Below are 53,166 nucleotides of genomic sequence, written 5' to 3' on the forward strand. Positions count from 1 at the left end.
AAGGTGGCCCGCTCGTCGGTCATTGCCCGCCCCAGCGAGCAGTTGGCGCAACTGGTCGAGAACTCACAGACCGTCGGGTGGACCGCACCTGAGCCGGCACCCGCGCCCGAGACCGAACCCGCGCCCCAGGAACCGGCGCCCCAGGAACCGGCGCCCCAGGAACCGGCACCCACACCCGAACCCCCCGAACCGGCCACGGACGTCGTCCGGGCTGAGGCAACACCTCAGGGAGAGGAGCAGTAGCCATCAGCAATACCGCCACCCGACGACCCCAGGCCGTCAGGAAACTGCCACAGACCCCGGCACAGCCGGACCCGCAGCCACCGGCTGCACCCCTCGACGAGCAACCGGTCGTCGAGCCCGAACGAACGGAGAGAAAACGAATGAGCGAAGCACTGGGTCTTGTCGAGACCAAGGGATACGTCGGCGCCGTCGAGGCCGCCGACGCCATGGTCAAGTCCGCCAACGTCACCCTGGTCGGCACCGAGAAGATTGGTGCGGGCCTGGTCACCGTCATGGTGCGCGGTGACGTCGGGGCGGTCAAGGCTGCCGTCGATGCCGGCACCGTCGCCGCCCGCGCGGTCGGTGAGGTGGTCTCCACCCACGTCATCCCTCGTCCGCACGGCGACACCGAGAAGATGCTGCCCTCGGCGTCCAGGGAGTGACCCATGACCGTGGACGACAAGCAACTCATCACGCACATCACCCGGCTGGTGGTGGCCGCACTGGTTCAGCACACCGACCCGCACCGCGTGGTGCTCGGTGTTTCGAACCGGCACGTCCACCTCAGTCCCGGTGACTACCGCACGCTCTTCGGCAGCGGCGAACCCACCGTCAAGGCCTGGGTGGTCCAGCACGGGGAGTTCGCCGCGGAGCAGACGGTCACCATTCAGGGTCCCCGCGGGACCATGGAACGGGTGCGCGTGATGGGTCCTTGTCGGCCGCGGTCCCAGGTCGAGCTCAGCCAGTCCGACTGCCGGACGCTGGGCATCGACGCCCCGGTGCGCCAGTCAGGGCACCTGGACGACGCCGCGCCGATCACCATCATCGGGCCGGCCGGACGCGTTGACCTGCCGCACGCAGCCATCGTTGCTGCCCGCCACATCCACCTCGGCCCCGATGATGCCCGACGCCTCGGCGTCCAGGACCAGGACCTGGTCCGGGTGCGCATCGACGGGGACCGGGGTGGCACCCTGGACCACGTCATCTGCCGGGTCAAGGACAGTTACACCGCCGAGGTCCACCTGGACACCGACGAGGCCAATGGGGTGGGCGGACGCACCGGCGACCGGGTGCTGATCATCACGCCGGAGGCCTGATCATGAGCACCCGTGACGCCGTCGTCGGCACCGCTGGGGGTCTGGATCTCGGGGCTCTCAAGGACCTGGTGCGCCGCACCATCCTGGAGATCCTGGCCAAGGAACCCGGCATCGCCCTGGCTGACAAGCCGCCCGGACGCCGGGCGCTGGTCCTGTTCACCGGGGCATGGCTCGGCTTCGACGAGTCGATCCGCCAACTCGAACGCCTGCGTGACGGCGGCCTGCACCTCGACATCGTCCAGACCGAGAGCTCCCGGCTGCACCTGGACCAGACCAAGATCCTGGGACTCGGCCCCGAGGTCACCAGCAACCTGGTCAGCACCCATCCGATGCTGATCGTGCCGACCCTGACGGTGAACTGCGCCGCGAAGGTCGCCCACGGCATGGCCGACAATCTGGCCACCAACGTCATCCACGAATTCATCCTGCTGAACCGGCCCATCGTCGCGGTGCGCACCGCTGCCTGCCCCGACGACCCGGAGAAGAAGGAGTGGTTCCCCGCCATTCCGCCCGCCTTCGCGCACGTCCTGCGCGAGAACCTGGTCGCACTGCAACAGTTCGGGGTGCGACTGACCAGCGTCGACGGCCTGGCCGACGGCGTGCTGGACGCCTGGCGGAGCCTCGAAGGACGCCCCCAGGACGTGCCCACCGAGACGCTGCCCGACCTGGTCAGCTTCGAACTGCTGCGCACCGTGCCCGACGGCACCGTCCTGAGGGTCACGCCCAGGGCGCTGGTCACAGCGCTCGCCAAGGACGAGGCCGCCGCCCGCGGCATCCGCATCCAACGACAGGAGAGTTGAGATGTACCTCGCACACGTCATCGGCACCGTCGTCTCGACGAGCAAGGACCCCGGCCTGGTCGGCTACAAACTGCTCGTCGTCCAGCGCATTGACGCCGACAACCAGCCCGCGGGTGCCCCCGAGGTCGCCGTGGACACGGTTGGCGCCGGCAACGGCGAGACCGTCATCATTGCCAACGGCAGTTCGGCCCGGCAGGCCATTGGCGGCAAGGCCGCGCCGGTGGATGCCACCATCGTCGGCATCGTCGACACCGTCGAGATCGATCGGGGCCGATGATGGCGGCCGTCTACACCCGCACCGGCGACAAGGGTGACACCGGTCTGTTCGGTGGCTCCCGGGTGACCAAGCAGTCGGCCCGGGTCGAGGCCTACGGCACCGTCGACGAGGCCAACACCGTCCTGGGGCTGGCCAAGTCGCGCCTCGACGACGAGGCGCTGGTCGCCGAGATCCAGCACATCCAGCAGCGGATGTTCACCCTGGGTGCCGAACTTGCCAGCGACGAGGCCGGTGCCGCCCAACTGGGCAACCTGGTGGGGGCCGCCGACGTCGAGGCCCTCGAAGCATTGATCGACCGGTGCCTGGCCGAGACCGGACCGCCGCGGCACTTCGTCGTCCCGGGCCGCGACGAGGTCTCCGGCAGCTTCCACGTCGCCCGCACCGTGGTGCGGCGCGCCGAGCGGCGGGTGCTGACCGCCGCCGAGACCACCGCCATCCGCGGCGAGGTGGTGATGTTCCTGAATCGCCTGTCCGACGCCATCTATGCCATCTCGCGGGTCGTCGAGGAACGACACACCCGGGCCCAGGTCGAGGCCGTGGTGCGTCGGGTGGTGGCCGGGGTACTGGACGCCGACGGCGGCGGCCCGGCCGACGCAGCCCGGCGACCGGATGGCCTGCCCCGGCTGGACCTGGCCATGGCCACCACCCTGGCCACGGCGGCCCAGGCGAAGGCCACCGACCTCGGGGTGCCGATCGTCGTCAGCGTCGTGGATGCTGCCGGCAACCCGATGCTGGTGCACCGCATGGACGGGTCGCTGCTGGCCAGCATCGCCCTGGCCGGTGACAAGGCCTGGTCCTCGGCCGCCTTCAGGGCACCCACCCACCAGTTGACCGATCGGGCCAAGCAGAGCGGCGACCTGTACGGGCTGCAGGGGTCGAGTTCGGGCCGCATCTGTGTCTTCGGAGGCGGCTACCCCGTCTTCGTGGACGGAACCATTGCCGGGGGCATCGGAGTCTCCGGCGGAACAGTCGAAGAGGACATGGTCATCGCCGACCACGCCCTGACCATCGCCTCAAGGAGTGGACAATGAACGCAGTCGATAGCGCCAGCCGGGACATGATCGCCCGCGTCGTCGCCGAGGTGGTGCGCGAACTGTCGCAGCGCTCCCCGAGCGCCACCACCACCGGCACCACCAGTGGCGTCGGCCAGTGGGGGGTCTTTGAGACCATGGACGAGGCCGTCACCGCTGCCGCCCGCGGGCAGCGGGAGTACATGGAGCGTTCCATGGCCGACCGTCGCCGCTACATCGACGTGATCAAGGCCGTCGCCACCGTGCCCGAGAACCTCGAGTACATGGCGCGGGAGACCGTCGAGCAGACGGGCATGGGTCGGGTCGACGACAAGATCGCCAAGAACCGCATCGCCGCCCTCGGCACCCCCGGCGTCGAGGACCTGGTCACCACCGCCTGGTCGGGGGACGACGGCCTGACCACCGTCGAGTACTCGCCCTTCGGGGTGATCGGCGCGATCACGCCGACCACCAACCCCACCGAGACGGTGATCTGCAACTCCATCGGCATGCTCGCCGCCGGCAACTCGGTGGTCTTCAGCCCGCACCCGCGGGCCACCAAGGTCACCCTGTGGCTGATCCAGGAACTCAACAAGGGTCTCGCCGAGGCCGGGGCCCCGGCCAACCTGATCGTGACCGTCCGGGAACCGTCGATCGAGAACACCAACGCGATGATGGCCCACAAGCAGGTCAGGATGTTGGTGGCCACCGGTGGTCCCGGAATCGTCAAGACTGTGCTGCAGTCAGGCAAGAAGGCCATTGGCGCCGGGGCCGGCAACCCGCCCGTGCTGGTCGACGCCACCGCGGACATCCCCAAGGCTGCCCGCGACATCGTCGCCGGCGCCAGCTTCGACAACAACCTGCCCTGCACCGCCGAGAAGGAGATCATCGCCGTCGACGCCATCGCCGACCTGTTGCGCTTCGAACTGGTCAAGGCCGGTGCCCATGAGATCACCGACCCCGGTGAACTGCAGCGGCTGGAGGAGCTGTTGATGAGTGAGGGTCGTCCCCGCACCGAGTGGATCGGCAAGGACGCCACCCTCATCCTGGAGGCGATCGGCATCACCCCCCAGCCGGGGACCCGCCTGGTCGTCGCCGAGGTCGACCGCGACCATCCCTTCGTCCAGCACGAGTTGATGATGCCGGTGATCGGGCTGGTCCGGGTGCCCGACGTGGATGCCGGCATCGCGTTCGCGATCGAGATCGAGAAGGGCCTGCGGCACACGGCCATCATGCACTCGCGCGACGTGACGAAACTGACCACGATGGGCCGGTTGATCCAAACCACCCTGTTCGTGAAGAACGGCCCCTCCTACGCCGGACTGGGCATCGGCGGTGAGGGCTTCACGACCTTCACCATCGCCGGACCGACCGGTGAGGGGCTGACCTCGGCCCGCAGTTTTGCCCGCAGCCGCCGCTGCGTGATGGTGGGTGAGCTGAACGTGCGCTGAGGCCAGCAGACTGCTCAGCCGGCGATGGCCCGTCGGATCAGGTCGCTGACCTGCTGTTCGACCGCGTCGTTCCAGGTGGTCAGGGCGTAGGCGCTGGGCCAGATGTCGCCGTCGTCGAGCTGGGCGGCCGGTTCAGCGCCCCGATCGGGTGGTGCCGCGACGCGGGGGAGCAGTCAGCGGGTCCTCGGGCCAGGGGTGACGGATGTAGCGGCCCCGATTCTCGGCGCGGACCCCCGGGTAGGCGTTGCGCCAGAACGAGGCCAGGTCGTCGGTGACCGCCAGGGGACGCTGCGCCGGTGACAGCAGGTGCATCAGCACGCTGACGCGGCCACCCACCAGCCGGGGGGTCTGCACCAGGCCGAAGCACTCCTGCAGCTTGACGGCCAGCACCACCCGACTCGAGGGGTCCTCGGGGTAGTCGAGACGGATCCTCGAGCCGGTGGGCACCTCGAGGCGTTCGGGGACCAGCTCGTCCAGTTCGGCGGCGGCGGGCCAGGGCAGCAGCCTCCGCAGGGCGCTGACCAGGTCGAGGTTGCTGGACGGGCGTCCGCGGGCGAGCTGGTCCAGTTCGGGGCCGAGCCATTCGTCGGCACGCCCGGCCAGGCTCTGCTCGTCCATGGCGGGCCACGGATCACCCAGCTCGTGGTGCAGCAGCGCGAGTCGCCGACGCAAGGACTCGGCCCGGTCGGACCAGCCCACCACTTCGGCCAGGCCGCGTTCACGCAGCGCCGCCCGGACGGCCTCGCGACCCTGGTCCTGGGTCGGCGCGACCGGGGTGGAGGACAGTTCGATGGCTCCCAGCCGGACGACCCGGCGGGCTGTGACCCGGCCCTTGGACCAGGTCGCCTCGGTGCGCTCCACCAGCAGCGACGCCGCCGCCGCGCGGGCGGCCTCGGCAGACAGCGGTGCCGCCGAACGCACCAGCGCCCGGTCACCGACCCGGCCCATCTCGGCGACCGCGAGCCACTCCTGCCCAGCCAGGCGCGAGTCGCGGGGCAGCTCAACGCCGGTGCCCCCGGTCAGCAGGTACTCACGTGAGCCGCGACGCCGGGCGATCCGGTCGGGGTAGGCGGTGGCCACGACCGCCGCCACCAGCGCGTCGTCGTCCAGACCGGCCGGACGGGCCGCCGCAGGGATCAGCCGGGTGAGCCGCTGGGCCTCCTGGCGCCAGCGACCACCCGGTGCCCGCCACAGCGCCACCAGGTCACCTTGCGGTGCCCGATCGTCGCCGGCCAGCATCGCCACCACCTGCGCTGCCTCTCGGGACCCGAGCCGTGGGGCGCACTCCACCAGGGCACGTCCCAGGCGGGGCTCGGTCGGCATCCGCGCCAGTCGGCGGCCCAGCGGGGTCGGACGACCCGACCCGTCCAGCGCCCCCAGGCTGCGCAGGGTCCGGGTCGCTGCTGCCAGCGCGAGCGGCGCCGGGGCGTCGGGCAGGGCCAGCCCCGCACCGCCCGGAGCGCCCCAGACGGCCAGGTCCAGGGCGGTCTGGGTGAGGTCGGCGGTGAGGATCTCGGGCGTCTGGAACCCACGCATGCCGGGCCAGTCCGACTGCGGGAAGCAGCGCACCACCAGTCCGGGCCCGAGCCGCGCCGCGCGTCCGGCCCGCTGATCGGCCGAGGAGCGGGCCTCGCTGACGGTCACCAGACCCGTCATTCCGCGACCGGAATCCAGCCGGGGTTCGCGGGAGAGTCCGGAGTCCACCACCGCCCGCACCCCGGCCACGGTCAGTGAGGACTCGGCGATCGAGGTGGCCACGATGATCCGGGGGCCGTCGTCGGAGCGCAGGACGCGGTCCTGGGCGCGGGGGTCCAGGGACCCGTGCAGCGCCTGGGCGTCGACCCCACCAGCCAGCAGCCGCGCGACGACCTGGTCGCACTCGCGGGCACCCGGAGCGAAGACCAGCACGTTCGAACGCTGCTCGGACAGGGCCGCCACCGCCTCAGCAGCCAGATGGTCCAGGAATGCCGGGGTCACCCCCCGGGCGTCCAGGCGCTGCGGGCCCGGTGACCAGCGGACGGTCATCGGGTACAGGTCGGCCTCGACGGCCACGACCCGGCACCCGCCCAACAGTCCGGCCCAGCGCTGCGCGTCGAGGGTGGCCGACATGACGACCAGCCTCAGCTCGGGGCGCAGCTCGCGCAGTTCGGCGACCATGGCGAAGGCCAGGTCGGTGTCGATGGCCCGCTCGTGCACCTCGTCGAGGACGACGGCGCCGATGCCGTCCAGGGCGGGGTCGCCGAGGAGGCGGCGCAGCAGCACCCCGGCCGTGCAGAACTCGACCCGGGTGAGCGATGAGGTCTGCTGGTCGCCGCGCACCACGTAGCCGACCTCGGTGCCCAGGCTCGTCCCCGACAGGCTGGCCAGCCGGTGTGCCGCCGCCCGGGCCGCGACCCGGCGGGGCTGGGTCACCACGACCCGGCCGGGGCCGCCGAGGTTGGCGACCGCCGGTGGCACCAGGGTCGTCTTGCCCGTGCCGGGCGGCGCCTGCACCACGCACACCCCGTCGGCCTCGAGGGCTGCCGCCAGGTCGGCCAGGGCTGCCGCGACGGGCAGGCCGTCCCCGATCAGGTCCAGGTCGAAATGCATGCGCCCAGTCTGGCGCAGCCCGCCGACCGGCGGGCGCCATGCCCCGTCGCTAGGGTGGGGCGCATGCGTGAACTGCAGCGAGTGATCATCGATGACCTGGGCGTGGCACCCGTGATCGACCCGGCCATTGAGGTGGAGCGGCGGGTCCAGTTCCTGGTCGACTACCTGCGCGCCAGCCACACCGCGGGGTACGTGCTGGGCATCTCCGGCGGCATCGACTCGACCCTGGCCGGACGCCTGGCCCAGCTGGCCGTCGACCGGCTCCGCGATCAGGGCGAGGACGTCAACTTCGTGGCCGTCCGGCTGCCCCACGGCGTCCAGGCCGACGAGGCCGACGCGGCAGCCGCCATGGACTGGGTCGCTGCGCGCACCGAGGTCACCATGGACATCAAGCCCGCCACCGACGGTCTGGAGTCCGCCTTCGAGGACGGCACCAGAGCGCAGATCAGTGACTTCAACAGGGGCAACGTCAAGGCACGGATGCGGATGGTGGCCCAGTACGCGATCGCCGGCCAGGGCAACCTGCTGGTCATCGGTACCGACCACGGCGCCGAGTCGGTGACCGGGTTCTTCACCAAGTTCGGGGACGGGGGCGCTGACATCCTGCCGCTGTACGGGCTGAACAAGCGCCAGAACCGCCAGCTGCTGCAGCACCTGGACGCCCCGCAGCGGCTGTGGTCCAAGGTGCCGACCGCCGACCTGCTGGACGGCATGCCGCTGCGCACCGACGAGGACGAACTGGGCATCAGCTATGACCACATCGACGACTACCTCGAGGGACGCGCGGTGCCCGTCGCGGTCGCCGAGATCATTGAGCAGAAGTACCTGCGCAGCCGCCACAAGCGGACCACGCCGGTCGCGATCGACGACGACTGGTGGCGCAGCGACGCGGGCGAGGTCCTGCGTCGATTCGCCTGACAGGACCCCATTCGCCTGACAGGACCCGATTCGCCTAACAGGACCCCGGTGGGCGGGCAAGCTGTGTCTCGTGTCCCCTCGCACCCGCCTTTTCGGCCTGCTGGCTGCTGCCGCACTCCTGTTGACCACGACGCTGTTCGCAGCGCCTGCCCATGCCGCCCCACTGCGCTATGCCGCCCTGGGTGACTCCTATTCCGCCGGCGTCGGTGCCGGTGGCTCCATCAACGACTGCTACCAGTCGGCCAAGGGCTACCCCGCGCTGGTGGCCCAGTCGGCCGGCTGGACCCTGGACTACCGCGCCTGCTCCGGTGCCGTCATCGCCGACGTCCGCACCACCCAGTTGGCCGGGGTCTGGTCGACGACCAACAAGGTCACCGTCTCGGCGGGCGGCAACGACATTGGTTTCGCCGACGCCCTGCTCGAATGCGCGAAGCCGGGTTGGATGAGCAACTGCAACGCCAAGCTCGACACCGCCGCCGCACTCATCAACGGCACCCTGCCGGGTCGGCTGGACGGCCTCTACGGCGCCATCCGGGCCGAGGCGCCGAACGCGCAGGTCGTCGCCGTGGGCTACCCGCGCCTGTTCAACGGCACCGACTGCAATGTCCTGACCTTCTTCAGTGGGGCCGAGATGGGCCGCGCCAACCAGTTGGCCGACCAGTTGAACACGGTCACCCGCACCCGGGCGTCGGCCAGGGGGGTCGGCTTCGCCGACCCGCGGGCCGCCTTCACCGGTCACGCCTGGTGCGATGCGCAGGCCTGGATCAACGGCCCCAGCTGGAACCTGACCGACTCCTACCACCCGAATGCGGCCGGTAACGCTGGCTACGCCACCGTGGTGGGCGCCACGCTGGGGGTGCGCACGGTGACCTCGACGGTGGTGACCACGACCTCGGTCACCACCGAGGTCAGCGCCGAGCAGGCCCGCCGGGTCGTGCCCGACCTGGCCTCGTCCGAGAACCTGGCCAAGGCGGTCAGGGCAGGCATCGACCCCGGACGGATCCGGGCACTGGATGCCGACCTGCGCTCGGGTGACGCGGCGCGCGCCAATCGGGCACTAAAGCAACTGCACGCCCTGGACGCCCAGTTCCAGGCCCGGCAGTCCCTGACCAGCACCGGACCGGTCACCGTCGAGCGCTGAGCCCGTCGTCCCGCCCCCACGGCACAGATACCAAGCTTGCGCCGATCTACCCAGCCTCCTCGCACCTACCCGGCTTCCGTGGATTTACCCGGGATGCATTCCGGGTAAATCGGTGCACCCCGGGTATCTGGCGGGCCGCGCCCGACGGATCCGGTCTGGATCGTCAGTGGGCCCGGGGTGGCAGAGCCCAGCGACCGGGGGACGATGTGCCGCCGCCCGCGTGGCCCCTAGCCTCATGGCATGGATCAGACCCCTCGACGCTGGTTGCAAGCCCTTGGCTGGGCCGTCGTCCTGGGGGTGGTCGCCCTGCTGACGAACCTGACGACGGTGGCCCAGCACTCGGGGGCGGACCCCACCCTGCTGGCCGTGCGGTTCAGCATCAGCCGGGTCGCCAATGCCGGGGTGGTCTGGGCCGGTATCTCGGTGCTGGCGGGATGGATCGTGCGGCGTCCTTGGCAGGCCTGCCTGGCCGGTCTGGCCGCCGGTGAACTGGCGTTGGCCACTCACTACGGGCTCGGACGCCTGCTGGCGGCACCGACCTCGGTGGTGGAAGGCAACGAGATGTGGTTCCTGGCCGCGGCACTGTGCGGTGCCCCGCTCGGCCTGGTCGGCGCACTGGTGCGCCACCGCGGGCTGCTCGGGCGGCTGGCCGGCTGCGTCGTCCCGGTGGGTGCCATTGCCGAACCGTTCGTCCGTGGCTCGTTCACGATGCCCGCCATACTGCCCTGGCCCGACCGGGTCTCGTCGGTGGCGAGCGGCGTGGTGCTCCTGGTGGGTGGTCTGCTCATGCTCGTCCTGACCTGGCGCTGGCAGTCCGAGCACCGACGTGTGCGAGACGCTGCGCCGATCGGGAACAACCCTGAGAAAACCATGGTTGAGTCGATGTGACTCAACTCTGACTTGAGCGAGATCGGCTCACGGTCTAAAGTTGAGTCCGTCAGACGCAAGCAGGTGGGGTTCATGCCCTGCCGCGCTTCCCACCATCATTTGGAGGAAACACCATGGCACGTGCAGTCGGTATTGACCTCGGCACCACCAACTCAGTCGTCGCCGTCCTCGAGGGCGGCGAGCCCACCGTCATCCCCAACGCCGAGGGCGCCCGCACCACCCCGTCGGTCGTCGCCTTCGCCAAGGGTGGCGAGGTCCTGGTCGGCGAGGTCGCCAAGCGCCAGGCGGTCACCAACGTTGATCGCACCATCCGTTCGGTCAAGCGTCACATGGGCACCAACTGGTCGATCTCGATCGACGAGAAGGAGTACAAGCCCCAGCAGATCAGCGCGTTCGTGCTGCAGAAGCTGAAGCGCGACGCCGAGGCCTACCTCGGTGAGTCGGTCACCCACGCGGTCATCACCGTGCCTGCCTACTTCTCCGACGCCGAGCGCCAGGCCACCAAGGAAGCCGGCGAGATCGCGGGCCTCACCGTTGACCGCATCATCAACGAGCCCACCGCCGCGGCCCTGGCCTACGGCATGGACAAGGAGAACGAGCAGACCATCCTCGTCTTCGACCTGGGTGGTGGCACCTTCGACGTGTCCCTGCTCGAGATCAGCGACGGCGTCTTCGAGGTCAAGGCCACCAAGGGCGACAACCGCCTCGGTGGTGACGACTGGGACGCCAAGGTCGTGGAGTGGCTGGTGACCCAGTTCAAGAACAAGAACGGTGTCGACCTGTCCAAGGACAAGATGGCCAGCCAGCGTCTGCGCGACGCCGCCGAGACCGCCAAGATCGAGCTGTCCAGCGCCCAGAAGACCACCATCAACATTCCCTACATCACCGCCTCGGCCGAGGGTCCGCTGCACCTCAACGAGGACCTGACCCGCGCCGACTTCCAGCGCATGACCCAGGACCTGCTCGACCGCTGCCGCGCCCCCTTCAACTCGGTGCTCGCCGACGCCAAGACCTCGGTCGACAAGGTCGACCAGGTGATCCTGGTCGGCGGCTCCACCCGGATGCCAGCCGTCACCGACCTGGTCAAGGAACTGTCCGGCAAGGAGCCCCACAAGGGCGTCAACCCGGACGAGGTCGTCGCGCTGGGCGCCTCGCTGCAGGCCGGCGTGCTGAAGGGTGAGGTGAAGGACGTCCTGCTGCTCGACGTCACCCCGCTGAGCCTCGGCATCGAGACCAAGGGTGGCGTGATGACCAAGATCATCGAGCGCAACACCACCATCCCCACCAAGCGTTCCGAGGTGTTCACCACCGCCGAGGACAACCAGCCCTCGGTGATGATCCAGGTGTACCAGGGTGAGCGTGACTTCGCCCGCGACAACAAGTCGCTCGGCAACTTCGAGCTCACCGGCCTGATGCCGGCCCCCCGTGGCCTGCCCCAGGTCGAGGTCACCTTCGACATCGACGCCAACGGCATCGTCCACGTCTCGGCCAAGGACATGGCCACCGGCAAGGAACAGTCCATGACCGTCACCGGTGGTTCGGCCCTGAACAAGGACGACATCGAGCGGATGGTCAAGGAGGCCGAGTCGCACGCCGAGGAGGACCGGGTGCGCCGCGAGGCCGTCGAGATGCGCAATGACGCCGACGCCCTGGCCTTCCGCACCGAGAAGTTGCTCGCTGACAACGCCGAGGCCATCCCGGCCGACGTCAAGACCCCCGTCGAGGAGGCCCTGGCCACCCTCAAGGAGGCCCTGAAGGGCACCGACAACGATGAGGCCGTCAAGACCGCCATGGACGACCTGAACACCAAGGCCTCGGCCATGGGCCAGGCCGTCTACGCCGCGCAGGCCGCCCAGCAGCAGGCTTCGCAGTCCGATGCCGATGCCGACGCCCAGGGCGCGGCCGACAACGGTGAGACGCCTGCCGGTGAGGACGACGTGGTGGATGCCGAGATCGTCGACGAGGACAAGAAGGACTGATCTAGCCTCGGACCTGAGGGTCCATGGCACCAGTTCACGGGGGGTCGGCGTCCAGCCGACGCCGGCCCCCCACGTCCCCGTCACCCCCTGAGCGAAGGAGCACCATGAGCACCAACACTTTCCCCGAGGACCGTCCCGCCGACGTTCCCACCGAGGACCTGACTGCCGAGGCCGAGGTGTCCACCGAGGAGCCCATGGGCGGCCCCATCGTCGACGTCGAGCCGCCGGCGGCCGAGAACCAGCAGGACCCCCAGCAGCGCATCTCGGAGTTGGAGGAGAGGCTCGCCGAGCGCACCACCGACCTGCAGCGTCTGGGCGCGGAGTACGTCAACTACAAGAAGCGGGTCGACCGTGATCGGGCGCAGGCCCGGCAGGCCGGTGTCGAGGTCGTCGTCAATGACCTGCTGCCGGTGCTGGACAGCATCGACCTGGCCCGTCAGCACGACGACGTCACCGAGGGCTTCCAGATGGTTGCCGACGAACTGACCCGCATCACCACCAAGCATGGACTCGTGTCCTTCGGTCAGGTGGGCGAGCCGTTCGACCCGAACTTCCACGAGGCCCTGATGCACGCGCCCCTGGAGGGTGAGGCCGAGGTCGAGGTGACCACCGTGTCGCAGGTCATCCAGACCGGCTACCGTCTGCACGACCGCGTTGTCCGTCCGGCCCGGGTCGCCGTGGCCGACCCCGCCTGAACCACGACCAGCACGTCCACCAGAGGAGGCGACCATGAGCACCAAGGATTGGCTTGAGAAGGACTACTACAAGGTGCTGGGCGTCTCCAAGGACGCGAAGCCCGACGAGATCAAGAAGGCCTTCCGCAAGCTCGCCCGCGCCAACCACCCCGACCAGAACCAGGGTGACAAGGCGGCCGAGAAGCGCTTCAAGGAGATCTCGGAGGCCAACTCCGTCCTGAGCGACGCGGCCAAGCGCAAGGAGTACGACCAGCAGCGCAGCCTGTTCGGTGGCGGCGGCTTCCGCTTCCCCACCGGCGGCGGGGCCGGTGGGGCGGGACCCACCAGCGTCAACGACCTGTTCCGGCACGCCGCCTCGTCGGGTGACGCCAACTTCGGTGACATCTTCGGCAACCTGTTCAACACCGGGCCGGCGCCGCGTCGCAACGTGCGCAACCCGCGTCGCGGCAGCGACGTCGAGGGTGAGGTGACCATCGACTTCACCGAGGCCATCGAGGGCGTGACCGTCGGCGTGCAGATGGTCTCCGACCAGGCCTGTGCCGCCTGCCGGGGCACCGGCGCGAAGGCGGGCACCATGCCCAGGGTGTGCACCACCTGCCAGGGTTCGGGGATGCAGGCATCCCAGGCCGGGGGAGTCTTCTCCGTCACCGAGCCCTGCAGGGACTGCAAGGGCCGCGGCATGATCGTCGAGAACCCGTGCGAGGTCTGCCACGGCTCCGGACGGGGCCGCTCCTCGAAGACCATGCAGGTGCGGGTGCCGGCCGGTGTCACCGACGGCCAGCGCATCCGCGTCAAGGGCAAGGGCGGTCCCGGCGAGAACGGTGGCGCCGCCGGAGACCTGTACGTGCTGGTCCATGTCCGCCCGCACCGACTGTTCGGCCGCAAGGACGACAACCTGACCATTGACGTGCCCGTCACCTTCGCGGAGGCCTCCCTGGGTGCCACCATCGAGGTGCCCACCCTGAACGGGCCGTCGGTGAAGTTGAAGCTCGCCGCCGGCACCCCCAACGGACGCACCCTGAGGGTGCGCGGCAAGGGAGCGGTCAAGGCGAACGGCACCCGCGGCGACCTGCTGGTCACTGTCCAGGTGGAGGTTCCCGAACACCTGAGCGAGGCCGCGAAGAAGGCGCTGGACGACTATTCCCGGGCGGTTGGCGAGACCAACCCGCGAGCTGACCTGTTCGGCGGTTGACATGAGTTCCCAGGTGCAGATCATCGACCACGACGCGGCCATCTTCACCATCTCGGTGGCGGCGAACCTGGCCGGCATGCACCCGCAGACGCTGCGCACCTATGACCGCCTCGGGCTGGTCGAGCCGCGCCGCGCCAAGGGTCGGGGCCGACGGTACTCACCCCGCGACGTGGCCAAGCTGCGGCTCATCCAGCACCTGAGCCAGAACGAGGGCATCAACCTCAACGGCATCCAGCGGATTCTGGAGATGGATGCCGAGAACGAGCGCCTGCGCGAGCAGTTGGCGCGGGTGGCCGAGCAACGTGACGACGCCCTGGCGCGGGTGAGCCATGCCCGGGTGTTCACCGCCGAGGCCTCCGGCGCGGTGCACCTCGGACGGGTGCGCCGCGGCCAGTTGGCGCTGCCCGGCCGTCGCTGAGGGCTGGCAGACCGTCTTTGCTGAGGAGCGCCGAAAGATATCAGGTGAAATGGCTGAGTATCGGTATTTGGGCTAGTCAGAGCGTCCGGCTTCTGGTATGTGCCGCCATGGCGTAGGGTGCTCGGTGTTCCCGATCCCCTCCGAAGGACACCATGAAGAAGTTCCTGCGCACCCTGACCATCGCTGCCGTCGCTGCGGCCGCGTCCGTCGTCCCCGTCCTCACCAGCGCGCCGGTCGCCAGCGCCGCCTATTCCGGTGCCCTGGGTGACCTGGACGGTGATGGCAAGGCTGATGTCGTCGCCGTCGTCTCACCCACCCGGTGGAGCAAGACCAACCCGCGCCGCGGCGCCACCGACTACTTCACGTCCAACTATGTCAACGGCCAGTACTGGTTCATGGACCTGCACAAGATCACCGATGACAACAAGATGTTGATGTGGGCCACCGCGATGGTGCCCACGGTCGACTTCAACGGCGACCGCAAGGCCGACTTCCTGGTCCGGATGAACGGGCAGTTCCACCTGTACTGGAGCAAGGGCAACGGCCGCTTCACCAAGGGCCCCCAGGTGGGCCGCAACTGGGCCGGCATGGACCAGATCACCTTCGCCGGTGCGCTGAACGGTGATTCCACCCAGTTCGTGATTGCCCGTCAGACCAACACCGGCAACCTGTTCGCCTACCGCATGGCCGGCAACGGCGCACTGACCTACGCAGGCCAGATCGGACGAGGCTGGAGCCAGTTCTCGTTCATCATGTCCCCGGGACAGATGATGGGCGACTCCAAGCACGACCTGATGGCCATCGACAAGAAGGGCGGCCTGTGGTGCTTCCAGGCCCGCGGCGGCGGTCACATCACCAACATGGGCCAGTGCGGCCGCGGCTGGACGAACTTCTCGCACGTGTTCTTCCCCGGCGACATGGACGGTGACGGCCGCTACGACCTGGTCGGTGTGAAGAAGCTGACCAAGCCCGACGCCTACGGCAACCCCACCGGCGGTGCCGGTGCGGCCAAGGAGGACAAGGCACCGCTGTACGTCTACAAGAACAATGGCGGCGGCACCTGGGGCCAGGCCAAGATGATCGGTTACGACTTCTACCAGTACGACATCATCGCCTGAGTCGCTTCACCACCCGGACAGTGGCTGGTTTCCCCCTGACTACGGGGTGGAACCAGCCACTGTTGGTCTCTTGTCGGCACTCAGCGGCGGACGTCGACCCCCGCCGACGCCTCACGGGCCAGCAACTCCTCACGGAACGGCAGGCCCTCCCAGTCGCCGGAGTGGGTCACCGCTGCGGCCCCCATCAGGTTGGCCCGACGCAGTCGTGCCGCCGGCTCCAGGTCGTCCAGCATCCCGGACACGTAGCCTGCGGTGAACGCGTCGCCGGCACCGACGGGGTCGACCACGACCAGCGCCTCGGTCGGACCGTTGAGGACGCCGTCGGGCAGATGCAGCCGGGCACCGGCGCCGCCCAGCTTCACCACGACCTCGCCCACGCCGTGGCTGAACAGGTCGGGCATGGCTGCACCCAGCAGTTTGAGTTCGTCGGGGGAGCCGATCAGCACGTCGACGCTGTCGAGCATGCCGCTGATCAACTGGCCGGCGGCGTCGGCCGACCACAGCAGCGAGCGGTGGTTGACGTCGAAGACGACGGTCGCCCCCAGTTCCCGAGCGCGGCGGGCGCAGGCCAGGGTGGCTCGCGCCGGTCCCTCACCCAGAGCCGGGGTGATGCCCGAGAGCACCACCACCTGCGGCGCGGTGGCCTCGAGCAGGGCCACCACCGATTCCTCCAGCAGTGACGCGGCCGACCCGGCCCGGTGGTAGTCGACCGCCGCCCCGTACGCCCGGGGCACCAGCAGCATGAAGCCGGTGGGATGGTCCGGGTCCACGCTCACCCCGGACACGTCCACGCCCTCACCGCGCACCTGGCGCAGCACCAGACGTCCGTAGGAGTCGTCCCCGACCCGGCTGGCCCAGGCCACCGAATGTCCGAGCCGGGACAACCCGATGGCCACGTTGGATTCGGCGCCGGCGACGTGCGTGGTCCAGGTGGTGGTGCCGTTGAGGGGCGATGAGGCCCGCAGGCTCATCATTGACTCGCCCATGGTCCAGACCTGTGTGCCAGCAGTGCTCATGCTCGGCATGCTTGCACGAACTCCCTCGCCCGGGTGGCCAGGTCGTCCAATGAGCCGCCGCGGGCAGCGTCACCCATCAGTGGCCCGCCGATGCCGAAGCCGATGGCACCCACCTGGCGGTACTGCGGGATCTCGGCCAGTCCGACCCCGCCCACTGCCACCAGGGGGATGTGGGGCAGCGGGTCACGCAGGGCCTTGAAGTGGCTCGGCCCCCCGGAACTGGCGGGGAAGATCTTGACGGCGCTCGCCCCGGCAGCGTCGGCGGCGATGACCTCGGACGCGGTCCAGGCGCCACCCAGGCTCGGCAGGTGCACACTTGTCGCGGCGGCGATGGCCGGGCAGAGGCCCGGGGTCACGACGAAGGTGGCGCCCGCCTCACTCGCCCGGACGACGTCGGCGGCGGTGATGACGGTGCCTGCTCCCACCCACACGCCGTCGGGTGCCTCCGCCGACAGGGTCGCGATCGCGTCGGTGGCGTCCGGGGTGGTCAGGGTGACCTCGAGCAGTCGCACGCCATGGGCGATCAGGGTGCGGCCGATGGGCAGGGCGAACCCGGCGTCGGCGCAGCGGATGATGGCCACCAGGCCGGCGTCGCCCAGCACCTGGCGGAAGGTGTCGGGGTCGGGTGGGGGGAGTGGCTGAGGGGTTTCCATGATCACCATTCTGCGAAGGAACCGTCGGGGTGCAACCAGATCGGCCCCCGCCACTGGTGCGGCGTCTCGTCGGCCTTGCGGATCGCCGCCTCGTCCAGGTCGATGCCCAGCCCGGGGGCGTTCCAGCGTTCAATGTGGCCGTCGGTGCTGGTCAGCACCGACTGGTCGACGACCAGGTCGAGCAGGTCGGCGTCCCGGTTGTAGTGGATGCCCAGGCTCTGCTCCTGGATGACGTGGTTGCTGGTGGCGAAGCCGACCTGCAGGCAGGCCGCCAGGGCGATCGGGCCGAGCGGGCAGTGCGGTGCCAGCAGGGCGCCGTGGGCGTCGGCCAGTGAGGCGATCTTGCGGGTCTCGGTGATGCCACCGGCGTGGGAGAGGTCGGGTTGCACGATGGTCACCCCGGCCGCCAGCACCGGCAGGAACTCCTGACGGCTGTAGAGCCGCTCACCGGTGGCGATGGGCAGGTGCGTGTGCGCCACCAGGTCGGCGTACAGGTGGGAGTTCTCGGGCACGACGGGTTCTTCGATGAACATCGGCGAGACGTCCTCGAGGCGCTTGATCAGCTGCCTGGCCGCCGGGAAGGACACCCGTCCGTGGAAGTCGATGGCGACGTCTCCGTCGGCGCCCATCACCTCGCGGGCCGCCTCGGCGCGGGCCACGGCAGCGTCCAGTTCGGCGCGGGTGGCGAGCTTGCCGAGTGCCGGGGTCGCGTTCATCTTGACCGCAGTCAGCCCCGAGTCGCGGGCCGCGCGGGCAGCATCGGCCACTCCGTCGGGCTGGTCACCGCCGATCCAGCCGTAGACGCGGATGCGGTCGCGCACCGCCCCGCCCAGCAACTGGTGCACCGGGGCGCCCAGGCGTTTGCCGAGGATGTCCCACAGCGCCTGGTCGATGCCGGACACGGCGCTGGCCAGGATGGGCCCGCCGCGGTAGAACGAGGCATTGGTCATCAACTGCCACAGGTGCTCAATGCGTCCGGGATCCTGGCCGATGGCGGTCTCGGCCAGCTGGTGCACCGCGGTGCGGACCGTCTCGGAGCGGCCCTCGCAGGTGGCCTCGCCCCAGCCGACCACCCCGTCGGTGGTCTCGACGCGGACGAAGAGCCAGCGCGGGGCGACCAGGAAGGTCTCAATGCGTGCGATCGTGTCGGTCAACGCTCAGCCCTTCGTGGCGCCCGCGGTGAGACCGCTGACGATGTACTTCTGGACGAACAACGAGCCGATCATGATCGGCAGGGTGACCACCGTGGTGGCCGCCATCAGGCCGCCCCAGTCAATGCTGGCGTAGCCAATGAAGTCGAAGATGGCCACCGGCAAGGTCTTGGTGTCGGTGTCGGAGAGCACCAGGGCGAACATGAAGTTGTTCCAGCTGAAGATGAACGCCAGGATGCCGGCGGTCGCGATGCCGGGGCTCGACAGCGGCAGGGTCAGGTGCCAGAAGGCGCCGATCGGGGTCAGCCCGTCGACCTCACCGGACTCCTCGACCTCGAGCGGGAGCCCGTCGAAGAAGCCCATCATGATGTAGACGATCAACGGCAGCGAGACGAACATGTGCGACAGGATCAGCACCGTGTAGCCGCCCACCAGTCCCATCAGGCTGAACACGTAGTACCAGGGCACCAGCAGCGAGACGCCGGGAATGATGCGGGCCATCAGCACCACGACCGAGGACTTGTTCATGGCAAAGCGGCTCATCGAGTAGGCCGCGGGCACACCGATCACGATCGACAGCACCGTGGAGACCAGCGCGATGATGAAGCTGTTCCAGATGAACTCGCCGTAGTTGGCCTGCTCGAAGACGCGGACGTAGTTCTCGATGGTGGGGCTGAAGCTGAAGATGTTCTCGGTGTCGAAGATCTGCACGGTGGTCTTGAACGACGCGATCACCATCCAGACCAGCGGGGCCAGCAGGAACACGATGATCAGGGCCAGCGCGATGACGCGGAAAACCTTGTAGCCGGTGGAGGTCATGTCACTTGCCCTTCTTGTTGCCGCGGGTCAGTGCGAACATCAGGATCACGATCAGCAGGAAGAAGAAGATCAGCACCGCCGAGGCCAGCCCGTACTCGTTGTAGTCGAAGCTCAGGCCGTAGGCGTACACGTTGAGGGTCTCGACCTCGTTGAAGGAGCCACCGCCGCGGCCCTTGGTGGCGTAGAGGATGTCGAAGGTCTTCAGGGCGTCGATGCCGCGCAGCAGGATCGCCACCAGCACGGTCGACTTCATCAGCGGCAGGGTGATGAACCAGAACCGCTTCCAGGCGTTGGCGCCATCGATCTGGGCGGCTTCGTCCGGTTCGTCCGACAGCGACGAGAGGCCGGCCAGCAGGATCAGCGCCACCATGGGCGTCCACTGCCAGATGTCGATGAACATCGTGGTCCACAGCGCCGTCGACTCGCCGGCCAGCCACGGCTGGGGTGGGATGCCGACCCAGCCGAGCATGGTGTTGACCACGCCGATGTTCGGGTCGAAGATCAGGCGCCACATCATGCCAACGGCGACGGGAGTGGCCACCAGCGGCAGCAGCACGGCCACCCGCACCCAGCGCTCGCCGCGGAACGGGCGGCGCAGCAGCAGCGCGATGATCATGCCGAGGATGACCTCGACGACCAGCACGACGGTGGTGAACAGCACGGTGCGTCCCACGGCCGGCCAGAAGCGGTCGGTGTCGGTGAGCATGTCGGTGTAGTTCTCAAGACCGATCAGGTCGCGTTCAGCCTGCACCGAGCCCTGGGCATCGGTGAAGCTGAGGTAGCCGGTCCAGACCAGCGGGAAGATGATCATCAGGGCGACGAACAGCATCGCGGGGGCAGCGAAGACCCACTTGCGATGGTCGTTGGCCCACTGTGCCCATTTCGGCGTCGTGCGCATCGTGTACGCGCGATCGCGGGTGGCCAGGTCATTCGACATGGGAGTCCCTCGGCAGATGGTGGGGGCGGTCAGCGCCAGGGCGCTCCGCCAGGGGGGTGGCGCGGGCAGAGGTGAGCCGCGAGGGGCGAACGGCCCGGGGGGACGCGCAGCGCGCGTCCCCCCGGGAACCGCTCGGGGTTACTTGTTCTCGTCGTCGAGGAAGGCCTGCAGGTCGGTCTGCGCCTTCTCGATGGAGGCGGCGATGTCCTTGCCGGTGATGCCGTCGACGATAGGCTGGCCGACCATCTCGCGGGCCTTGGCGACCTGGATGACCAGGGGACGGTCGTGACCGACACCTTCCTTGGCGTTCTCGCTGATCGCCTTGGCCAGGTCCTGGGGGAAGCCGGAGGTGCCGGCGGCGTCGTCCCAGGCCGAGTTGCGGGCCGACATCAGACCGGCCTTCTGGTTCTCCAGCGTCTTGGCCTTCGAGGTGGCCCACTCGATGAACTTCCAGGCGTTGTCCTGGTTCTTGGACTTGTTGTTGATGGCCAGGCCCCACGACGGGATGTTGAACGGGCGACGCCCGGCGGGCCCCTTCGGGAAGGGCGCGAAGCCGACGTTCTCGGCGACCTTGGACTTGGTCTTGTCGGTGGCGTTGGTGTAGAGCACGTCGGCCTCGGTGTAGAAGGCGGCGTTGCCCTGGGTGAAGATCGCCATTGCCTCGGGCCAGCTCATGTCGGTCGAGACGTTCTGCGGACCGGTCTCACGGATGAGCTTGGCGTACATCTCGTAGGCCTGCTTGGCCTCGGGGGTGTTCACGGTGGCGGTCTTGCCGTCCTCGCTGTGGAAGTCGCCGCCGTAGCTGTACAGGTAGCTCGAGAACTGGGTGACCGCCGCGCTGCGTCCGGTGCGGGCCACGAATCCGGCCTGACCGGTCTGGGCCTTGGCCTTGGTGGCCATCTCGAACAGTTCCTCCATGGTGTCCGGCGGTGCCGAGGCGCCGATCTTGGTGAGGATGTCCTTGCGGTAGTAGAGGCACTCCCGCTCGGTGGTCAACGGGACGCCGACGACCTTGCCCTCGTAGGTGCTGGCCTCGACCGGACCGGGCTGGTAGTCCTTCCAGTCGTAGTCGGCGTTCGCGGTGACCTTGCTGGTCAGGTCGAGCAGCCAGCCGTTCTTGGCGAACAGCTTGCCCTCCTGCAGCGGGCGGTACATCAGCACGTCCAGGTCGTCGGTGCCGGAGTTGAGCTTGACGTTGTACTGGTCGGACAGCTGGTCCTCGCCGAGCTGGGTGAGCTTGACCTTGAGGCCGCTCTCCGACTCGAACTCGGGGATCAGCTTCTTGATGGCCTCGGTCCAGGGGTGGTTCGACAGCGTCACCTGCAGTTCGGTCGAGGTGGCCCCCGAGTCGTCGCTGCCACAGGCAGCCAGACCGGCCACGGCGGCAGCGCCGGCCGGGATCGTCAGAACGGTTCTACGCTTCACAGATATTTCCTCCGCGTTTCCCTGCGCCGCGCAGGGGTTCGGCATCGTTGCCTAGCCCTAGACTGGTGAATAAGTCAGACTTATTCAAGTCCTGAGGGGGTGAAAGATGCAGATTCGCAACATTTACGATGCCGAGCCCAATGCATCGCCCGACCATGCGCCCCGCCGGTTCATCCCCGAACCCGAACCCACCAGCAGCCGTCGCCACGACATCCTGGAGTCCCTGGGCCAGGCCATCTGCGGCGGCGGGCTGCACGAGGGCGACGTGCTCAACATGGACGAACTCGCCACCCGCTTCAAGGTCTCCCGGCCAGTGGTGCGGGAGGCCTGCGGTGTGCTGAGCTCCCTGGGGCTGGTCGTCTCGCGTCGTCGCGCCGGCACCGTCGTCCAGGCGCCCGACCAGTGGGAACTGTTCAGCAGCGACGTCATTCGCTGGCGCCTCAACTCGACCAGCCGGGCCAGCCAGATCATGGAACTGTCCGAGCTGCGGTCCTCCATCGAACCGGCCGCCGCAGAACTGGCCGCCAGACGTGCCACCGCGGCCGAACGGGAACGGCTGGTCGACTGCCTGCAGGTGCTGCTGGCTGCCGGCGAGGCCGGCGACATTCCCGGTTTCCACCGCGCTGACAAGCAGTTCCACACCCTGATCATGGTTTCTGGGCACAACTCGATGTTCGCCCAGCTGCACCGCTTCGTCGAGGGCATGCTCGAGAGCCGCTACCGGCAGGGCCTGATGCCCGACGAGATCGACCCCTGGGCGCTGGCCTGGCACTCGTCGCTGGGCCGCGCCGTGATCGACGGCGACCCTGCGGCCGCCCACGCGGCTGCGCGCAAGATCGTGGCCCGCTCGGCCGACGAGATGATCGAACTCTCCGAGCTGCCCGCGCCAACGCCCACCAGCGGGGTGCAAGCCGAGGGCTGGTTGGCACGCGGCTAGGGTGACCCGGTGAGCGTTGCCCAGCGGTCGGTGAGTCGCGAGATCCTCGCCCTGGCCGTCCCCGCGTTCGCCACCCTGGTCAGCGAGCCGCTGCTGTTGCTGGCCGACTCGGCCATCATCGGCCACCTCGCCACCACCAGCCTGGCTGGTCTCGGCCTGGCCGGGAACGTGATTGGCGTGGTGGTGGGGCTGTGCATCTTCCTGGCCTACGGCACCACCTCGTCGGTGGCCCGGCTGCTCGGCGCCGGTCGTCGCCGTGATGCGCTCACCGAGGGCTTCGACGGGATGGTGCTCGGCGCCGGGCTGGGTCTGGTGCTGGCCCTGCTGATGCAGCTTCTCTGCCCGGCCATCATCGGGCTCTACCACCCGTCGCCCCAGGTGGCCGGCGAGGCACTCACCTACCTGCGGGTCACCTCCCTGGGGTTCCCGGCGCTGCTGGTGATGCTGTCCTCGACCGGCGTGCTCCGCGGGCTTCAGGACACCCGCACCCCGCTCTACGTCGCCGTCGGGGTCAACCTGTGCAACATTGGGCTCAACCTGCTGTTCGTCTACGGCCTCGGCCTGGGCATCCTGGGTGCTGCCATTGGCACCGTGCTCAGCCAGAGCGCCGCGGCCGTGCTGCTGGCGGTCGTCGTCCTGCGCGGTGCCCGGCGCGAGCAGGCGCCGCTGGTGTTCCGTCCGGGCGGCATCCTGAAGGCTGCCCGCAGCGGGGTGTGGCTGGTGCTGCGCACCGCCAGCCTGCAGACCTCCATCACCGCCACCACCATCGTGGCCACCCACCTGGGCGTGATCGGGTTGGCGGCCCACCAGGTCGCGAACTCGTGGTGGTCGTTCCTCGCCTTCGCCCTGGATGCCCTGGCCATTGCCTGCCAGGCCATCATCGGACGACACCTGGGCGCCGGCGACGTGGCCACGGCGCGCCACGTCATGCGCACCGCCCTGCTGTGGGGAGTCGGCGGCGGCGCCGTCCTGGGGGCCGTGATCATCGCCGTCCGTCCGCTGCTGATGCCGATCTTCACCCCGGACGCCGCCGTCGCGGCGCAGTTGTCCGGCGCGTTGCTGGTGATCGGCCTGCTGCAGCCCCTGGCCGGTGTCGTGTTCGTGCTGGACGGGGTGTTGATCGGCGCCGGGGACGCCCGCTACCTGGCCCTGGCCGGACTGCTCGCCACCGCCCTGCACCTGCCGTTCGTGTGGCTGCTGGACGTCAACGGGCCGAGCCTGTGGGCGTTGTGGGTCGTCTACGGGGTGTTCATGCTGGGACGCGGGTTGACCCTGGCCTGGCGGGTGCACGGCGCCGCCTGGATGCGCCTGGGTGCCGACAGTACAGGTGCTGCTGGCTAGAGTCGCAGGTATGAACACAGTGCTGTGTGTGGGTGAGGCCCTGATCGACGTGGTGCATGGCGTGGACGGGCGGGTGAGCGAACACGTGGGCGGCAGCCCGCTCAATGTCGCCGGCGGCCTGGCCCAGCTCGGGCACCCGACCACCCTGGCCTGCTGGATCGCGCCGGACGACCACGGTGACCTGATTCGTGAGTGGCTGGCCGACCACGTGGTGGCGTTGGCCCCCGGCTCGGAGGGTGCCCCGCGCACCGCCACCGCCAGGGCGGTGCTGGACCTGGCCGGGCAGGCGTCCTACGAATTCGACCTGGAATGGGACCTGCCGCCGGTCGACGTGCAGGGAGTCACCCACGTGCACACCGGCAGCATCGCCGCGGTCCTGGCACCCGGCGCCGACAAGGTCCTCGACGTGCTGAGACGGGCCGCCGAGGCCGGGGCGACGATCAGCTACGACCCGAACATGCGGCCCGCCCTGATGGGATCACCCGAAGCCGTGCGTGGCCGCGTCGAGCAGATCGTGGCCCTCAGCGACGTGGTCAAGGCCTCCGACGAGGACATCGCGTGGCTCTACCCCGACGAGCCGCTGGGCCAGGTGTTGCTGCGCTGGGCCGGGATGGGCGCCGGTCTGGTCGTGATGACCCGGGGCGTCGAGGGGGCGGTGTTCGTCCACGGCGACGACATCGTGCCGGTGCCGCCGCGCACCGTCGAGGTGGGTGACACCGTCGGAGCCGGTGACTCGTTCATGGCCGGGCTGGTCTCGGGGCTGTTCGACGCCGGGTTGCTCGGCGCCGGCCGCGGGCATCTGGCGGCCGCCGGCGACCACGCCGGCATTCGGGCGGCGCTGGCCCGAGCAGTCCAGGCCTCGTCGTTGACCGTGACCCGCCGCGGCGCCTATGCCCCCACCCGCCGCGACCTGGGGGTGCCGGTCAGCTGAGCCGGTCAGCCGAAGGGGTCGAACTCGGCCCCGACGGTGGCCACCCGCGGCAACTCGTGGGGCAGCCGCACCTCGACCCGCATCCCGTCGGCCAGCTGGCGTCCCCGGCGGGTCTCGAGTTGCCCGTCGACGAAGACGAAGCCGGCCTGGATCCACTGGCGGGCCTGGCCACCGGTGTCGGCCAGGCCGGTGAACTTCAGGAACTGGCCGAGGCGGATCGGGTCTTCACTCATGGGGGCGATGGTACCGCCGGTGGGCAGTCGGTGGCGCGAGCGCTCAGTGGGGCGCTCGAGCAGTCAGTGGGTCAGCGAGAACCGTCGGGCGACCCAGCGAAGCCCCGGCGGTGACCACCAGTTCCACTTCCCGAGCAGGCGCATCGTGGCCGGCACCAGCAGGCCCCGCACGACGGTGGCGTCCAACACGATCGCGACCAGCATGCCGACCCCGATCATCTTCATGAAGAACAGCGGGCTGACGGCGAAGCCCATCACGACCACGCACAACAGCAGTGCGGCGCCGGTGATCAGACGCCCGGTGTTCTCCATGCCGACCGCGACCGCGCGGGTGTTGTCGCCGTGCTTGTCGTACTCCTCCTTGACCCGGCTGAGCAGGAAGACCTCGTAGTCCATGGACAGGCCGAACAGCACCGCCAGCATCAGCAGCGGTTCTGTCGGGTCGAGGTAGCCCGGTGAGCTGAAGCGCAGCAGACCTTCCCAATGGCCATCGGCGAAGATCCAGGTGGTGATGCCGAACGCCGCCCCCAGGCTCAGGACGTTCATCAGCAACGCCTTGATCGGCAGCACGACTGACCCGAAGGCCAGGAACAACAGCACGAACATGGCCGCCGCGATCAACCCGAACATCAACGGCAGGCGTTCACCGACAGAGTCCAACAGGTCGACGGTGGTGGCGGTGGCGCCGCCGACCAATGCGGTGGCGGGCGCGTCGACGGCCCGCAACTCTCGCAGCAGGTTCTGGGAGTTCTCCGACTGGGGCAGGCCGTCCCAGCTGACCTGCAACAGTGTCGCGGGGGCCGTGCCGGGTTCGGTCTGGTCGACCACCGCGACGTCCCTGACCCCCGCCACGGCCGCCAGGTCGGCGAGGTAGCCCGAGATGGCGGCCGGGTCCTGGGCCTTCTCGCCGGTCACCAGCACGTCGGCCGAGGCGCCACGGGTGCCGAACCACTGCTGCTGCTTCTCGATGGCGATCACGGCGGCCGACGAGCGGGGCAGCATGGCCTCGTCGATCGAACCCCACTTCACGCCGAAGAAGGGCACCGTCATCACCACCAGCGCGATCACGATCGGCACCAGGAAGGCGAAGGGGCGCTTCATCACCGCGGTGGCCAACCGGTGCCAACCGCCCTGTCCGGCCTTCGGCCGGGGACGGTTCAGGAACGGGATCCGGCCGCTGGTGATCCGCCCGCCGAGCAGCACCAGCACCGCCGGCAGCAGGGTCAAGGTCGAGACCATCGCCACCAGCACCGCGGCCATGCCGCCGACGCCCATGGACTTGAGGAACTCCTGGGGGAAGACGAGCAGGGAGGCGAGTGAGACCGCCACCGTCAGGCCCGAGAAGAGCACGGTGCGTCCGGCCGTCTGGATGGCGACCACCGCCGCCCTGGCGGAATTCTCGCGCCCGGTGTCGGGCATCGCGGCCAGTTCCTCGCGGAAACGGGTGACCACGAACAGGGCGTAGTCGATGGCCAGCCCCATGCCCAGGATGGTGACCACGTTGACGGCAAAGACATTGATGTCCAGCACGTAGCCCATGGTCCGCAGCAGGGCGAACGAGCCGATGATGGCGGCCCCGCCGATCATGGTCGGCATCAGGGCCGCGACCACGGACCCGAAGATCAGGATCGACAGGACGAAGACGATGGGCAGGGCGACCATCTCGGTCTGCACGATCGAACTCGTGGCCAGGTCATTGATGTCGTCGTACATCGGGTACACGCCGGCGACGTGTGACTCCAGCCCCTCAATGGCGACATGGGTGCGGATCTTGGCGAAGCTGGCGAGCCGCTCGTCCTCGTCGGCACCCTGCAGGTAGACCAGCACCATGCCGGCCTGCTGGTCGTCGGAGACCAGTGTCCCGGTCGGGTCGGCGAACCAGGGGATCGTCTGGGCGGCGCCATGGTCGGCCAGTGAGGTGAGTTTCGCGGTGGCCTTCGCGACGATCGCGGGGTCGGTGATGGCAGCGTCGGGGGAGTGGTACAGCAGGACCAGGTCGGCGCCGGTGTTGCCGAAGTAGGTCTGGCGCTCGGCCAGGATCTTCGCCGAGTCCGACGTTGGGTCCTCGAAACCACCGTTGGTGAGTCGGTCGAACAGGCCCAGCCCCCATGCTGCGGAGGCCGCCAGGACGACCAGGCAGGTGATGAGCACCGTGAGCGGGTTGCGGGTGAGGAGGCGAGCCCAGAGCGACACCGTGGTGGACCTTCCGAGGCGAGGTGCCGCGGGAGGCGGCGCATGCCCGGCAAGTTTATGGGCGACCCGCGCAGGGGTGCGACCCGACCCGGGCGGTGGACTGACTGTTGGTGACCCCTGTCCTGGCCGCCCGATCGGGCCACGGTGCCCCAGCAACGTGCACCCAGTGGGTGTTATCGGTCCAGAACGGCCAGATCAGGCCCACTGGATGCACGTTGCTGTGGGCACAGGACCCTGCAACGGCGAATCAGTCGTGGGTCACCCGGACGACCAGGGCACCGGCGTCGATGGCGCTCCGCATCCGGCGCACCTGACCGACCGCGTCCCCGTCGATCTGGCCCGTGGGGGTCTTGTCGAAGATGGCTTCGGCCTCATGGCTGGTCCAGTGGCGCATCCGCTTGTGCCCCCTGCGGTGCCGGGTGGCGACGTCAGTCATCACGGCGGCCCACCCCAGCGGTCCCCGGGGGGACAGCACCAGGGTGTCGAGGTGTCCGTCGTCCGGTTCGGCCTCGGGAACCAGCACCACCCCGCCGGTGAGGATCCCGCAGTTGCACACCATGTAGGAACGGGCCCGGTGGGAGCGACCGTCGGGGCCGGGCTCGTCATTGGTGACCCTGACCCGGAAGCCCTCGGCCAGCAGTGCCTTGGTGCCCGAGGCGACATAGGCGAACCAGCCCACCAGCTTCTTCAGGTTCTCGTTGGTGTTGGCCATGGTGTCCCCGTCGACACCGACGCCGGCGACGACCAGGAACACCTCTTCGTCGTGGTCGTCGAACTGGACCAGTCCGACGTCGATCGGTCGGTCCTCGCCGCCGAGTGCCACCCGCAGCGCCGCCGCGAACCCGCCCAGCGGCAGGTTGAGGTTGCGGGCGAGCAGGTTGCCGGTGCCCTCGGGGATGATGCCCATCGGGATGCCGGTGCCCCGCAGTGCCGCGGCCACGAACCGGACGGTGCCGTCGCCGCCCATGGCGCAGACCAGGTCGGCCCCATCGTCGACCGCCTGACGGCCCATCGCGAAGCCGGGGTCGTCCGCCTCGGTCTCGAGCCAGCGGGGCTCCTCATAGCCGTACTCGGCGCACAGCTCCGCGGCGAGCGACCTGCGCTCGTCCAGGTCGGTGATCTTGGTCGGGTTGTAGACGATCGTCACGGTCTTCACGTTGTGGACTCTAACGGCTGGGGCACCGGTCGGGAGGGTGCTGCGGGTCTCAGTTGGGCAGGATCACCGTTCCGGCGTTCGCGGTGACAGCCTGGGTGATGTTGTCCAGTGCCGTGATCACCGACTTCGGCCCCCCGTTGCGGACGAAGCGCAGGGCGGCCTCGACCTTGGGACCCATCGAACCGCTCGCGAAATGGCCCTCGGCGGCGATCTGCTCCATCTCGGCCAACCGGACGGTGCCGACCTCACGCGCCTCGGGGGTTCCCCACCCGATGATGGCGTTCGGCACGTCGGTGGCGATCACCAGGACGTCGGCGCGCACCTGCTGGGCCAGCAGGGCGGCGGTCAGGTCCTTGTCGATGACTGCCTCGACGCCCTGCACCGTCCCGTCGTCCTTGCGGATGACCGGAATGCCGCCGCCACCGGAGGCGACCACCACGAAGTTGTTGGCCAGCAGCGACAGCATCGCCGGGGCATCCAGCACCTCCTGCGGGCTGGGGGAGGCCACCACGCGACGCCAGCCCTTCTCGCCGCGGTCCTCCCACTGCTGGCCGAAGCCGATCATGGCCTGGGCCTCGGCCTGGGGCAGGTAGCGTCCGACGGGCTTGGTGGGGGTGGTGAAGGCGGGGTCGAGGCGGTCGACCAGGGTGCGTGAGACCAGCGCGGCGACGTGGCGGCTGATGCCGCGGCGGGCCAGCGACGCCTCCAGGGCGTTGATGATGGTGAAGCCGATGGTGCCCTGGGTCTGCGCGCCGCACCAGTCCAGCGGCACCGGCGGCACCACCTTGGCGGCCAGTTCGTTCTTGACCAGCAGGTTGCCCACCTGGGGACCGTTGCCGTGGGTGATGACCACCTCGTGCTTGGCCTCGATCAAACCGGCAACCGATTCCATGGCGGCCTCGATGGCGCGGCGCTGGTCGTCGGGACGGGCGGCGCCGTCGGGTGCGGTCATGGCGTTGCCGCCCAGTGCCAGCAGAACTCTCATGTCAGTTCCTTTCAGGACCTGTCGCGAATCAGGTGGGTCGACGCCCGCGGATGGGGCGTTCGGGGGTGGCCGTGGCGGCCAGGTACTGCTGCCACGAGGTGGGACGGCGTCCCAGCAGCATGGCCAGCACGTGCGCAGAGCCCACGAAACCGTGGGCGTCGTAGTAGGCGAACATCGCCAGCAGTTCCGAGGTGGCGGCCAGGTCGTCGGTGATGGCCGCAGCGGTGCGGGTGGCGGTGACCGGGAAGCCGAGCACCTCGCCGGCCTGGCCGGCCATGGTGTGGGCGTCGAGTTCCTCGGGGCCGGCCAGTTCGTAGGTGGCGTGCACGTGGTCGCGGTCCAGCAGCACCGTGGCGCTGGCCTCGGCCACGTCGCGCAGGTCGACGTTGCTGAACGTGCGATCCAGCGAGTAGGGGACGGTGAGGTGCCCGTCGAGCACCGGCCCCAGCAGGTTCTGGAAGTAGGCGGCCGGCTGCAGGATCGTCCAGGCCAGACCACTGGTGCGCAGCAGGTGCTCGGCCTGGGCCTTGCGCAGGTGGTGCGGCATGGACGGGACGTAGGGGTGCATCACCGAGTGGAGGACGACCCGGTCCACCCCCGCCCGACGGGCCGCGGCGATGGTGCGGGCCAGCATTGGCACCTCGTCGACGCTGAGGTTCGGGGCGCTGTGGTGGATGGCGCGGACCCCGGCGCATGCCTCGTCCAGCCCGGCACCGGTGGCCGGGTCGACCTGGACGAGTTCGACCCCGGCCGGTGCCCGTCCCCGGTGGCGTCCCCCGGCGGGGCGCCGGGTGGTGCCCCGCACCGGGACCCCCCGGGCCAGCAGGGCATGCGCCACCGCGGCGCCGGTCTTGCCGGTCACGCCCAGCACGAGTACTGGTGCGCCGGACGGTGCGGTGGTGGTCACATGTCCTCCTGGCCCTGACGGGTGGTCCCGGTGGTTCACAGCCAGTCGACGACCGGCGCCTGACGGCCCTCGGGGTCAAGAGCAGCGAAGCCGGGGCCACGGTCGAAGAAGGGCTCCTCGCCGGTGCGGGCGTCGCGCAGTTCGCGTCGCAGCTGCTCGGTGGCAGCCTCGTCGACCTGCGGGTCGTCCTTGTCGCCGGAGGCAACCACGCCGTAGTCGGCGCGGGCACCCTCGAAGGAGACCTTGCCCCAGAGCAGGTCACGACGCACCTCGTCGATCGGACGATCCAGCGGGTCGCCCCAGCCGCCGCCACCGGTGGTGCGGATGCGGATGACCTCGCCGGCCTTGACCGGTTCGGTGTCGACCAGCGCCTCCAGTTCGCGCTCGTTGGGGCCGCCCGGGTCGATGGTCACCTCGAAGGGACGTCCCGCCTTGCCGCCCTTGACGCCCCAGCAGGCCAGGATCGAGCGGTCGGCGATGGACATGAAGTGGGCGTCCTTGAGCATGCGGATGTGCTTCTCGTAGCCCAGACCGCCGCGGTAGCGACCGGCGCCGCCGGAGTCGACGGCCAGACCCAGCCGCTCGACCAGGAACGGGAAGCGGCTCTCGGTGAACTCGGTGGGCAGGTTGCGGGAGTCGGGCACCACGTGGATGGTGTCCTCGCCATCGGAGTAGTAGCGACCACCCGAACCGCCGCCGAGGACCTCACGCATCAGGTAGTCGTTGCCGTCGCGGTCCTTGCCGTAGACACCGGTGTAGCGGATGGTCTCCTGGTCGGCGGGCATCTGCCCGTCCACGGCCTTGGCCACGACGCCGGCCAGCACGCCGAGCAGGCGCAGGATGACGAAGGTGCGGGCGTTGGTCGGGCCTGGGTAGATCGGGGTGAGCAGGGTGCCCTTCTCGGGGAAGCGCATCTCGATGAGCGGCACGATGCCCTCGTTGACGTCGAGCTCGCCCATCCGCTCGGGGGTGTCGGCCAGGTTGCGCAGGATCGGTGCCAGCCACTTCTTGAGGAAGTTGCCGCCGACGTAGTCACCGCAGTGGTTGATGGGGCCGGCGGCCTGGGCGGCGGTGCCGGTGAAGTCGATGATCAGGCGCGGGCCGTCGCCGGGGCCACCGGTGGCGGTCTTGGTGAGCGTGATCCGCTGGGTGTGCAGGGTGGGCTCGGCCACGCCGTCGTGTTCGGCGTAGTCCTCCCAGACGTACTGGCCGTCGGGGATCTTGGAGAGGATCTCGCGGCGGTAGATCTCGGTGGTGTTGTCCAGGATGGTGTCGAAGGCCGTCTCGACGGTCTCGCGGCCGTAGCGGGCGAACAGGTCGCTGAGCCGGCTGGCACCCATCAGGCAGGCCGAGCACTCGGCGTCCAGGTCGGCTGCCAACGAGTCGGGCATCCGCGAGTTGCGGGTCATGATGCGCAGCGCCGACTTGTTCGGCACCCCCGCGTCCCACAGCTTGATGGGCGGCACCGACAGGCCCTCCTCGTGGACGCTGGTCGCTCCCGAGGGCATCGACCCGGGACGGGCACCGCCAATGTCGTCGTGGTGGCCAAATGCCTGGACGAAGCAGACGACCTTGCCCTCGTGGAAGACGGGCACGGTGACGCACAGGTCGGGCAGGTGGCCGATACCGCCCTCGGACTCGTAGACGTCGTTGTGGAAGAAGACGTCGCCCTCGCGCATGGTCTCCAGCGGGAAGTCACGCACGATCGGGTGGACCAGGGCGGAGTAGGAGCGTCCGGTCAGCTTGCGCAGCTGGCGGTCGTGGATACCGGCCCGGAAGTCGTGGGCGTCGCGGATCATGGGAGAGCGCGAGGTGCGGGCGATGGCGGTCTCGACCTCCATCTCGACGCTGGCCAGGGTGCCCTGGACGATCTCGACGACGATCGGGTCGACGGGGGTGCCCTCAGGCTGCAGGCGGTTGCCGTGCTCGTAGCTGGTGGGCAGGCCGGCCGGGTTGATGGGTTCGGCGGCGATGTAGGCCTCCAGGGCCTCGCCGGTGAGCGGCGCCAGGCCCAGCATGGAGCCGGAGTCGGTGGGGCGGGTGGTGCTCGCGGTGTCGGTGGTCACTGTGCGGCCTCCTTGGTGATGATGAGGTTGGCGTGCTCGTCGACGCGGACGGTGAAGCCGGGGTGGACGGGGATCGTGGAGCCGAACTCCTCGATGATGGCCGGGCCGGTGAGGGTGTCACCGGCGAGCAGGTCCTCGCGCCAGTAGACACCGGCGGTGACCCGACCCTGGTCGGCGTCGAAGCAGACCTCGCGGCTGCTCTTGCGGGCGCGGGTCTCGACGTCGGCGGCACCGGCGCCGGACTCGATGGTGACGACCTCGGGGCGCTTGATCGGGCCGATGCCCGAGACCCGCAGGTTGACCCATTCGACCTGCTGACTGTCGTCGCCGCGGAAGTCGTAGTTGTACAGCGCGCGGTGGGCGTCGTGGAAGGCGTCGGTGACCTGGTCGGCCCACTCGCGGGTGACCTCGCCGGCCGGGGCGTTGACCCGCACCTCAAAGGCCTGCCCGAAGTAGCGCAGGTCGACGCTGCGGGTGAAGACGTGGTCCGCTTCGGCGAAGCCTTCGTTGGTGAGCGCCTCGGTGGCGCGTTCGTGCAGATCAGCCAGCGTCTTCTCGACGGCGTCGAGGTCGAGGGTGAGGTCCTTGGCGACCTGGGTCTGCACGTAGTCGTTCTTGACGTCGACGGTGAGCAGGCCGAAGGCCGAGACGTTGCCGGGGTTCTGCGGGACGACCACCCCGGCCAGGTCGAGGATGTCGACCAGGCTGCAGGCCAGCAGTGAGCCGGAGCCGCCGAAGGTGGCCAGCATGAAGTCGCGGACGTCCAGGCCACGCTTGACCGAGATCTGGCGCAGGGCGTTGGCCTGGTTCCAGGCCGAGATCTCGAGGATGCCGGTGGCGGCCTTCTCGGGGCTCAGGCCCAGACGTTCGGCCAGCTCGGTGATGCCGCGTTCGGCGGCGTCGGTGTACAGCGGGATCTCGCCGCCCAGCAGGTGCGGTGGGATGCGGCCCAGGAAGACGTGGGCGTCGGTGATGGTCGGCTCGGTGCCGCCCTTGCCGTAGCACAGCGGGCCCGGGTCGGCGCCGGCCGAGTGGGGACCGACCTTGAGCTGACCCTCGGGGGTGGTCCAGGCGATGGAACCGCCGCCGGCACCCACGGTGACCACGTCGATCATCGGGATCTTGGACGGGTAGGCACCCACCGAACCCTCGGTGGTCAGCGCCGGTTCGCCGTCGATGACGACGGTCACGTCGGTGGAGGTGCCGCCGCCGTCGCAGGTGAGCACCTTGTCGAAGCCGGCGCGTCGGGCGATCAGGCCGGCGCCCAGGGCGCCCGCGGCCGGGCCGGACAGCACGGTGGTGATGGGCTGGTTGACGACCTCGTTGGCCGACAGCACGCCGCCGTTGGACTTCATGATGTAGAAGGGGATGTGGCCGCCACCGGTGGCGCCGGTGAAGTCGTCCAGCCGGTCGTGGATGTTGGTGACGTAGCGCGAGACCTTGGGCTTGACGGCGGCGTCGACCAGGGTGGTCATCGAGCGCTCGTACTCGCGGTACTCGCGCAGCACCTCGCTGCTGATGGAGACGACCGCGTCGGGGTGCTCCTCGGTGAGGATCTCGCGCATCCGCAGCTCGTGGGCCGGGTTGGCGTAGGCGTGCAGGAAGTTCACGCCCAGGGTGTTGATGCCCTTGTCACGGAACCAGCGGGCGGTGGCGCGGGCGCCGTCCTCGTCGAAGGGGCGCACCTCGTTGCCCTCGAAGTCCATCCGGCCCTCGACGGTCTTGACCAGGTCGGCCGGCACGATGCGCTCGGGCTTGACCCAGAAGTAGGAGTTGCCGTACCCGTCGGGAACGGCCTGGCGGGCGATCTCGAGGACGAACTCGTAGCCGGTGGTGGTGATGAAGCCGAGGACGTCGAGCTTGCCCTCGAGCAGCTGGTTGGTGGCCACGGTGGTGCCGTGGGAGACGGCGGTGATGTCGCTGCCGGTCGCTCCGAGGATGTCGAGCACCTTCTGCACCCCGTTGATGAACCCGTCGGCCGGGTTCGAGGGGGTCGAGGGAGTCTTGGTGGTGGTCAGGGTGCCGGCATCCTCGTCGAAGGCCACCACGTCGGTGAAGGTGCCTCCGGTGTCGATGCCGATGCGAATGCGTCGCGCTTCCTGCGTCATGTGCGTCCTTCCATCAGCTGTGCTTTCAGAAGATTCAACTGGCTTGGCAGGGGTGATTCGCCGTCAACATCTGCCAAAGCAGGGGTGCGCCGCTGGGCAGTTTGGTGCGAATGCTGCCAAAGGGTGGGCATGAACCGCCAAAGGGTGGGGACCGTGCTGAGGTGGGTCGCGTCGGTACGGGGGTGGCCCTGGGCAGGGCCCTATCGTGATGATCAAGCCTGTGCTGAAGAGGCCGAAGATCAAGGAATGAGGGACATGCGAATTCGCGTCCGCCGGGGACGGATAGTGGTCCGCGGGTCGTTGACTGGCTGGTGTTTTGACGCGTTGCCCATCGTGCTGTTCGCTGCCGCGTGGTGGTTCTGGGTCCCCGGTGGCACCCTCATGCCGCTGAAGGCCCTCGGGCCCGTGGCGGGCGTCGCCTTTGGTCTGTGGTGGTTGGTGGGGGCCCGATTAGTCGTTGATCCGCAAGCCGACCGCGTGACCTACGTGGGGCTGCTGAGTCGATCCGTCAGCCTGGGTGAGGTGGTGGGCGTGAATGTTGCGGGCCGTCTGCAGATGCGCCAGAACGTTCCTTGCCTGTTGCTGCGGACGACTGGGCGTTCGATCAAGTGTCGCGCAGTGAGTGCGCTGTTGACGTCACGGGTGCACCAGACGGCGCGGGTGCTGCAGCGGGCCTTGGCGTCCGTGACCCCTGGTCGCCCGATCGCCCAAGACGAGGTCAAGAGGTGGAAGTTCGCGGTGCGTCCTGATCGGCCGGCGCAGAGAGGGCTACCAGACTGAGTCGTTCATGAGCCGACTTGTCTCGTAGGTGCATGTGCAGGTGCAGCGCGCCACTGCTCGTGCTCACATCCGATCTGCGGTATCACCCGGCCTCCCGGCATTTACCCGGCTGCGGCGGATTTACCCGGGTTCCAATGCGGGTAAATCCACCCGACCCGGGTGAATCGAGCCAGCCCGGGTAGATCGACTCCACCCGGATAGGCAGAGCCAGTTCTGGTGACGGTGTCACCTCACCGAGGTCGATGATGACGACTACGACCGGTACACGCTCACCGGCGTGGATGGCCGCCCGAAAGCGACACCCCTGCCGGCCGGATCACCGGTGACCGAACTGGGTTACCTGCGACGCAGGGCGCGTTCAGCGAACTGGTCGAGCGCGCTGGTCACGTCCTCGGCCACCCAGACGACGTAGCGCCGTCCTCCGGTGACCTTGGTGAGGATGCCAGCCTCCCGCAGTTGGCGGATGACGTTGTCGGCTGCGGGTTGTGAGAGACCCGTCGATCGCTGGATCAGGGTGGAGGTGACGGCAGGTTGGCTGATGAGCAGCGGCAGCACCTGCCAGACTGCGGCGGTGCGACGGGTGGTGAGCGCTTGGGACCAACGCTCGTGTGCCGCGACCAGCTCGCTGGCGAGTCGTCGTCCGTTGGCGATGGCGGCGAAGGTCGCCGTCGTGAAGGACTCCACGATGGGGGTGAGGTCTCCGGCGCGGTAGGCCGTCAGGGCCTCGAAGTACGTGCCCGTGTCCGCCAGCAGACCAGCGGAGATCGGGACCGTCGTCCGGGTGGTGGCGCCGCCGCCCTGGAGCATGGCATGGACGAGCGCACGCCCGGTGCGTCCGTTGCCGTCATTGAACGGATGGATCGTCTCGAACTGTGCGTGTGCGATGGCGGTCTGGGCAAGTAGCGGGATGTCGGTGCGTTCGGCGAACTGGCAGAGGTCGTTGACCGCTGTCACGACGCGGGAATGGTGCGGGGGGACGAAGGCTGCTCCGTGTGGCGAGACGCTCGATCCTGCGATCCACACCTGTTCAGTGCGGAAGCTTCCCGGATTGGCATGCGTCTGCCCGTGCATCAGCGTCTCGTGGACGGCCAGGATGTTTGCCGGTGTCACGGCATCGCCCAAGGCGACAGCCCTTGTCATCGCGTCGACGTTGGCCGAGACCAGTTCGGCGTTGCTGCCGAACTTCGCCAGCCCAAGACTCGCCATCGCCAGTGCCTTGGCGCCTGCCGTGATCTGCTCGATCTGCGACGAGGACGCAGATTCAGTGCGCAGCAGCACGGCAGACAGCGGGGCGAGTTCCGAGCCGGGAAGCAGGGCTGACAACTCGGCATCGAATCGAGAGATCTCTGCCCGGGCATCGTCGGACGCGGCCAGTGCGGCGGGGTCGAGTGCCGCGTCGAGGCCGGCGATCTGTGCCGGGATTGAGGCTTGGTAGTGAGGCCTGATGGCAGCGCGCTGGCGACGGGACATACCGAGGGCCGTGACCTCCCAGGGCCAGGTCTCAGTGCCCACTGCCCATGGCGATTCGGCAGCCACGACGCCCCCTTGTGTTGGTTGACTCTAACATAAGTGAAATGTTGTTGACTTATGTTAAGCGTGAGAAGTCGTAATGACGAACCCGTCATCGGAAGTACGGCGTCGTCGTGCTGCACCACAGAGACCAGACGGCCGACGGGTAGATGGAGCCAGCCCGGGTGGATCAGGCCAGCCCGGGTAGCTGGCGCCAGCCTGGGTACATCCAGACCGCCGGTGGACGCGACAACGCCGCCGACCCCAAGTGGGGCCGACGGCGTCGTCCGATCTGTGATTACCCGGCTGCGGCGGATCTACCCGGGCTGCAACCCGGGTAGATCAACCCAACCCGGGTAGATCAATCCAGGCCGGGTAGATCAATCCAGGCCGGGTAGATCCACCGACCCGGGAGAACCCGAAGCTCACCCGGGGCCGGTGCAGGGCTCAGCCCTGGTACTGGTAGCCGGTCGGCTCCTCACCGAGGTCGATGATGGCGGCCACGGGGCCACCACCCTCGGGGCCCTGGTGGGCCGCGGAGACGGACACGAAGACGGCCGGGTCGCCCGTCACGGCAGCGGTCACGCCGCCGACGGCCGACTTGATCTGGCGGTGCCAGTGCACGTCGGAGTCGTCGAGCATGGCGTTGCGGCGCCCGTTGACCATGCCGTCCTGGCTGGCCTCGCACTTGAGGAACACGTTGACCAGGCGTCCCTTGAGGTCGCTGGTGTGGGGACGCTCGGGCAGGTCGAGTCCGGCGTCCTTGATGGCGTTCCAGATGCCGTCGGCGTCCAGGGCGTTGTTCATCACCGAGTGGCCGATCCGGTAGCGGCCGCCGACCCCGCGGGCGTTGCCGACCACGACGACCTGGGCCTGGTCGAGTTCGACACCTGACGAGCAGGACGCCACCGACGAGAACTTCTCGCGGGAGTGCATCACGTCGGCGTCGGTGATGTCGGTGACCTCACCCAGGGCCTTGGCGATGCCCAGGGCGGTGCAGCCGTTGGACAGGTCCATCGACTCGTGGGTGTGCTCGGTCCAGACCTTCTTGCCGCGGGCCTTGGCGTCGCGGATGGTGTGGATGGTCAGCAGCGGGGTCTTGGTCTGGACGTAGTGCACGTCAGCCGGGTCGGTGATGCCGGCCCGCTCCATGGCGACGGTCACCGCATCAGCCACCTTGTCGACCATGCCGACGTAGCCGATCTCCTCAGGGGCGATGGGCTCGCTCATGGCGAAGCCGACGGTCAGGCGCGGCTCGTCGGTCTGCTCGACCTTGGCCGGGTCGACCGAGGCGAAGATGGTGGCGTGGGGGCTGATCACGCCGTCGGTGCCGCCCGACCAGACGATCGGGACCTGCTTGACCTTGTCGGGGTCGGCACCCTTCTCGACCAGGATCTCGCGGAAGGCGCGGTCGGCGATGATGCGGGTGTAGTCGTTCACACCGCCATTGCCCTCGGTCTTGCCGATGACGGCGATGACGCGGTCGGCCTCGAAGACCCCCTCGTCGATCAGCTTGCCGAGCTCGGAGGCGTCCGAGACGGAGTGCAGCGGGACCTTGCGTACTTCAATCGCGTCAGGCATGGATGGGTGTCCTTTCGTGGGTGTACTTCGGGGTTGTGGGGTCGGAGTCAGGTTTCAGGGGGGCCGCGCCCGCGAGGGGGACGCGGCGGTGGTCACCGCGCCGGATGCTCAGTGACGGGCCTCCCGGTCATGGTTCTTGCCGAGGAAGGCGGGCTCGCGCACCCAGCGCAGGGCGAAGACCATCACCAACAGTGTGGCGACGAACGGCAGCATCGAGATGAACTGGTGCGGAATGCCCAGGCCGCCGACCTGTGCCCGCAGTGCCAGCACCTCCAGACCGGCGAAGAAGGCCGCGCCCCCCATGATGAGGGTCGGACGCCACCCGCCGAAGAAGGCCAGGGCGATGACGAGCCAGCCGCGTCCACCGACGATTCCCTCGGTGTAGGTGCCGGTGAAGGCCATCGGCAGGTAGGCACCGGCCATGCAGATCAGCGCCGAGCCGAGGGCCGTGGTCACCAGACGCACCCGGGTGACGTTGACGCCCAGGGAATCGGACGCCTTCGGGTTCTCCCCGACCGAGCGCACCTTCAGGCCCAGGTTGGTGCGGTAGAGCACCCACCAGATGACCAGCGAGATGAACAGGGCGAACCAGACCATGGCGTCCTGGGTGAGGATCGGGCCGAGGTAGGGGATGTCGGACAGCAGCGGGATCTCGATGCGTTCCAGGGTGTTGATCAGCGGCGGGGTCAGGGTGACGCCCACCGAGACCTTGTAGATCAGGGTGGCCAGACCCATGGCCAGGAACAGCAGGGCCAGGCCGACGACGAACTGGTCGAGCTTGTACGTGGTGGTCATCACCGCCATCACCAGGCCGAGCACCACCCCGGCCAGCCCGGCGACCAGGATGCCGACAAAGTTCGAGCCGGTGGCCCAGCCAACCACGAAGCCCAGCGAGGCCCCCAGGGTCATGTAGCCCTCCTGGGAGACGATGAACACGCCGGCGCGCCCGGCCAGGGCGGTGCCCTGTGCGGCCAGCACGAACACGGCCATGGAGGTGAGCATCAGTTGCACAAAGGACACGACTTCAGACATGGTTTCGACCCTTCAGTCGTACGGCCACGATGTCGGAGAACAGCAGGAACAACAGGATGAGTGCCTCGACGATCAGCACCATTTCCTGCGGGACGCCGGCGGTGCGCTGCATGGCGCTGGCCCCGACCTCCAGGACGGCGATGCCGAGCGCGACGAAGGGCACGACGGCCACCTTGCCGCGGGCGATCAGGCCGATGATGATGCCGAGCAACAGGTAGTTGGCCTGCATGCCCTCGATCAGCTTGCCGTGGACACCGGCCACCTCGATGGCACCGGCGAGCCCGCCGATGGCGCCACCGACGATCAGGGCGCCCATGGCCACCCGGGAGTTGCGCACCCCGTGCACCTGCGCGGCCCGCGGGTTGGCCCCGACGGCGCGCAGCTCGTAGCCCGGCAGGGAGCGCAGCACCCCGTGGACGCAGAAGAACAGCACCACCACGGCCAGCAGGACACCGCTGTGCAGGCCGCCGAGGGACGGCAGCAGCCCGCCCGCCCCGATCGGGCGGGTGGTGGGGTGGCCCGCGGCGGGGTCGCTGTAGACCTCACCGGCGATGTAGTCGACGATGAAGAACGACACGAAGTTGAGCAGCACGGTCGAGAGGATCTCGTTGACGCCGAAGCGTTCCCGCAGCCAGGCCGCGATCGAGACGTAGAGGGCGCCGGCCACCACACCGGCGACCAGCACCAGCGGCAGCAGCACCACGGTGGGCGCCGACTTCAGCCAGATGCCGACCACCGCGCTGGCGGTGGCACCGATGAGCAGTTGGCCCTCACCGCCCATGTTGTTGCGGCCGGCGGCCAGGGGGATGGTGAAGCCCATGGCGATCAGCACCAGGGGCACCCACTTGTGCAGGGTCTCGACCAGGCCGTACTTGGACTGGAACGAGGTGGTGAGCACCGACTCAAAGGCCAGGAAGGGGTTGTACCCCATGATGGCGATGATGATGCCGGCCACCAGGAAGGCACCCAGGATCGAGAGGATGTAGGGCACCGCGCGGGCGGCGAGGCCCGTGCCGCGGGGAGCGGCGAGTGCGACGGCTGTCATGCTGACACCTCCAGGCCAGCCATCAGGCGGCCAAGTTCGTACAGGTCGTAGTTTCCGCGGGAGCGTTCGCCGGCCAGTCGTCCGCTGTAGAGGACGTTGATGCGGTCGGCGAGCACGGTCAGTTCGTCCAGGTCCTCGGAGATCAGCAGGACCGACGTGCCGGCGGCCGTGGCGGCCCGCACCTGGTCGTAGACGAACTGGGTGGAGGCGATGTCCAGGCCCCGGGTCGGGTTGTGCAGGATCAGCAGCCGCGGGTCGTGGCCGAAGGCGCGGGCCAGGATGACCCGCTGGATGTTGCCGCCCGACAGGGTGGCAGCCCGGGCGCCGGGTCCCGACGCCTTGACCTTGTACTTCTCGATGATCGAGGCGGTCTCGGCCTCGGCAGCAGGCCAGTTGATCAGCCCGAACTTGCGGAACTTGGCGCGGTGCTGGTGGCCCAGCAGGACGTTCTCGACCAGCGTGTTGCTGGGCAGGATGGCGTCCTTGTGCCGGTCCTCGGGAACGTAGGCGACACCGTCGGACAGCCACTGGCGGGTGGGACGCCCGCCCAGGTTGTCACCGTCGATGGTCACCGCACCGCCGGTCAGGCCACGGACCCCGGCGATCGCCTCGGCCAGTTCCACCTGACCGTTGCCGGCGACCCCGGCGATGCCGACGACCTCACCCTTGCCGATCGACAGGGTGATGTCGCTGATGGCCTCCACCCCGGCCTCGTTGGTGGCTCCGACCCCGCGGATCTCGACCCGGGGCTCGAACTCCTTGATGGCGAACTCGCTGAGCGCGAACTCGCGGGTGACCATGCCCTCCTGGACGACGGCAGCGACGCGGGACGACTCGTCCTGGTTGCCGACCATCATGGCGGCCAGTTCCTTGGCGTCGGTGTCGGCGCGGTTGAGGGTGCCGATGCGGCGACCCTCGCGCATCACCGTCAGCCGGTCACAGACCGCCATCGTCTCCTTGATCTTGTGGGTGATGAAGACCACCGACATGTCCTCGTCGACGATCCTGCGCAGCGAGGCGAACAGGTCGTCGACCTCCTGGGGGGTCAGGTTCGTGGTGGGCTCGTCGAGGGCCAGGATCTTGGCGCCGCGGTACAGCGCCTTGAGGATCTCGACGCGCTGGCGGATGCCGACCGGAAGGTCGCCGACGATGGCGCGGGGCTTGACGGCCAGGCCGAACTGTTCGGACAGGCGGGACACCTCCTTCTCGGCCTCGCGCAGGTCGAGCCGCGGCCAGGTCGGCTGGGGGGTGCCGAGCACGATGTTCTCGACCACCGTGTAGGTGTCGACCTGCAGGAAGTTCTGGTGCACCATGCCAATGCCGTGCTGGATGGCGTCCTTGGGGCCGGTCAGGGTGATCCGTTCGCCATCGACGGTGACGGTGCCCTCGTCGGGCTTGTACAGGCCGTAGAGGATGTTCATCAGGGTCGTCTTGCCGGCACCGTTGCCACCGAGCAGCCCGTGCACCTCACGGGCGTGCAGGGTCAGGTCGATGTCGTCCAGGGCGGTGACGTTGCCGAAGCGCTTGGTGATTTCGGACATCACCAGGCGAGCAGGTGGGGTGTTCTCATCCGGCCCGGGATCACCCGGGCGCGGGGACTGGTGCTGGGTCATGGTCGTGGTTCCCTCACTTGACGGGGGTGGTGTCCTTGACCACCGTGATCTTGCCCGAGACGATGTCGGCGACTGCCTGGTCGACCTTCGCTCGGACGTCGGCGGGCACCCGGTCGGGCATGACGATCTGCACGCCGGTGGCGAAGCCCAGCGGCAGGTAGCCGGTGCGCTTGCCGGCCAGGATGTCGTCGACGATGTCGAGCAGCGGCCCGACGAAGTCGTAGACCACCGAGGCGCCGGCGTCCTCGGGTGAGAACTGGGACTTGTCGGTGTACTTGCCGACGATCCACTGCTGCCGGTCGTCGGTCTTGGCGGCCTGGAAGACGCCGACCATGCCCATGTTCATCGAGCCGATGATCACGTCATTGCCCTGGTCGGACATCTGCTTGGTGATCTGCTGGGCCTTGGTGGGGTCGTTGAAGTTGCCGGTCCACACCGAGTTCAGCTGGGCGGTTGACCCGGTGTCCTTGAGCGCCTGGCGAATGGCGTGCACCTCGGAGTAGGAGAACGGCAACGACAGGCCGCCCACGTAGCCGATCCTGCCCTGCTTGGTGAGCGCCCCGGCGAGCACGCCCACCGGGTAGAAGGCGTTGTGGAAGTTGCGGTCAATCACCCACAGGTTGTCGGGCTGTTCCTTGGGCTGGGCATCGAACTCGCCGATGAACGAGACGTCGGGGAACTCCAGGGCCAGCTTCAGGGTCTGCTGGTAGAACTGGCTGCCGTGGGACCAGACGACGGTGTAGCCGTCGGCGACGTACTCGCGCATGACCCGCTCGACGTCGGGAACCTCCACGTTCTCGCTGAACGAGGTGTGGGCGTCGTACTTCTTGGCTGCCTCGTCGAGGGCGACCCAGCCCAGGGCGTTGTAGTCGGCATCGGTGACGGCGCCGGAGAAGACACCGGCGATCCGGATCGGGGAATCGGGGTTGCCGGACGGTGCGGTGGCTGAGCAGGCCTGCACCACCAGCAGGGTGAGAACAACGGCGAACACCCGTAGGCGCACACCGACACGTCGCGCAATCTTCATCGCTGACCTCATTTTGGGTGTGGTGGGACACGGGGACGTCCCGGTGGACGTCCTCGGTGGATGGGTGGGCGGGGCGTGGTGGCCCCGCGGCTCAGCAGCTGGGCGTGGCGTCCTTGCCGTGCGGGAACGCGGTCTCGGCCCGGCCCTCGAGTTCGGCGCGGTGGGCGCGGATCAGGTCCAGGTTGCGGTCGCGCAGGTGGTCGAAGCCCTGACCGATGTTGCTGCCCTGGGTCAGGCTGCCCAGCGCCTGGTCGGGGTCCAGGCGGGCCGCGACCCAGCCCTCGTGGGAGGCGGCGCGGGCAATGATGTTGGCCGTGGGGGTGACGATGTGGGAGTTGCCGAAGTAGATCACCCCGGCCGGGTCGATGCCGGTGGCATTGGAGCCCACGATGAACACGTGGTTGTCGTAGGCCCGCGCCCGCGAGGTGAGTTCCCACAGGTCGGCGCTGCGCAGCAGGGCCGACGGACGCAGGATCACTTCGGCGCCCTGGACGGCCTGGATGCGTGACAGCTCGGGGTAGTCACCGTCGAAGCAGATGATCATGCCGATCTTGCCCAGTTCGGTGTCGACTACCACGACGTCCTGGCCGGGGGTCACCCAGCCGCCGGTGGTGGCGGCCTCGGAGAAGAACGGGTGGGTCTTGTCGTAGACGCCCAGGACCGACCCGTCGGGGCCGATCAGGGCGGCGCTGTTGTAGACGACACCACGCTCGGGGCCGCGTCGGTAGGTGCCGACGCACAGGTGGATGCCGAGCTCGGCGGCGACGTCCTGGTAGGGCTGCAGGATCGGTCCGGGCACGTCGGTGACCAGGTCCCACAGCTCCTCGACGCTGACGCCGGTGGTGAAGCCGGTGGTCACCGACTCGGGCAGGACGACGAGTTCGGCGCGGGTGGCGGCCACGCAGTCACGGATCACCTGGACCGCGTGGGTGGCGTTGGTCTGGATCGACTCGGCGGTGAGCGGTCCCTGGGCGGGGTTCAGCTGGATGGCAGCTGCAGTGAAAGCACGCATGGTCACTTCCTGTTGGCCAGCACGCCGACGAGAACGCCGACGAGCGCGATCAGTGCACCGACGACGGCAGCCGTCAGCACATTGACCGGGGGAGCGGCCGGAGCGGGGGCACCGGCGCGATGGAGGGGCTGCGTGGTGGCAGCGGAGGGGGTGGCAGCAGAGGGACTGGAAGCAGAGGGACTGGAAGCAGAGCCGGATGTCGGGCCCAGCGGCGTCACGCCCTGGTCGTCGACCTCAGCGGCGCTGGTGACGTCGGCCGAGGCCGCGCCACCGTTGGCGATGTCGGCGTCGATGGCGGCGAAGAACTGGGTGGCCATCTTGCGGGCCACGCCCTGCAGCATCCGCTGCCCGACGCCACCGATGGCGCCGCCCACCGAGGCGTCGGCGGCCCAGGCGATGTCGGTGCCGCCGTCGGCAGCCGGTGCCAGCCGCACCCGGATGTCGGCCGAGATGGTGCCCGGCCCGCCCTGTCCGCTGGCCTTGAGCAGGAACGACTCGTGCTCGACGTGCTCGGTGAGGGCGACGGTGCCGGCGTAGGTGCCCTTGATGGAGGCCACCCCAGCCTTGACGGTCGCCTTGTAGGCGTCCTTGCCGGTGGGCTCCAGGCTCTGCAACCCGGGAATGGTGCGGGTCAGCACACCCGGGTCGTGGAACGCATCCCAGGCAACGGGGATGGCCGCAATCATGTGGGCGGTACCGATGATCTGCATGGCGGGTCTCAACCTTCTTCAGTGGGTCGCGATGGTGGTCGTGCAGCGTGAGCTGATCGGGTCAGGGTTGCGGGTGGGGATGCCGCAGGGACGGCCACTGGCCGGCCTCGTGCTTGCGGCGCAACTCCCACAGGTCGGCCGGTGAGATCGGCATCTTGGTGATCGGGAACCCCTCGGCGTCCTCGATGGCGCTGGCGATGACGGCCGACGCGGGAATCGTCCCCGCCTCACCGGCCCCCTTGATGCCCAGCGGGTTCAGCGTGGTCGGGGTCTCCAGGTGGTCGGTCTCGATGTGGGGCACCTCGGTGGCGAACGGCATCAGGAAGTCCATGAACGAGGCGTTCAGCAACTGGCCGGAGTCGTCGTAGGCCATCTTCTCGTAGAGCGCCCCGCCGATGCCCTGGGCGACGCCGCCATGCACCTGGCCCTCGACGATCATCGGGTTGATCATCTTGCCGCAGTCATGGATGACGCAGTAGCGCAGCACCGTGATGTCGGCGGTCTCGGGGTCGGTCTCGACGATGGCGGCATGCATGCCGTTGGCGAAGGTCGCGCCCTTGGGGGAGTAGAAGTCCTTGCCCTCCAGCCCGGGTTCCTCGCCGGGCTGGATCGGCGGCTTGGACAGGTCGACCGAGGTCGAGAACTGGGTGGCGGCCTTGGCGGTCTCGTCAAAGGCGTAGCGCAGCGGGTTCGACAGCACCGAGACCATGCCCAGCGACATCTTGTTCTCGGGGTCGCCCTTGATCCGGATGAACCCGTCGACGATCTCCAGGTCCTCGGGGTCGGCCTCCAGCGCGTTGCCGGCGATCTTGAGCGCCTTCTGCTTGACCTGGGTGGCGGCCAGGTGCACCGCCGAGCCGCTGGTCACCGCGGCGCGGGACGCGAAGGTGCCCACCGAGTATCCGAAGCGGCGGGTGTCGCCGGTGGTGATGAAGACGTCCTCCAACGGCACCCCGAGTTCGTCGGCGACGATCTGCGCGAACGAGGTGGCGTGGCCCTGGCCCTGGGTGGTGACGCCGGTGGCCACGTTGACCCGGCCATTGGTCTCGACCTGGATGTGTCCGCCCTCGTAGGGCCCGATGCCGGTGCCCTCGACGTAGCAGCCGATGCCCAGCCCAACCTTGCGTCCCTCGGCGGCCGCCTGCTGGCGGTAGGCCTCGAAGTCGTCCCAGCCGACCAGTTCCTTCAGCTTGCGCAGCGACGCGGGGAAGTCGCCGGAGTCGTAGACCGTGGGGCGGCCGTCCTGGAACATCAGGCCGACCTCCCAGGGCATCTGCTCGGGCTGGATGAAGTTGCGCGAGCGCACCTCGGCGCGGTCCAGTCCGAGGTAGTCGGCGATGGCGTCCATGGTGCGTTCCATGATGAACACGCCCTGGGGACGTCCGGCGCCGCGGTAGGGGGTGACGATGACGGTGTTGGTGTACAGCGAGTAGTACTCGACGCGGTAGTTCGGCAGCCGGTAGGGGCCGACCAACTGCACCGAGGTGTTCAGCGGCACGATCACGCCGTAGGGCATGTAGGCGCCGTGGTCGTGCCAGAAGGTGACGTCGAGCCCGCGAATGACGCCGTCGTCGTCGAAACCGACGCGGGCGCGCTGCAGCTGGCCGCGTTCGTGGGCCGAGGAGATGAAGTGCTCGCGGCGGTCCTCGGTCCACTTGACCTGGGCCTGCAGGCGCTTGGCGGCTGCGGCGACGCAGACTTCCTCGGGCCAGGGGTGGTTGATCTTGACGCCGAAGCCGCCGCCGACGTCGGGGACCACGACGTGCAGCTTGGCCAGCGGCATCTCGAGTTTGGCTGCCAGGGCGGCCCGCAGGCCGGTCGAGGTCTGGGTGGAGGAGGCGACGCTCAGTTCACCGCTGGCCGCGTGCCAGGTCGCCTGGACCGCCTTGCCCTCCATCGGCATGCAGGCGCTGCGTTCGAAGTCGAAGTCGAGTTCCAGCATGTGCGGGGCATCCTCGATGGCCGCCGGCGCGTCACCCACGTTCTGCACGTAGTGGGCGCCGACGTTGCCGGGCGCCTCCTCGTGGACCAGGAGCTCCGCCTCGCGAGCGTTGGCGATGCCGACGACGGGGGGCTGCACGTCGTAGCTGACCGACACCTTCTGGGCCGCGTCCTCGGCAATGTAGCGGTTGGTGGCCACCACCATCACGATGGCCTCGCCGACGTGGTTGACCTGGTCCTTGGCCAGGGCGTGGGCGGTGACCGGGTGCTGGATGCTGGGGTGGGGCAGCAGCATCGGCAGCGGTTCGCCGGCGGCCCCCTCCAGGTCCTCCCAGGTCCACACGGCGATGACCCCGTCGACCTCGACGGCGGCGTCCACGTCGATGTCCAGGATGCGGGCGTGGGCGTGGGGGGAGCGGACGAAGGCCGCCTCCAGGGCGGTGTGGCTGAGGTCATCGGTGTACTTGCCGTCGCCGCTGACCAGGCGGGGGTCCTCGCGGCGCTGAACAGCGGCGCCCATCATCTTGCCGCTCATGCCTGCACCTGCCCGGGGGTCGTGGCCTGGGCGCGTTCCTGCTTGATCTCGGCGGCGCGGCAGACGCTCTTGACGATGTTCTGGTAGCCGGTGCAGCGGCACAGGTTGCCGGAGATGGCCTCGCGGGCCTCCTCGGGGGTGGGATCGGGGTTCTCGTCCAGGAAGGCGGTGATGGTGGTGATGAAACCGGGGGTGCAGAAGCCGCACTGCAGGCCGTGGCACTCGACGAACGCCTGCTGCACGGGGCCCAGGTCGTCGGGGCCATTGCCGCAGCCCTCGACGGTGGTCAGGTCCATGCCCTCGGCGCTGGCCGCGAAGATCAGGCAGGAACGAATGGGCTGGCCATCGGCGAGCACGGTGCAGGCGCCGCAGACGCCGTGCTCGCAGCCGACGTGGGTGCCGGTCAGGCCGACGTCATGGCGCAGGGCGTCCGACAGCAGTCGGCGGGCAGGCACCGTGATGACGTGACGGTCGCCATTGACGGTCAGGGTGACCTGCTGCAGGCTCTCGGCCTCGGTGGCCTCGAAGGGAGCATTCTGGGTCGGGCTGTGACTGATCCGGCTCTGGGTCATCGCTGGGCCTCCTCGTTCTGGTGCTGGTTCTGGTCGGCGAGTTGGGTCACCAGACCGCTGAACACCCGACGGCACAGGATGCCGCTGAGGTGCCGGCGGTAGTCGGCGCTGGCGTGGATGTCGTCGACGGGCTCGACGTGGTCACGGGCGGCCTGCGCGACGGCGGCCAGGTCCTGGCTGGTGATCTCGCCGGGCCGACGGCCGGCGACCACGTCGGTCAGGTCGAGCACGTCGGGCACGTCGGTGACCGAGACGAAGGATGCCCTGGCGGCGACGATGCCGCCGGCCTCCTGGGTCACGGCGAGGGCGACCCCGGCCAGGGCGTAGTCGCCGCTGCGCCGGGCAAGTTCGTGGTAGCCGGTCAGGGTGCCGGCAGGGAAGCGGCGGAAGTCGACGCCCAGCACCAGTTCGTCGGCTCGCAGCACCGACTCCATGGGCCCGACGAAGAAGTCCTCGGCGGCAATCGTGCGGGCACCGCTGGCCGACAGGGTGCGCACCGAGCCGCCGGTCAGGGCCAGCACGGCCGGCATCTCACCGGAGGGGTCGGCGTGGGCGATGGAACCGACGGTGGTGCCGCGGTTCCGAATGGCGGGGTGGGCCACCCAGGCCAGGGCCTGCCGCAGCAGCGGCAGGGCCTGGTGGGCGGCGTCGTGGTGTTCGAGCTCCGAGTGGCGCACGATGGCGCCGACCCGCACCCGGTCGTCCAGCACCTCGATGGTGGCCAGGTCCTGGATGCGGTTGATGTCGACCAGGTGGGCTGGGGTGGCCAGCCGCATGTTGAGCACGGGGACCAGGCTCTGGCCGCCGGCCAGGACCTTGACGTCCTCGAACTCGGCGAGCAGTGCGACGGCCTCGTCGATGGTGGTGGGGAGGTGCAGGGTGAACGGAGCTGGTTTCACAGTTTTCTGCCTTGGTCGGGCCGGCCGGGGCGGTGCCCCAGCCGGCTTGGGGCGGAGTTACTTGACGTGGTCGTCCTGCTCGGTGTGTCGGCGGGAGGCGACCCCGTGGTCGTCCTCGAGCCCGAGGTGTTCGAGGGACTGGTTGCCGGTGGGGTCGGCGATGATGGTGGCGCCGGCGTTCACCTCGCCGTCGGCACGATCACGCAGGTGCTGGGGTGCCACGAGTCGGGCCAGGTGGTACATGCCGACCGCGACGATGGTGCCCAGCGAGATGCCCGACAGGCTGAAGTCTTCGGTGAACGTCAGCGACACGTTGCCGATGGCGATGATGATGCCGGCGGCGACAGGAACCAGGTTGAGCGGGTTGGCGAAGTCGACCTTGTTCTCCTTCCAGATCTTGGCGCCGAGCAGGCCGATCATGCCGTACAGGACGACCGTGATGCCGCCCAGCACGCCACCGGGGGTCGCCGAGATGACGGCGCCGAACTTGGGCGAGAAGCCGAACAGGATGGCCACCAGGGCTGCCACCGTGTACGCCGCGGTGGAGTAGACCCGGGTGGAGGCCATCACGCCGATGTTCTCGGCGTAGGTGGTGGTCGGCGAGCCGCCGACGAGGGTGGCCACGGCCGAACCGACACCGTCGGCGGCGACCGCGGCGCCCATCTTGTCGTCCAGGTTGACGCCGGTCATCTCGGCCACGGCCTTGACGTGGCCGACGTTCTCGGCGACCAGCGCGATCACGGCCGGCAGCACCAGCAGGGTGAAGTTGAACGAGAACTCGGGCAGGTGCCAGCCGACGATGCCGGCGGCATTGTCGGTGGCCGGCGGCAGGCCGAACCAGTCGGCGGCCATGACACCGCTCCAGTCGACGCGCCAGTGCGTGTCGACCACGCCGGTGCCGGCGTTGTAGGAGGTGATCTGGCCGGTGGTCAGGTCGAGCACCCACGACAGCAGGTAGCCGAACAGCAGGCCGATGAAGATCGAGATGCGGCCCAGGAAGCCGCGCAGGCCGACGCTGAGCATGATCACGACGAACATGACCACGAAGCCGACCCACTGGTCCTGCGGCCAGTACACCGAGGCGACCACGGGGGCCAAGTTGAAGCCGATCAGCATGACCACGGCGCCGGTGACCACGGGCGGCAGCACCCTGGTCAGCACGGCGGCACCCACGAAGTGGATGAAGACGCCGACCAGGATCAGGACGATCGCGGAGACGAAGATGGAGCCGGTGACCTGCTGCGGGGTGCCGCCGGCGGCATAGATGCCGACCACACCACCGACGAAGGCGGCCGAGGTGCCGAGGTAGGAGGGCACCTTCCCCTTGACGATGAGCAGGAACAGGATGGTGGCGACACCGCTCATCATGATGGCGAGCTGCGGGTTCAGCCCCATGATGATCGGGAAGACGAAGGTGGCCCCGAACATGGCCACGACGTGCTGTGCGCCCAGCCCGATCGTGCGGCCCCAGGTCAAGCGCTCGTGGGGGGCGACGACGTCGTCCGGCCCCAGCGTCTTGCCATCCCCGTGCAGCTTCCAAATTGCCATGAAGTCTCCTTCGACCTCGTCGCGTCAGACGCGCATGGATGATTTTTGTGAACCCTAGATGCTGCGCTGGCCCCCGTGTACCGGCAAGTATGGCCGACACCAGTGGGCTGCAGCTGTCTACATGTGACAAATGCCACTTTCAACTCGCTGTGACTACGTCAAACACTGCCCGACCTTGGGCTGACTACGGTGTTTCAGTCATGTGACAGGTTGTTACAGTCCGCGCATCTGGATGACGTGCAGGGCCAGGGCCAGACTGAACCGTCGGTGGGAGTCGGTGGTGAAAGGGCCCAGGATCTGCTCGAGCTTGGTGATGCGGTAGCGCAGGGTGTTGTAGTGGAAGTGCAGCGCACGGGAGGTCTCGGCCACGTTCATGTTGTGTTCCAGCAGCACCGACAGGGTCTGGCGCAAATCCTCGGCGTCGGGCAGGTCGGTGCTCGCCAGCGGCCCGAGCGTCTCCAGGGCGAAGTTGCGCAGTTCGTCCGGGTCGACCTGGGAGAGCAGTCGGAAGACGCCGAGCGACCCGAACGGGGTGACCGAACCGTTGCCGTGCAGCCGCCGCCCGACGACCACCGACTCGGTGGCCTCGGCGTAGGCCCGGGGCAGGTCCCCGATGGTGGTGATCGGACGGCTGATGCCGGTGGTGAAGGACCGTCGACCGCCGCCGCCGTCGCCGCGCACGCTGCGGGCGAAGCGGCCCACCGTGCGCTCCAGGGACTCGGTGGGGGTGTCGGCGGCGATGCCGATCACCGCCACCACCTCCTGGGCATAGCCGGCGACCGGCGCCTCCGGGTCGGCCTCGTGCACCGCCTGCGACCAGGCCCGCGAGAAACGTTCCTGCAGGGAGCGTTCCTCCATGGCGTCCAGTGGGGTGGCGGACTGGTCCACGGTGGCGACCACCACGACGACCGGCCGATCCAGGTGCCAGCCCAGGGAATGGGCGTGACCCACCACCCGTTCCGGGGGGCCGGCGCGACCCACCAGGGCATCGCGCAGGAAGTCGGCGCGGTACTTGTTCTCCACGGCGGCCACCGCCTGCTGCTTGGTCAGCACCAGCGCTGCCGCGGCGGCGGCCCACTCCACCATCGGCACGTGGGTGGGCAGCAGGGTGTCATGGACCACCAGCAGCCGGCCCTCGTGGCGTCCCCGCACCAGCACCGGCACCAGCAGTCGCTGGAAACTGGGCTGGTCGTTGACGATGATGCCCGTCGGCTCGTCCTCGACCCGCAGCCGTCCGGTGCGGTCAAAGGCGGGCAGGCCGAGCACCGTGTCCAGGTCGACGCCGTCGGCGACCGCCGAGGCCAGCACCCGGCCGTCCATGGTGGTGACCACGGCTGCCGAGGCCAGGGCGGTGACCAGACCCGCGCACACCGTCGACAGGTCCCCGCCGCTGATGACGATGTCGACCAGGTCACCGACGACCTGCTCGTTGCGGGCCAGGTCGCCGGCGCGACGGTTCAGCACCCGCGACAGCACCTGGTTGAGGATCTCGTCGAACCCGATGCCGTCCGGCAGCCCGATCAGGGGGAAGTCGAGTTCGTCGGCGCGGCGCAGCGCCTCGGCGGGCAGTTCGTCCAGGTAGCGGTTGAGCTTGATGCCGAGTGCCGCCAGGCCGCGGGCATGCAGGTCGGCGACGAAGCTGCCCAGGTCGCCGGTCTGGCGCAGCGGGTAGCCGGTGGTCAGCAGCAACTGGTCGGGATTGGTCCACGGCAGGACGTCGGGGACCTCCATCACGTTGACCCGGCTCACCAGTCGGGCGAGCCCGTCGGCACCGGCCAGCACCGTCGCCCCGGCCAGGGCGGGCAGCTCGAGCACCTCGCTGACGCTGAGCCCGCGGGCCTCGGTGGGGGAGAGCTTTGGCATCACTTGACGGACATCGACGGTGGTGTTGTCATGATTGACCATGAACGCAGGGTAGCCCGAGCACCTAGCCTACGGAAATGACCTCCGCCGCTCCCACCGTCCTGCGCCTGCAGGGCTCCGTGGCCACCGAGAGCGCCGCCGACGTGGCCCGTGGTGGGGCCTGCCGGGTGCTGGCGGTCTTCGAGAACGCGGCCTACCTGCTGCTGCCCCACAGCCATGAGGCGGTGGTGGCGGTGTTGCGGCGCGAGGCCCTGCAACTGCCGAACGCGATCCGGTTGCTGGGAACCACCGGCGACCTGCGCGGCCTGCTGCAGGTGGGCGACCAGGGCCGGGTCTCGACCGATGAGTTCGGCGTCACCCAGTTGCGCGTCGGCGAGGCCCGGATCGCCCTGATCGGTCACCACAAGCCCACGCAGGTGCGGCTGCAGGCTGCCTGGTCGCTCGCCACCGCCGACCTGGACGCCCTGGGCGCGGCCCCGTCGCTGCGCTCCCGGGCGCACGGTCTGGCCGCCGGGCTGGACGTCGGGGACCCCAGCCCGCTCCAGGGGCTGATCGGGTGGGGGCAGGGACTCACCCCCACCGGTGATGACCTGGCCTGCGGGGTGCTGCTCGCCATGGTCGCCACCGAACGCCTCGAACCCGGCCACGCCGTCGACCTGCTCGGCAGCCACGGTCTGCGCACCACCAGTTTGTCGGCCCGGCTGCTGCGCTGCGCCGCCCACGGCATGGGCGTCCCCGAGGTGATTGCCCTGGTCGATGCCCTGCTGGCACCCGGACGACGGCCCAGCGCCGCCCAGATCCAGGCGGTCCACGCCATCGGGCACAGCTCCGGACGAGACCTCTGCG

General features: G+C 69.0%; 47 protein-coding genes. 20 read left to right on the forward strand and 27 right to left on the reverse strand.

Annotated features, from left to right (window positions below):
* The 7 genes from IPV09_RS08705 to IPV09_RS08735 form a co-directional block, all read left to right on the forward strand.
* Positions 1-243, forward strand: a 243-nt coding sequence (locus IPV09_RS08705) for a hypothetical protein (RefSeq protein WP_207474850.1), incomplete at its 5' end; no start/stop codon positions are given.
* 140 nt (positions 244-383) lie between these two features.
* Positions 384-665: a BMC domain-containing protein gene (locus tag IPV09_RS08710; protein ID WP_207474851.1), complete on the forward strand. Its 282-nt coding sequence runs from the start codon at positions 384-386 to the stop codon at positions 663-665.
* Positions 666-668: 3 nt separating this feature from the next.
* Positions 669-1,319 (forward strand): phosphate propanoyltransferase, encoded by a 651-nt coding sequence (gene pduL, locus IPV09_RS08715; protein ID WP_207474852.1) that lies wholly within the window; start codon positions 669-671, stop codon positions 1,317-1,319.
* Between the two features lie 2 nt (positions 1,320-1,321).
* Positions 1,322-2,119, forward strand: a complete 798-nt coding sequence (locus IPV09_RS08720) for a flavoprotein (RefSeq protein WP_207474853.1) — start codon at positions 1,322-1,324, stop codon at positions 2,117-2,119.
* A 1-nt stretch (position 2,120) separates the two neighbouring features.
* Positions 2,121-2,396, forward strand: a complete 276-nt coding sequence (locus tag IPV09_RS08725; RefSeq protein ID WP_207474854.1) for a EutN/CcmL family microcompartment protein — start codon at positions 2,121-2,123, stop codon at positions 2,394-2,396.
* Positions 2,393-3,427 (forward strand): cob(I)yrinic acid a,c-diamide adenosyltransferase, encoded by a 1,035-nt coding sequence (locus IPV09_RS08730; RefSeq protein WP_242681414.1) that lies wholly within the window; start codon positions 2,393-2,395, stop codon positions 3,425-3,427. Before IPV09_RS08725 ends, IPV09_RS08730 begins: the two co-directional genes overlap by 4 nt.
* A complete protein-coding gene (locus tag IPV09_RS08735) occupies positions 3,424-4,857 on the forward strand; it encodes an aldehyde dehydrogenase family protein (RefSeq protein ID WP_304650741.1) in 1,434 nt (477 codons plus the stop codon). Before IPV09_RS08730 ends, IPV09_RS08735 begins: the two co-directional genes overlap by 4 nt.
* A 132-nt stretch (positions 4,858-4,989) precedes the next feature.
* Here IPV09_RS08735 and hrpB read toward each other — a convergent pair whose 3' ends face one another.
* Entirely contained in the window at positions 4,990-7,446 is a 2,457-nt protein-coding gene (gene hrpB / locus IPV09_RS08740; RefSeq protein ID WP_207474855.1) for an ATP-dependent helicase HrpB, read from the reverse strand.
* A gap of 63 nt (positions 7,447-7,509) precedes the next feature.
* Between hrpB and nadE the strand changes: the two genes are divergently transcribed.
* From nadE to IPV09_RS08780, 8 genes are all read left to right on the forward strand, one after another.
* Positions 7,510-8,364: an ammonia-dependent NAD(+) synthetase gene (gene nadE, locus IPV09_RS08745; RefSeq protein WP_207474856.1), complete on the forward strand. Its 855-nt coding sequence runs from the start codon at positions 7,510-7,512 to the stop codon at positions 8,362-8,364.
* A gap of 70 nt (positions 8,365-8,434) precedes the next feature.
* The gene (locus IPV09_RS08750) at positions 8,435-9,505 is read left to right on the forward strand and encodes an SGNH/GDSL hydrolase family protein (RefSeq protein WP_207474857.1); all 1,071 of its coding nucleotides are present in this window, start codon (positions 8,435-8,437) and stop codon (positions 9,503-9,505) included.
* Between the two features lie 240 nt (positions 9,506-9,745).
* Positions 9,746-10,393, forward strand: a complete 648-nt coding sequence (locus IPV09_RS08755) for a hypothetical protein (protein ID WP_207474858.1) — start codon at positions 9,746-9,748, stop codon at positions 10,391-10,393.
* Between the two features lie 113 nt (positions 10,394-10,506).
* Positions 10,507-12,372, forward strand: a complete 1,866-nt coding sequence (dnaK, locus tag IPV09_RS08760) for a molecular chaperone DnaK (RefSeq protein ID WP_207474859.1) — start codon at positions 10,507-10,509, stop codon at positions 12,370-12,372.
* A gap of 104 nt (positions 12,373-12,476) precedes the next feature.
* On the forward strand, positions 12,477-13,067 hold the full coding sequence (locus IPV09_RS08765) for a nucleotide exchange factor GrpE (RefSeq protein WP_370590261.1): 591 nt from the start codon (positions 12,477-12,479) through the stop codon (positions 13,065-13,067).
* 34 nt (positions 13,068-13,101) lie between these two features.
* Positions 13,102-14,259 (forward strand): molecular chaperone DnaJ, encoded by a 1,158-nt coding sequence (dnaJ, locus tag IPV09_RS08770; protein WP_207474860.1) that lies wholly within the window; start codon positions 13,102-13,104, stop codon positions 14,257-14,259.
* Positions 14,219-14,677, forward strand: a complete 459-nt coding sequence (locus IPV09_RS08775; protein WP_207474861.1) for a heat shock protein transcriptional repressor HspR — start codon at positions 14,219-14,221, stop codon at positions 14,675-14,677. Before dnaJ ends, IPV09_RS08775 begins: the two co-directional genes overlap by 41 nt.
* Before the next feature lie 152 nt (positions 14,678-14,829).
* Positions 14,830-15,795, forward strand: a complete 966-nt coding sequence (locus IPV09_RS08780; protein WP_207474862.1) for a VCBS repeat-containing protein — start codon at positions 14,830-14,832, stop codon at positions 15,793-15,795.
* Positions 15,796-15,875: 80 nt separating this feature from the next.
* Here IPV09_RS08780 and IPV09_RS08785 read toward each other — a convergent pair whose 3' ends face one another.
* The 6 genes from IPV09_RS08785 to IPV09_RS08810 all read right to left on the reverse strand — a co-directional run bounded on the left by IPV09_RS08785 (position 15,876) and on the right by IPV09_RS08810 (position 21,796).
* Positions 15,876-16,811 carry a sugar kinase gene (locus IPV09_RS08785; RefSeq protein WP_207474863.1) on the reverse strand — a complete coding sequence of 312 codons (936 nt, stop codon included), beginning with the start codon at positions 16,809-16,811 and terminating at the stop codon, positions 15,876-15,878.
* A complete protein-coding gene (locus tag IPV09_RS08790) occupies positions 16,808-17,464 on the reverse strand; it encodes a bifunctional 4-hydroxy-2-oxoglutarate aldolase/2-dehydro-3-deoxy-phosphogluconate aldolase (protein WP_207474864.1) in 657 nt (218 codons plus the stop codon). The genes IPV09_RS08785 and IPV09_RS08790 overlap by 4 nt, the downstream gene beginning before the upstream one ends.
* 2 nt (positions 17,465-17,466) lie before the next feature.
* On the reverse strand, positions 17,467-18,618 hold the full coding sequence (dgoD, locus tag IPV09_RS08795) for a galactonate dehydratase (RefSeq protein ID WP_242681415.1): 1,152 nt from the start codon (positions 18,616-18,618) through the stop codon (positions 17,467-17,469).
* 3 nt (positions 18,619-18,621) lie between these two features.
* Entirely contained in the window at positions 18,622-19,434 is an 813-nt protein-coding gene (locus IPV09_RS08800) for a carbohydrate ABC transporter permease (RefSeq protein WP_207474865.1), read from the reverse strand.
* Between the two features lies 1 nt (position 19,435).
* Positions 19,436-20,371 carry a carbohydrate ABC transporter permease gene (locus tag IPV09_RS08805; RefSeq protein ID WP_207474866.1) on the reverse strand — a complete coding sequence of 312 codons (936 nt, stop codon included), beginning with the start codon at positions 20,369-20,371 and terminating at the stop codon, positions 19,436-19,438.
* Positions 20,372-20,509: 138 nt separating this feature from the next.
* Complete coding sequence (locus IPV09_RS08810) at positions 20,510-21,796, reverse strand: sugar ABC transporter substrate-binding protein (protein ID WP_207474867.1); 1,287 nt, start codon at positions 21,794-21,796, stop codon at positions 20,510-20,512.
* A gap of 106 nt (positions 21,797-21,902) precedes the next feature.
* Between IPV09_RS08810 and IPV09_RS08815 the strand changes: the two genes are divergently transcribed.
* From IPV09_RS08815 to IPV09_RS08825, 3 genes are read left to right on the forward strand one after another with little or no spacing between them, the layout of a single operon-like run.
* Positions 21,903-22,733 (forward strand): FadR/GntR family transcriptional regulator, encoded by an 831-nt coding sequence (locus tag IPV09_RS08815; RefSeq protein ID WP_207474868.1) that lies wholly within the window; start codon positions 21,903-21,905, stop codon positions 22,731-22,733.
* A 9-nt stretch (positions 22,734-22,742) separates the two neighbouring features.
* Positions 22,743-24,074 (forward strand): MATE family efflux transporter, encoded by a 1,332-nt coding sequence (locus IPV09_RS08820; RefSeq protein WP_207474869.1) that lies wholly within the window; start codon positions 22,743-22,745, stop codon positions 24,072-24,074.
* Positions 24,075-24,084: 10 nt separating this feature from the next.
* Positions 24,085-25,005 (forward strand): carbohydrate kinase, encoded by a 921-nt coding sequence (locus IPV09_RS08825; RefSeq protein ID WP_207474870.1) that lies wholly within the window; start codon positions 24,085-24,087, stop codon positions 25,003-25,005.
* Between the two features lie 5 nt (positions 25,006-25,010).
* Here the strand turns inward: IPV09_RS08825 and IPV09_RS08830 are convergent, their stop codons facing one another.
* From IPV09_RS08830 to IPV09_RS08860, 7 genes are all read right to left on the reverse strand, one after another.
* A complete protein-coding gene (locus tag IPV09_RS08830) occupies positions 25,011-25,238 on the reverse strand; it encodes an RNA-binding S4 domain-containing protein (RefSeq protein WP_207474871.1) in 228 nt (75 codons plus the stop codon).
* A gap of 63 nt (positions 25,239-25,301) precedes the next feature.
* Entirely contained in the window at positions 25,302-27,431 is a 2,130-nt protein-coding gene (locus tag IPV09_RS08835) for an MMPL family transporter (RefSeq protein WP_207474872.1), read from the reverse strand.
* Positions 27,432-27,678: 247 nt separating this feature from the next.
* Positions 27,679-28,587, reverse strand: a complete 909-nt coding sequence (locus tag IPV09_RS14650) for a diacylglycerol kinase family protein (RefSeq protein WP_207474873.1) — start codon at positions 28,585-28,587, stop codon at positions 27,679-27,681.
* 49 nt (positions 28,588-28,636) lie between these two features.
* Positions 28,637-29,572, reverse strand: coding sequence for a carbamate kinase (locus IPV09_RS08845; protein ID WP_207474874.1), 936 nt, complete (start codon positions 29,570-29,572; stop codon positions 28,637-28,639).
* Between the two features lie 28 nt (positions 29,573-29,600).
* Positions 29,601-30,479 (reverse strand): NAD(P)H-binding protein, encoded by an 879-nt coding sequence (locus IPV09_RS08850; RefSeq protein WP_207474875.1) that lies wholly within the window; start codon positions 30,477-30,479, stop codon positions 29,601-29,603.
* Positions 30,480-30,514: 35 nt separating this feature from the next.
* Complete coding sequence (locus tag IPV09_RS08855; protein WP_370590263.1) at positions 30,515-32,545, reverse strand: hydantoinase B/oxoprolinase family protein; 2,031 nt, start codon at positions 32,543-32,545, stop codon at positions 30,515-30,517.
* On the reverse strand, positions 32,542-34,653 hold the full coding sequence (locus IPV09_RS08860; RefSeq protein ID WP_207474876.1) for a hydantoinase/oxoprolinase family protein: 2,112 nt from the start codon (positions 34,651-34,653) through the stop codon (positions 32,542-32,544). Before IPV09_RS08860 ends, IPV09_RS08855 begins: the two co-directional genes overlap by 4 nt.
* A gap of 255 nt (positions 34,654-34,908) precedes the next feature.
* Between IPV09_RS08860 and IPV09_RS08865 the strand changes: the two genes are divergently transcribed.
* The gene (locus IPV09_RS08865; protein ID WP_207474877.1) at positions 34,909-35,433 is read left to right on the forward strand and encodes a hypothetical protein; all 525 of its coding nucleotides are present in this window, start codon (positions 34,909-34,911) and stop codon (positions 35,431-35,433) included.
* 336 nt (positions 35,434-35,769) lie between these two features.
* Here IPV09_RS08865 and IPV09_RS08870 read toward each other — a convergent pair whose 3' ends face one another.
* The 13 genes from IPV09_RS08870 to IPV09_RS08930 form a co-directional block, all read right to left on the reverse strand.
* Positions 35,770-36,903, reverse strand: a complete 1,134-nt coding sequence (locus tag IPV09_RS08870; protein ID WP_207474878.1) for a Fic family protein — start codon at positions 36,901-36,903, stop codon at positions 35,770-35,772.
* Positions 36,904-37,389: 486 nt separating this feature from the next.
* Entirely contained in the window at positions 37,390-38,523 is a 1,134-nt protein-coding gene (locus tag IPV09_RS08875) for a ring-opening amidohydrolase (protein WP_207474879.1), read from the reverse strand.
* Positions 38,524-38,631: 108 nt separating this feature from the next.
* Positions 38,632-39,555 (reverse strand): ABC transporter permease, encoded by a 924-nt coding sequence (locus tag IPV09_RS08880; RefSeq protein ID WP_207474880.1) that lies wholly within the window; start codon positions 39,553-39,555, stop codon positions 38,632-38,634.
* Positions 39,548-40,600 carry an ABC transporter permease gene (locus IPV09_RS08885; protein WP_207474881.1) on the reverse strand — a complete coding sequence of 351 codons (1,053 nt, stop codon included), beginning with the start codon at positions 40,598-40,600 and terminating at the stop codon, positions 39,548-39,550. Before IPV09_RS08885 ends, IPV09_RS08880 begins: the two co-directional genes overlap by 8 nt.
* Positions 40,597-42,213, reverse strand: a complete 1,617-nt coding sequence (locus IPV09_RS08890) for an ABC transporter ATP-binding protein (protein WP_207474882.1) — start codon at positions 42,211-42,213, stop codon at positions 40,597-40,599. The genes IPV09_RS08885 and IPV09_RS08890 overlap by 4 nt, the downstream gene beginning before the upstream one ends.
* A gap of 13 nt (positions 42,214-42,226) precedes the next feature.
* The gene (locus tag IPV09_RS08895; protein WP_207474883.1) at positions 42,227-43,240 is read right to left on the reverse strand and encodes a BMP family protein; all 1,014 of its coding nucleotides are present in this window, start codon (positions 43,238-43,240) and stop codon (positions 42,227-42,229) included.
* A 91-nt stretch (positions 43,241-43,331) separates the two neighbouring features.
* Positions 43,332-44,252, reverse strand: coding sequence for a carbon-nitrogen hydrolase family protein (locus IPV09_RS08900; protein ID WP_207474884.1), 921 nt, complete (start codon positions 44,250-44,252; stop codon positions 43,332-43,334).
* A gap of 2 nt (positions 44,253-44,254) precedes the next feature.
* Positions 44,255-44,962: a carbon monoxide dehydrogenase subunit G gene (locus tag IPV09_RS08905; protein WP_207474885.1), complete on the reverse strand. Its 708-nt coding sequence runs from the start codon at positions 44,960-44,962 to the stop codon at positions 44,255-44,257.
* A gap of 61 nt (positions 44,963-45,023) precedes the next feature.
* Positions 45,024-47,438 (reverse strand): aerobic carbon-monoxide dehydrogenase large subunit, encoded by a 2,415-nt coding sequence (cutA, locus tag IPV09_RS08910; RefSeq protein ID WP_207474886.1) that lies wholly within the window; start codon positions 47,436-47,438, stop codon positions 45,024-45,026.
* Complete coding sequence (locus IPV09_RS08915) at positions 47,435-48,010, reverse strand: (2Fe-2S)-binding protein (protein ID WP_207474887.1); 576 nt, start codon at positions 48,008-48,010, stop codon at positions 47,435-47,437. Before IPV09_RS08915 ends, cutA begins: the two co-directional genes overlap by 4 nt.
* Positions 48,007-48,909 (reverse strand): xanthine dehydrogenase family protein subunit M, encoded by a 903-nt coding sequence (locus tag IPV09_RS08920; protein ID WP_207474888.1) that lies wholly within the window; start codon positions 48,907-48,909, stop codon positions 48,007-48,009. The genes IPV09_RS08915 and IPV09_RS08920 overlap by 4 nt, the downstream gene beginning before the upstream one ends.
* A gap of 57 nt (positions 48,910-48,966) precedes the next feature.
* A complete protein-coding gene (locus IPV09_RS08925) occupies positions 48,967-50,457 on the reverse strand; it encodes a uracil-xanthine permease family protein (RefSeq protein WP_207474889.1) in 1,491 nt (496 codons plus the stop codon).
* A 213-nt stretch (positions 50,458-50,670) separates the two neighbouring features.
* Positions 50,671-52,362: a PucR family transcriptional regulator ligand-binding domain-containing protein gene (locus IPV09_RS08930; RefSeq protein ID WP_207474890.1), complete on the reverse strand. Its 1,692-nt coding sequence runs from the start codon at positions 52,360-52,362 to the stop codon at positions 50,671-50,673.
* A 35-nt stretch (positions 52,363-52,397) separates the two neighbouring features.
* Here IPV09_RS08930 and IPV09_RS08935 point away from each other — a divergent pair.
* On the forward strand, positions 52,398-53,166 hold a 769-nt coding region (locus IPV09_RS08935; RefSeq protein WP_207474891.1), incomplete at its 3' end, for a DUF2877 domain-containing protein.

The sequence above is a fragment of the Tessaracoccus sp. SD287 genome (genome assembly GCF_017355265.1).
GTDB lineage: Bacteria > Actinomycetota > Actinomycetes > Propionibacteriales > Propionibacteriaceae > Aestuariimicrobium.

Coding starts and splice junctions, on each gene's coding strand:
- IPV09_RS08710 (WP_207474851.1), top strand. CDS start 384: ATGAGCGAAGCACTGGGTCTTGTCGAGACCAAGGGATACGTCGGCGCC.
- pduL (WP_207474852.1), top strand. CDS start 669: ATGACCGTGGACGACAAGCAACTCATCACGCACATCACCCGGCTGGTG.
- IPV09_RS08720 (WP_207474853.1), top strand. CDS start 1,322: ATGAGCACCCGTGACGCCGTCGTCGGCACCGCTGGGGGTCTGGATCTC.
- IPV09_RS08725 (WP_207474854.1), top strand. CDS start 2,121: ATGTACCTCGCACACGTCATCGGCACCGTCGTCTCGACGAGCAAGGAC.
- IPV09_RS08730 (WP_242681414.1), top strand. CDS start 2,393: ATGATGGCGGCCGTCTACACCCGCACCGGCGACAAGGGTGACACCGGT.
- IPV09_RS08735 (WP_304650741.1), top strand. CDS start 3,424: ATGAACGCAGTCGATAGCGCCAGCCGGGACATGATCGCCCGCGTCGTC.
- hrpB (WP_207474855.1), bottom strand. CDS start 7,446: ATGCATTTCGACCTGGACCTGATCGGGGACGGCCTGCCCGTCGCGGCA.
- nadE (WP_207474856.1), top strand. CDS start 7,510: ATGCGTGAACTGCAGCGAGTGATCATCGATGACCTGGGCGTGGCACCC.
- IPV09_RS08755 (WP_207474858.1), top strand. CDS start 9,746: ATGGATCAGACCCCTCGACGCTGGTTGCAAGCCCTTGGCTGGGCCGTC.
- dnaK (WP_207474859.1), top strand. CDS start 10,507: ATGGCACGTGCAGTCGGTATTGACCTCGGCACCACCAACTCAGTCGTC.
- IPV09_RS08765 (WP_370590261.1), top strand. CDS start 12,477: ATGAGCACCAACACTTTCCCCGAGGACCGTCCCGCCGACGTTCCCACC.
- dnaJ (WP_207474860.1), top strand. CDS start 13,102: ATGAGCACCAAGGATTGGCTTGAGAAGGACTACTACAAGGTGCTGGGC.
- IPV09_RS08780 (WP_207474862.1), top strand. CDS start 14,830: ATGAAGAAGTTCCTGCGCACCCTGACCATCGCTGCCGTCGCTGCGGCC.
- IPV09_RS08785 (WP_207474863.1), bottom strand. CDS start 16,811: ATGAGCACTGCTGGCACACAGGTCTGGACCATGGGCGAGTCAATGATG.
- IPV09_RS08790 (WP_207474864.1), bottom strand. CDS start 17,464: ATGGAAACCCCTCAGCCACTCCCCCCACCCGACCCCGACACCTTCCGC.
- IPV09_RS08800 (WP_207474865.1), bottom strand. CDS start 19,434: ATGACCTCCACCGGCTACAAGGTTTTCCGCGTCATCGCGCTGGCCCTG.
- IPV09_RS08805 (WP_207474866.1), bottom strand. CDS start 20,371: ATGTCGAATGACCTGGCCACCCGCGATCGCGCGTACACGATGCGCACG.
- IPV09_RS08815 (WP_207474868.1), top strand. CDS start 21,903: ATGCAGATTCGCAACATTTACGATGCCGAGCCCAATGCATCGCCCGAC.
- IPV09_RS08825 (WP_207474870.1), top strand. CDS start 24,085: ATGAACACAGTGCTGTGTGTGGGTGAGGCCCTGATCGACGTGGTGCAT.
- IPV09_RS08830 (WP_207474871.1), bottom strand. CDS start 25,238: ATGAGTGAAGACCCGATCCGCCTCGGCCAGTTCCTGAAGTTCACCGGC.
- IPV09_RS08845 (WP_207474874.1), bottom strand. CDS start 29,572: ATGAGAGTTCTGCTGGCACTGGGCGGCAACGCCATGACCGCACCCGAC.
- IPV09_RS08860 (WP_207474876.1), bottom strand. CDS start 34,653: ATGACGCAGGAAGCGCGACGCATTCGCATCGGCATCGACACCGGAGGC.
- IPV09_RS08865 (WP_207474877.1), top strand. CDS start 34,909: ATGCGAATTCGCGTCCGCCGGGGACGGATAGTGGTCCGCGGGTCGTTG.
- IPV09_RS08870 (WP_207474878.1), bottom strand. CDS start 36,903: ATGTCCCGTCGCCAGCGCGCTGCCATCAGGCCTCACTACCAAGCCTCA.
- IPV09_RS08875 (WP_207474879.1), bottom strand. CDS start 38,523: ATGCCTGACGCGATTGAAGTACGCAAGGTCCCGCTGCACTCCGTCTCG.
- IPV09_RS08880 (WP_207474880.1), bottom strand. CDS start 39,555: ATGTCTGAAGTCGTGTCCTTTGTGCAACTGATGCTCACCTCCATGGCC.
- IPV09_RS08885 (WP_207474881.1), bottom strand. CDS start 40,600: ATGACAGCCGTCGCACTCGCCGCTCCCCGCGGCACGGGCCTCGCCGCC.
- IPV09_RS08890 (WP_207474882.1), bottom strand. CDS start 42,213: ATGACCCAGCACCAGTCCCCGCGCCCGGGTGATCCCGGGCCGGATGAG.
- IPV09_RS08895 (WP_207474883.1), bottom strand. CDS start 43,240: ATGAAGATTGCGCGACGTGTCGGTGTGCGCCTACGGGTGTTCGCCGTT.
- IPV09_RS08900 (WP_207474884.1), bottom strand. CDS start 44,252: ATGCGTGCTTTCACTGCAGCTGCCATCCAGCTGAACCCCGCCCAGGGA.
- IPV09_RS08905 (WP_207474885.1), bottom strand. CDS start 44,962: ATGCAGATCATCGGTACCGCCCACATGATTGCGGCCATCCCCGTTGCC.
- cutA (WP_207474886.1), bottom strand. CDS start 47,438: ATGAGCGGCAAGATGATGGGCGCCGCTGTTCAGCGCCGCGAGGACCCC.
- IPV09_RS08915 (WP_207474887.1), bottom strand. CDS start 48,010: ATGACCCAGAGCCGGATCAGTCACAGCCCGACCCAGAATGCTCCCTTC.
- IPV09_RS08925 (WP_207474889.1), bottom strand. CDS start 50,457: ATGGCAATTTGGAAGCTGCACGGGGATGGCAAGACGCTGGGGCCGGAC.
- IPV09_RS08930 (WP_207474890.1), bottom strand. CDS start 52,362: ATGGTCAATCATGACAACACCACCGTCGATGTCCGTCAAGTGATGCCA.